Below are 56,968 nucleotides of genomic sequence, written 5' to 3' on the forward strand. Positions count from 1 at the left end.
GAAGTGCAGCACGCCATTTCCTCCGACGATGGCAATCAAATGCTCTTGGCCCTCAAGGCCGCACGCGATGCCATCAACCCTCGCCCGAATACACCGGGTTACTTCCTGTTTATCGGAACCGGCTCCCACAGGGCGCAAGTCAGCGAACTGACCGCCAAACGCAACCAGGCGTTTTCCGGCGCCACATCAGCCGCCTACCCGCTGCTCAAAGGTGACTACGTAGAGTTCCTGCTCAACCGACTTGCCATGACCGTGAAAAAAGAAAAGCTGCCGTCCGTGGAGACAGCCATCGAGGCGTTCAATACCTTGGGCAACCGACCCGAGGAGATGCTCAAGGCTCTACGCCAACTCTTGCAGCAGGACGGGGACCCCGACCTCTTTCTTCCCGTAATCGCCAGCACTCTACGTTCGGCTGCAGCGAACATCGAGCTGGAAAAAGTCGAGCAACTGGGCAGCCTGGCCCTGGCGATTTTCAACAAAATCGCATCTACAGAAGGCGATGCTCGAGGGATTTTTTCCATCGACGCAGCGGCAGAGTATTCAAAGTCAGTAGGGCGAGAGGTGCGGGTTGAAGAGATTCAACCGGTGGTAATCGCGCTAGTAGCGGAGAACATCATCATGCGGCGCGGGCATGGGATTTACGCGATTACGGATCAGTTTGTTCAGGAGATTTGGCTGGAGCAGCGGGTTTTGATTGAGGGGAGTTAGGGACTGGTTGATCATCGAGTGGCACTAGCCGCATAGGCGTCCGTCCGCAAACGTAGCACTCCTGCACATAGGCACCTCACTTTCGATTTGGAAAATAAATACGTCCCCTTTTTCCTTTCCTTTTTCCTTCCTTTCCTTCCTGATATAGCCTCTGTCGCCGTTCCGGTTCAAATGGATAGAAATGGGGACTGGCCCCCATTTGATGAGGGCCAGTGAGGCTCAGACAGAGGCGGCCACAGGTGCCAGGGTCGGGCCGTGGTCTACACGCTCGGGAGCCTTGTGCACCATGGTGTAGGCATAGTCGACGCCCATGCCGTAAGCACCGGAGTGCTCCTTCACCAGATTCATGACGGCGTCGTAGGTGTCGCGGTTGTTCCAGTCACGCTGCCACTCCAGCAGCACCTGCTGCCAGGTGACCGGCACCACGCCGGCCTGAATCATGCGCTGCATGGCGTAATCGTGAGCCTCCTTCGTTGTGCCACCGGAAGCATCGGCGACCATGTAGATCTCGTAGCCGGCATCGTGCATGGCGGAAAGTGCAAATGTGGTATTGCACACTTCAGTCCAAAGGCCAGAGACGATGATTTTATTACGGCCATTGGCTTTCAGCGCGTCACGGACTTTCTGGTCGTCCCACGAGTTCATCGAGGTGCGCTCCAGCAGAGGCGCGTCAGGAAACACAGCGAGTAATTCGGGATATGTGTGGCCGGAGAAGCTATTGGTTTCGACGGTGGTGATAGTGGTTAGCACGTTGAAAATTTTTGCGGCCTTCGCCAGAGCGACCGTGTTGTTCTTCAGCGTCTGGCGGTCGATGCTTTGCACGCCAAAGGCCATCTGGGGCTGCTGATCAATGAAAATCAGTTGGCTGTTTTGAGGGGTCAGGACTTCGGTTTTTGGATTGTTCATGGTGGTTCCCTTTAGTGAAATGATGGTCTTCTAATCTCTTTGCGGGCCGGGCCAATCTTTTGTCCGCTGAAAATCACGGAAGGTTGTTGGCGGTAGGTGCGGCGCCGATTTCGAGTTCAAGGTAACCGATCATTCACGATTTTAGGGGCGCATTAATGCGTCTCCATAGACGCATTAATGCGCCCTTATAAAATCATTTGCGGTGCTAGTCTCTGGCATCCCACAACTCGGACTGCCGCTGTGCGAGCAGTCTGTTCTACGCCAGGAGAATGCAATGTCAGCTTCGCAACCGTTCGGAAAGAAAACCGCTTACTGGGGAGTCGCATGGGAAGAAAGCTACGGCTACCCGCAGGCCAGACAAGTCGGAAACGACATCTATATATCCGGCCAATTCAACCATGATGAAGACGGCAACCTGGTAGCTCCTGCCCCACTCGATAGCGAAGGCAAGCCCAGTGATTTCTCTTCGATGGGAGAGCAAATGCGCGCTTCCTACGACAACATCTCCAAGTTGCTTACACTGTATGGCGCAACACTTGAAGACGTGGTCGAAGAGACGCTTTATGTGCTGGACATGGACGCGGCTTTTGCCGTGGTAGGCAATGTTCGCAAGGCTGCGTTTGGCACCGAGCGGCCCCAGTGCACGAGCAACATCATCGGCGTATCGAGGCTCGCACAGCGTTCGCAGTTGATCGAAATTGTCTGCAAGGCGGTCATTGGCTCCGGCACCCGCTAAGACGTGCTCCCGGTTTCGTCTACGAAACCGGGAGAGATCGCTGGCCTTCGACCAAGGGCTTGAGTTCGGCAACCGCCGCTGCGCAAAACGTCATGAACGCCTTGACTCGCCATGATTTTCGAATGTCCTGGTGAGTCAGCAGCCAAAGCCCATCCTGAAGTTCAGGCACAACCGGGCCGACACGCACCAATCCCGGCGTGATGTCACCCAGCATGCAGGGAAGGAACCCAAAACCAAGACCCGCTACAATCGCAGCGCTTGCAGCGGCAACGGAGTCGGTACGATACGAAATGCAATCGGGGTGAACTCTGCTATCAACGTAGCTCGTTGCTTTGAGGCCGCATAAAGCTGCCGAGTAAGATACCCACGCCTGGCCTTCTGCGAAAGGTGTCGAGGTCGGTGCGTTTTTATCACTGCCGTATGGCGCCCAGGCAATTGTCGCGAGTTTGCGCCCAACCAAACTTTCAGCTGGTTTATTGGTCGCCCTCACCGCAATATCCGACTCATCGCGGGCAAGACTCAATGTCTGATTGCCTACAAGTACTTCAATCGCTATCCCTTCATTCAGAGCTTTGAATTGCGCAATGATAGGTGTGAGGAAGTACAGCAGCAGCGAATCGCTGGTGGTGATGCGGAGTTTTCCGAGTGGCCCCTGACCCGCCCGTGACACACGCCGTGCAACACTAACGATATCCAGTTCGACTCGCTCGGCGAGCTCTCGCAGCTCTACGCCTTCCGCTGTGAGCATGTATCCCGAGCGGCGGTGATCGAAGAGTGCAACTCCAAGTGTTTTCTCAAGCTGGGCCACTCGGCGCGATACCGTGGATATGTTGATCCCCAGTTTTTTGGCAGCATCAGTGCGATTTGCGCATTCACTGAGCGCTTTGATAATGCGCAAGTCGTCCCATGAGAGCTGGGCCACAGCATCACTGAAATCCGATCTGCCCCCCTTTTGCACTGCCTGGCGTGATGAACCGATGTTAGGTGGCGTATTCACGCGAGATATTCCAAATAGCATGTTCGCTCATCATACGAAAAGGCTAACGGGGAACAAAGTAATTGGGGTACCCCCCAATTTGTGCCACTCCTTTAACGCCCGCGCATCGAATTCGAGGCTATAGGTCATCTAGCGAAACCTTAACCCGCTGGGGATTAGCCAGCCGCTCGCGAACCGTTGCGATCAAGGCTTCATCGTCCTCGGTCATCAGGACGGGCTTGAAGGGTAGCTGACCGCGCTCTGCTACGTACTGCAAGGCTTGGCGCATCAGCTCAGAAGGGGTGACGCCGAGCTTTTCCAGCTCGTGGTAAGCACGCGCTTTGAGGTCGTCGTCGATACGGACATTGATGGACGCCATGGGATGGCCCTCACTGTAATGACATTGGTCTTTACATTGAGGTAACAACTTCATTTGAGCCAGCCTGAAAATAGCTGGTTTTTTTACCCAATTCACAGGTTACGTGTGTCGCTCGCAACTCTACGTACCGAGCACAGCACATGCTCAGGTTTAATCGTCCCCGATTCGATTCCACTGAAAGCCATAACTAGCTGATTTGTTTATAGTTACTAGTTGGGGTACGCCGAATTTTCCAGCGAACTCCAGACCCGCAGAAAACCTAGCCTCGCCGAAAGCTACCGTTCGTCTGGTGCCGGCACCATACAAAACGAAGCCCTCGTAGAAATGCGGGGGCTTTGTTGTTTCTGGAGGTTGAACCTTCCCAGGAGCTAGATAAGACCGATATCGCCTTAATCAGCATCCACAGACCAAACCTTTCCTGCGCTCCTACCCGTTACAATTTCACGTCAGGACAATGTTGACGGTCTCTTACACCGACCTATAATGCCCCCCAACACACCCGCCAAGCCTAGGTTGACCCAGTCAGCAAGCTCAAATCGTGCGGGTTTTTTTTGCCTGGAGAAAACTACATGAGGCCCTTCGACAAGCCGGCTCTCAGCGTAGAACAGCAATTGGAACTGCTAAAGCAACGAGGTTTGCACATCGCCAACGATGATCGAGCCATGCGTTTTCTCGAAGTGGTCACGCTGTTTCGCCTGAGTCCCTACATGCGCCCCTTTCAGGAGCTAGACCCTGAACATCCTTTCAAGCCCGGCAGCACACTGAAGGCAATCGTCGATATTTACCGCTTCGATGGTACGTTGCGGCGCGTCACCATGGATGCCATCGAACGTGTCGAAGTCGCCATACGAGCGACTATCAGCAATCATATGTGCCCCAAGTACGGGCCTGACTGGATAGCTGACGCGTCCGTCTTCTCCTCGTCATACTCACACACCGATTTGTTGCGTCCATTGCGGGAGCAAATGAATAAGGAGCGCAGTAAACTCAAACGTGATGTCGACCGCATCAGAAAGGGCCGACAAGCCGATGGGCTCCAGCAACAGCGGATCGAAAACCGCATGCGTGACAACTATTTCCGATACTACGGTGCAACCTATGCCCACCCGGAGTTGCCGCCCGCTTGGGCGGTCCTGGAAGAACTCAGCCTTGGGACGGTATCTACCCTCTTCAATGCCATAGGCAAAAGCGCCGACAAGAAAGCTATCGCCACCAGATTCAGCCTGCCCTTCGAAGTACTGGCCTCCTGGCTACACACGCTGACCTTCATTCGCAACTGCTGTGCCCACCACTCACGGCTATGGAACCGAGAGCTCTCGATTCGACCATCCTTACCTAAAGAATGGGCCATTCCCACGGCCCCCGCCGACCAGCCTCAGCCCAAACAGCGGCTATACGTCGTATTGACGATGCTGGCCTACCTAACCGACCTGATCAGCCCTGACAGCCAGTGGAAGCTTCGCCTGGCCGAAATCATGGATCAGCAGGAACTGGATTATTTGAGGCTCATGGGATTTCCAAATGATTGGAAAGATCAACAGCAATGGCGCCTAGCGTAGAGAAACTAGAAGCAGACTGCGGTTAATTCCCTGCTTCATCATTCCAGCCAAAAATCGTGGTCTGTCCCCTCGAATCACTGATCGGGGTACGGCAAATTTTCCACCGACGTCTAAACCCGCAGGAAACCTGGCCTCGCCAAAAGCTACCGTTCGTCTGGTGCCGCACCATACAAAACAAAGCCCTCGCAGAAATGCGGGGGGCTTTGTCGCTGGGTTGATCGCAGGAGCAGATAAGCAGGCAGGGCAGGTACCCTTTCACCCTCCGTTCGGGTGAAGGGGTAAGCTGCTACTCTGAACCTCTCGCAACCCGACTCGATCATAAAGAATAGTGTTGAGCAGAAAGTTAAGAATCAAACTGAAAGTAGAATTGGAAGCATTGAAAGTGAGGAATACCGATATGGCAAACGAACGCGCGACCAGTGTTTGGGAAGCGTTGGTTGACACGCCAGAAGAAGCCGAGAACCTTAGAGTCCGCTCCCAAGTTATGCGAGCTATCGCCTTGGTCGTAAAGGCATGGGACGTCTCGCAAGCCGAAGCGGCTCGCCGGCTGCATGTTACGCAGCCACGGCTCAACGATCTGCTGAAGGGGAAGGTTGATAAGTTTTCCCTGGATGCGCTGGTGAATCTGTTAGCCGGTGCAGATTTGAAAATAGAAATCAGCGTTACCGCCAAAGCCGCCTGAACCGGGGGCGCTGTGTCTAGTCCTGAAACAGGTGCAAACCTATTTCAGGACTAGACAAATCACTGTAATGACATTGGTCTTTACAGTGAGCTAAACACCTCATTGGAGCAAGCCTGGAAAACGGCTTGGTTCCGTCAGAGGTCATTCTCAGAGCGCAAAGCAGATCCCATGTGAGCGACTCATGAGCCCAACCGATACGTGGACTGCACCAACCCCGAGGGAAAGCAGCGACTAGACACCAATTTCAATTCAACGTCCTGCTGAATGGCACCGAACAGCGACCTGCCCGCCCCGATCAGCACAGGAACAGTGGTAATCACCATGTCGGCGACTAATCCATCGCGCAGGAATGACTGCACGACCTGCCCTCCGTCGACATAGACACGATGCAAACCCTGGCTCGTCAGTTCCTCCATCACGTCCCTGGGTGAGAGGTTGGAGAAACGTACCTTGCCCTTCAGCGCCTCAGGCACCGGCGAATCCGCCAGCCGTTCCGACAACACCACCACGGGTCGTTCATAGAACCAAGTATCAAAGGTCAGTACCTTCTCGTAGCTTCCTCGCCCCATCACAATCACGTCTTTATCGGCGATGAAGTCTGAGTAGCCATGGTCCTCGGTTGGATCGTCGCGCTGCAAAAGCCAGTCGATGTCACCATCGGGCCTGGCGATGAAACCATCTAGGCTGGTGGCTATGAAAACATGGGCAGTGGCCATCAGGGTCTCCTTGAGAGGTATGTCGATGCATGACCGGAAGCACGAAATTATTGCTCACCCATAAAAATACCTAAACCGCCTCCGCCAGCATCGCGCCACGATTGCAGCCTTCTCACCCGCCCGCTACTCTCCATCTGTCGCTGCAAATTCAGCGACCGGGCGTAGGAAACCCGAAGTAAATCAAGGCGCATCAGCTGCGCCTCGCTTACTATTGCAGGCGCTTTTTCTGTGTCTGCGATATGCGTTATGGCGGCTGTGCGCGGGACACCTTCGGGTGTGCCGGGTGCCTTGATTCCCGGTTTTCCTACCCCGTGCATGGCCGCCACCCCATCCCGTAGGAAAGGACGGTTGCGGCTCTCACAGTCAAGGAGCCAGACAATGCCAAACCAGCAAGACCTCAAAACCCCAGGCCTAACCCCCTTCTGCTACCACTCCGACCGCCCTTTATTCCGCGTCAACAGCGGCATACCCATCGGCGAAGCCCTGTCCCACGCTTCCGATCTGCTCCACGTCGCCAAGGTCCTGGCCGAGGACGCGGCGATGATTCGCGGTACGGATCGGTATGCCTGGGCTTCGTGTTATTTGCAGGATATGAGCAAGGCCGTCATCGATGACGTGGTGAAGGTGCTTGAGGCGCCGGGGAGTAAGTCGGCTTAAGAGTTGCAAACCCAATGCTGCTCACGAGCGGGGCAGCCTTGGATTTTATCTGCCGGAGCAGATTAAAGAAGGGCTGCTTCACGCCCATCATCGGGGATAAATCCCTCGCCACAGGTTCACTCTGTCCCAGGCCCAAACAGTTGGCGCTGTATTCATCTAATCATTTCCCCCGCCGATAGCCTCAGATAAGAGCCTGGGCTCCCCCAAGGCTCTGCTGGCGCTCGACTACACTTCCCAGAATTCCCCCGCTCCAGGAGCAGTAAGCGATGAAGATCCGCACCAAAGTCATAGGCTCGGGGTTGGTCAGTCTTTCTTTTGCGCTATTGCTCGGCGGTATAGGGCTGTGGGGTTATCACTCCATGACCGAGGCCCTGGTGCAGAACGAGACCAGTATTTCGGCCATGCGCAAGCACATGGAGGCGGACATGATGCACGACGCCATTCGTGCCGATGTGTTGGCCGCATTGCTGGTGGCACCGGGGGACACTCAGGCGGCCAAGGAGGTGACGGAGGCATTCGATGAGCATACGCAGCGGATGCGCAAGGTTATCGCCGAAAACGCCGAGGCCAAGTTACCGGGGGATGTCGCCAAGGCGATTGGCGAGCTTAAACCACAGGTCGAAACCTATATCGACAAAGCCAAGCAAATAATCGGCAAGGCACTGAGCGGTGCCCAGGATGGCCAGGCGTTGCGGGCGGAGTTCGACGGGGCGTTTTCGGCGTTGGAGGAGCGCAACGAGGCAGTGAGTGAGCTGATCGAGAACCAGGCGCAATCCTCGCGTGAGCATCAGGACCACAGCATTCACACCTCGGAGCGCTGGCTGATCGCGACACTACTGGCCACTTGCGTGGCGCTGGCGCTGTTGTCGTGGAGCCTGCTCAAGGCTGTGCTGACGCCACTGAACAAGATCATCCTCAATGCCCAGGCGATGTCCCAAGGGGATTTGCAGCGCTCGATGGGGGCTCAGAGCAAGGATGAGTTGGGTCAGTTGCAAGGTGTGATCGAGCAGATGCAGACCAATCTGCGACAGATGATCGCCACGATCCGCGGCCAGAGCGATGAGTTGCACGGCACGTCCCGGCATCTGGGCGATACGGCGCGACAGATTGTGTCCAGCGCCGATCAGCAGGCCCAGAGCGCAACCAGCATGGCGGCGAGCATGGAGCAGATGATGGCGAATATCAGCCAGATCCATCAGCACGCCGACAGCGCCCGGACGATTTCCGCGCAGTCCGAGCATTTGGCGAGCAGCGGTGGCCAGGTGATTCTCGGGGTGGTGGAAGGCATGAACCGGATCGCCGAGGTGGTCAACCAGTCCTCCAGCAAGATCACGGCGCTGGACGCATCATCCGAGGACATTCATTCCATCATCCAAGTGATCAAGAGCATCGCCGAACAGACCAACTTGCTGGCGCTCAACGCCGCCATCGAAGCCGCCCGCGCCGGTGAGGCGGGGCGTGGTTTTGCGGTGGTGGCCGATGAGGTGCGCAACCTGGCGGCGCGCACCACCCAGTCCACCCAGGAAATCACCGCGATGATCGAGCGCATCCAGTCCAGCGCCCGGGACGCGGTGGCGAACATGCAGGCGTGTGTCAGCCGTGTGGACGAAGGCGTCAACCTGGCCCAGCAGGCCGGGGTGTCCATCAGCGAAATCCGCACCGGTGCCCGGCATGCGGCCGAAGTGGTGGAGGAAATTTCCCAGACCATTGCCGAGCAATCCAAGGCCAGTGATGAGATGGCCCAGCGGGTGGAGTCGATTGCCGAGCAGTCCCGTGAGAACACACGCTCGATTCACAACCTGACGCAAACGGCGGATCAATTGAACAATGCGGCGGGGTCGATGCAGGCTTCGGTGCAGCAGTTCAAGGTTTGATCGGATACCCGTGGCGAGGGAGCTTGCTCCCGCTGGGCTGCCTAGCAGCCCTTTTCAAACCTCGCTCACCTCGAACACAAACGAAATCTCCCGCTTCTGGGCGCTCCAGACGTACCGAATATGCTTGCCCTGCACCGGAATCGAAACTGCCGGAGGGCGAAACGCGGCCACGCATTCGTGGCCGGGCAGCCGGACGCTGTTGTACAGCAGCCCCCACGACAAGGTTTCACGCAGTTGTCGGGCGAACACTTGGGACGGACCATAGGCGGTAGGGTCGGGGTTGTGGAGGTGGGGGTAGTCGTGGCGGATATCGTGCAGAGGTTTGACCACCTTGTTGATGTAGGTGCGCATGGTCAGCTCCAGGTCTGGCTCGTTGGTCGCGCCAAGGAATCGCGCCTGGTGGTAGCAGGTCTCGGCAATGGCCGCTTCCTGGCTGCTGGCGGCGTAGTAGACGCCGAAGGTGCCGTCGCTGAAGCGGCTGCTTTTGCCGATGTGGGTAAACGCCGCCATCACCGGCGAGGAGCCGGGCCCGGAAATGCGGTCCTCTGGGCGGACCCGGGACAGCACGCCGGCTTGCTCCATCAGCCGATCGTTGGTCAACGCTTCCAGGGCGTAGGCCGTGGGCAGGTCCTCAGGGTCGAGTACGTCTTCAAACAGCGAAATCGGCGGGAAGCTGCTGTTGACGATCCGATAGGCCCGATTCCATTGCGGGTCCGCCAGTGGTGGCATCATCAACCGCGCACTCCGTCGAGGTATCGCCGCACATCGGCGATGTCTACCACGCGGCCGGTCAGCATGTAGGACAGTGCCGACTGGCCGTTGAACGGTGCCGCGGTGTTCGGGCTGCTGACCCATTGATAAGCACGGTCCCGGCTGTTGCTGAAGATAATGCTCAGTGCCTTGTGGATACCCATGAGGTAGGAAATGCGCTCGAGCGTATCGCGAGGCAGCTTCACGTTTTCCGGCAATTGTTTGTATTTGTAGAAGGTCGTGTTTCCCACCTTGCCCAGCAATGTGCGCTGCTGCTCGACGCTGCAGCCCCAGAGCGCCATGAGGTTGAAGAAAAACTTCAACGCGACTCGACCCGCATCCGGGGAATCCAATTGTTGCTGCGCATTGAGAGTGATGGAGGAAGTCGCCATGGTTTGGGCTCCTTTATCGCGGGGTGGTGCTTAGAGGATAGTACAGATGTGGATTATTTTTTAGTTTTTATTCGCAAACGGATTCTATCGATGTTCTATTCGAACAATTCGGCATGGCTTTGCAGGTCAACAAACGTAACCAGCTTCCCACTAACGGGTCTTGGCCAGCATCTGTTAGGCAAAATCCCCAAATTCCGCATAAGCTCCAACCATCGCCTGCCGGCGCTTTTCGGCACAAAATCGCGACAACCGTGGCAAGGTGCATGATGATAGCCGGCATGCACTGCCTGGCCCGGACCAGGCGCACAACAATAGCGAGCCCACTTAAGCAGAGGGCATTACCTCATGGATAGCAGAACCCTACGCAACCTCATGCGTATCGTGCAGACCGGCTCGTTGTCGGCAGCGGCCGAGCATTCGTGCCTCACGGTGCAGGCGTTGGCGGCGCAGTTGAACAAGGTCGAGGAACAGTTCGGTTTCCGGTTGTTCCGGCGCTCGAACAAGGGCCTGACGTTGACGAGCCAAGGCTCGGAACTGACCCCCTTCATGGATCAGGTGCTGATTGCCACCCGGCAGTTGGAGGAGAAAGTCGCGGCGCTCAAGACCCCGCGACAGCGCACCCTCAGAATGGCGCTCAATACCACCCTGCCGGCGGAGTTCAACCGGCGAATGATCGACCGGTTGATCGCTGTGTTCCCCCAGTATCAGCTGGAATTCAGCTACGCCGAGTCGATGGAGAACCTGAGCAAACTCAGGAATGAAGATTTTGACCTGGCGGTCCTGATCGGCCAGCAACAGGGCGGTTTTACCAGCATCACCATGCCGGATGTGCAGGTGCGGGTGGTCGGCGCCCATTGTGGCGATGCAGACGACTCCCTTGGCCTGCTCGGTGACAAGTTTCAGGTGCGTCCGGCAGAAGAATGCCCGTATTCCCACAGCTTCCTGCGCTTTCTCGACGCCGGCCTGGGTGAATACGGGTCGAGCCAGCGCATGGTGTATTCCTGCAGTGAAACGCTGACACTGTCATTGATCACTCAGCTCGATGGCTTGGGGCTGGTGTCCCGGGAAGCCGCGCTGCGCAACGGCCTGGCGATTTTCCCGGATTTCGAGGATTTCCTTGAAGTCCGCCTGGCGGTGAACAATCCGGAGTTGTCCGGCCAGGCACTGCACGATGTGGTGGACCTGACGCTACAGGAACGAACCGAGCGCGATGTACGCCGCCGTGCCCACCGCCACACTGAGAAACAGGTTGCGGCTGAAATACGCACATAACAGCGTCGGAATCGCGGCATAAAACTCGGGGCGGTCGAGTTGTATCTGCTGATCCTTGATCAACAAGGGAGTCAGACTGATGGCAGCGACGATCGCCACTGGCAGGTATTCCAGGGCGCGGGCAATAAAGGGCGGCCAGTGTTCGGTATTGATCTGCAACGGCAGGGCGCGCGGCAGGAAGGTCACGGCCATCATCAGGACCACGACCAGGATCAGGAACGTTTGGTCAGGCATACGCCTACTCCGCAGCCAACGAACGTGGCAATGAAGACATTGAATGGCGAGCTGCCCAGCAGGCTCAGCCCGCCCATGCAGACGACAGCCGCCAGGGCTGCGATCAGTTTGTTGCGGGTGTTGCACAACGAAACCAGCACATAGAGCATCATCGCTGTCAGGGCATAGTCGAGCTGGTATTTGATGAGGTGCGCCGCGTATTGCGCACATACGGCGCCCAGCAAGCCACCCAGTACCCAGGATGTGTGGCAGAACAGGTTGAAGCCGACCAGGTAGCGCACACTCACCGGCGCCCCGCTGCCGAGCTTGACGCTGTGGAACGCGAACGACTCGTCCGTCAGCCCCGCCGCGTAGCACCAGCGCTCGAAACGGCTGAGCCCCAGCGCACGCAGGGCCTTGGCCATGTAGACCGACATCAGCATGTGGCGGGCATTGATCAGGAACGTGGTGAGCACGATGGTGGTCAGCGACGCGCCGCTGGAAATCAACGCCAGCGCCGCGAATTGCGAAGCGCCCGCGTAGACGAACAGGCACATCGCCACCGGCAACCACAGGGGCAACCCGGCGTTGACCGCCATCAGACCGAACACAAACGAAACCGTGAAATAACCCGCTACCACCGGACTGGCTTCAGCAAAGGTACGCGAGGCTTGTGGTTCGACCGCCAGCGGCTGGCTGGAAGTCTTGTTCATAAATCCCTCTCGAAGGTGATTTCGCCCCGGGGCTCACAGAAGCCCTGGGCCGCCCAGAAGCGCTTGCCGGCCAGATTAGCATCGTCGACAAAAAGGAACATGCGCAGTACGCCGACCCGTTTCATGTCAGCCGACGCGGCTTCAACCAGGCGCTGGCCCAGGCCTTTGGCGCGATGCTGCATGCTGACCGCCAGGTGATTGATCGTGCCACGGGTACCGAGCATACCGCCGATCACGGCACCCACCACGTCACCGCTCGCATCGATAGCCAGGTACGCGGTGGTGGTTTCCTGCAACAACACACCGCGCAAGAATCGGGCGTCCTGCCATTCGCAGAACGACACTTCGTCGAAACCGCGAAAAAACCGCTCCAGTCGCTCGGCGTCCCGGACCATGGCCCGGCGCAACAGGACCTGCTGCGTCGGGTCGTCCATGGGTTCGAGCCGTTCAGCGAACAATGTCGAAAGCGGTCCCGGGCCGCGAGAAGGAGATGGCCAGGATCTGCCGGTACGCCATGTCATGGCTATGGGTGTTGCGCGCCGGGGTCACGTAATGGCGCATGTCGCGATCCAGGAAGAACGTCGTGTCGAGGATGTCCTCGTAGGTCGTCGCCGCCAGCTGTTCTTCCTGGGCGCTGTACAAACGGCTTTCCGCACCCGCCACATTCTGGCGACCCCAGAAGTGCACGCCGCTGAACGGATAGCCATCACAGTGAATCCCTTCGGGGGTGATTTCCAGTTGTTTGCCCGGCTTGATCTCGATGCGGATCTGATGGATCTGGCACTGCCAGATTTCATCGTGCAGCTCCTGCGGCAGGACGTTCTTGTAGACCTCGAAGTCCGTGTCGATCAGGCTGCGCATCACCGGCGAATTGATCACTTCGTTGGAGAAGTCCTGAAAGTGCCGCTCCAGTCCACCGACATAGCTGTTGTTGGCCTTGGACTGAATGTAGGCCCGGTGTTCGAGCTGCGTGAGCTCGCGGGTCGTAGGGTTGTATTCGAAGTCGCTGTAGCGGCGAAAACGCATGCCTGACTCGGCCTGGCCGTAGTAGCTGTCGGGCTCCATGTTTTCCCAGCTTTTGGTCAGCCGGACAAAATCGCCGAAATGACCGTAGAGGTTGAAGTCTCCACCGCGAACATTGACGTATTTGTCACGTCTTAGCGCTTCGCCCACTTCCCTGTTCAGAACGATCATTTTTCATAGGTCTCCGCTGCATTGAGCGGCCTAATCTAGTAGGTGCAGGATTTACGTCCATGAGAAAGTATTTGAGGCATTTCAAGCGGCGCTTGAAACGCTGGCAAAAATTGCATGAGTACGACTTTTGTTCGGGAAAACAGGCGGTTCCAGCGGTGTTTTTTGTGCTGAAAGCCAAAAAGACCCGAGTTTGAGGTCGCAACGCTATTTATTGCAGGCAGGCGTGATCAATTGTGGCGAGGGAGCTTGCTCCCGCTTGAGTGCGCAGCGCTCACACCAGAAGGGCTGCTGCGCAGCCCAGCGGGAGCAAGCTCCCTCGCCACGGTTTTATAGACTTACAACCTGATCAGGCATCAGAAGACGTTGATCGGGTAATCCACGAACACCCGCAGCTCATTGCCGCTGACGTTGTACTCGCTGGACTTCTGCGACACCCGCAGCACGGAACTGCGCAACCTGACGCTCAAGTCCTTGGCCGGACCGCTCTGGACCACGTACTTGAACTGGTTGAAGATCTCGCGCTCGGTGCCGCCTTCGCTGGTCGAGGTGGTGATGTTATCGCCACGCACATAAGCAACGTTATAAGTCAGGCCCGGTACGCCGAAGGTGGTGAAGTCCAGGCCATAGCCCAACTGCCAGCTGCGTTCGTCTTCAGCGTTGAAGTCGGACCAGTAGGAGTTGGCCAGGTAGATCGTATTGCCGCCATCACCCACCCGATTCTGCTCGCGCTGATAGCCACCGTAGGCATAACCCAGGTTGCTGTCGCCGGTGCTGCGCTGGTGGGCGAGCGTGAAGCTGTGCGGCCCCGTGGCGAAGGTGGCTGCCAGGCTCCAGATCTTGTTGTCATCGCCGGTGACGTTGTTTTCACGAACGTAGCTGTTGTCCAGCTTGGTGCGATAACCGTTGAAATCCAGAGTCAGGGACTGATCCTTGGCCAGCGGGAACACATAGTTGGCGTTCACGTATTGCTTCTTCAATACATCTTCGACATCCGAAGCGTAGAGCGAAGCCTTGAACTGCTCGGTGAACTGATAGCTGCCGCCCAAGACGTTGATCGACTTCAGGCCACCGCTGTCGCGGCCTTCAGCACTCTTGCGCGATTCGGCGGTGAAACGGCCGGCATTGAGTTCCAGGCCCTTGATCTCCTTGGAGGTGATCAACGTGCCGGTGTAGCTTTCCGGCAACAGGCGCGAGTTGTCATAGCTGAGCACCGGCAGGGCCGGCATCTGGTCGCCGTAGGCCAGCACGGTGTTGGAGACGCGGAACTTGACCGCTGCCCCGAACTTGGACAGGTCATCGGCCGCGTTGCCGCTGTCGCCTTGCTTGAAGAAGTCGATGCCACCCGCACCGCTGCGGCCTTTACCGCCGTCCAGACGCAGCGCGTACAGGCCGAACGCATCCACACCGACACCCACGGTGCCCTGGGTGAAACCGGACGAGAAGATACCTATGGCTGCCTGGCCCCACTCGGCCTTGTCTTGGTTGCCATCTTTGTAGTCGCGATTGATATAAGCGTTGCGCAACAGCACTTTCAAGCTGCTGTCTTCAACGAACCCCTTGGACTCAGCCTGGTCATTGGCCATGGCGTGTGTCGTGCTCAAGATCCCCAGTGCGATCAAACTAATGCGCTTGTTCAACATGTTTATTTTCCTTGTGCGGGTTGATACGCACTGTGGCGGGCAACCGAAATGGCGCTTTTTGCGCTCTTTTTCGGACTCTTGCTCCTGGAAATAATGAAAAGGCCCGCCCACGAGTGATCGTGTCGGGCCTTTTTATTATTTAAGAGTCATGGCTGTTAGCCACAGGCGTAGGACGAATCCTAGTCGCGCCCTCAACGGTGTGTCAATTTCGTGAAACGTCTGTAATCAGGCAAAAAATGTCTAAGAACTGGTCACCGCGAACAACCATCCAGACCGCAGGCCGCTGGTGGCGTGGAGGCCTGAACCGGCGTGGCTTGCGTCAGCCATTGGGCGAATGCCTCGGGCTTGCCGAGCCAGGGGCCGATGTCGATCAGCGTGAACTGGCCGTCCTGCTCCAGGGCCAAGGTCGGGAAACCCTGGCCGCCAACCTGAGCCAGCAAGGTACGACTGGCCTTGATATGCCCCTGCACGTCAACCGCGCGCAACGCCGCCAGGAACGCCTGGGCCGGCAGGCCCATGGATTGAGCGAACTCCAGCAGAACGGTTTCGTCAGCGATGCGCCGACCCTCGACGTAGTGCGCGGTTTGCAGGCGCCCGAGCAATTCCAGGCCGTGGCCGCCGAGCTGTTCGGCAGCGAGGATGGCGGCGGTCGGCGGCGCCGAATCGAACACGGCGCTGTGGTCACGCAGCAAACCTTCAAAGTAGGCCTCGCCAAACGGCTGCCCGGAATATTCGGCGATGCGCCGGTCGTGGGGCATCACGTAATCGCGCAATTGCGGCGAAACCTGCTGGCGATTGGCACCGGTCATCATGCCGCCGCCATGAGCAATCACCGGCAATACACTTCGGGCAGCCTGCACCAGCGGCTTGGCGCCGTAACACCAGCCGCACAGCGGGTCGTAGATATAATGAAGAGTGACCATGAGGACTCCGCTAACCATGGGGATTGAATGGCAGCAGGGTAGTCTTGAGAGCGCTGCGGAAAAACGCTGAAACGGTTTTCAGTGTGTTTCGTGAATCGGTCGAATATCCCAATGAATTTGAACACCACCCCTGTATGGGAACTGGCTAGCTCCCATAGGATTTGTGCGAATGTGAAAGCCTGCGGATACAAAAAAAGCGCTGCCATCCCGGCCAGCGCTTTTTATCAATCCGTCGAATTCTATCCTTGCATCACATCCCACAACGCTTCCAGCTCCGCCTCGCTGAACAGGCCAACGGGGTAACGCTCAACGATTACCTGGCGCGGATCAGGTTCTCTGATCTGACGCGTTCCGTTGGATTTCAACCACTGCGCCAAGGCTTGAAGCGACTCACCATTAACGGCCAAGGGATGGCATGTGCGCTCGCTTATCATATTCATTCCAGCGCCCTCTCCTGGTTGATGAGCGGCCAATTTATCCAAGGTTTATGACAAAACAACTCAGTTCTCTCCCCAGAACTGCCGAAGTACAGATACAAGAGCTATGCCAATGTATCCGCCACGCCAATAAACAGACACAAAAAAACCCGCGCGCCAATCGGGCCGCGGGCTTGCCGGCATGGATCCAAAACCGCCGACCTAGAGCCGGCGCGGTCGATATCACCCAGCTGTTACATCGCCACTCATTTTGCGCGCGGTGCAGGTTGCTGTTGAGTAAGGCAATGGATATTGCCGCCCCCCAGTAACAGTTCGCGCCCTGGCACCATGACCACTTCGTGCTGCGGGAACAGGTTCTGCAGGATGTCCCTGGCCGGTGCGTCCAGCGGATCGTCAAAACTTGGGGCGATGATGCCGCCGTTGACGATCAGGAAGTTCACATAGGAACCGGCTAGCCGCACGGTTGGGTTGCGCTCTTGGGACCCTTGCACCGCGTCGACACCGGCACACTCCTCCTCGGTGGCGTACAACGGCCCCGGAATCGGCATTTTGTGCACTGTGAACGGGCGTCCCTTGGCGTCAGTGCTGTTTTGCAGCACGTTCATCGCCGCGTGACAGCGGGTGTAGTTCGGGTCTTGCGGGTCGTCGGTCCAGGCAAGCAGGACTTCACCTGGCCGCACGTAGCAGCAGAAGTTATCCACATGGCCGTCGGTTTCGTCATTGAACAGACCGTCCGGCAGCCAGATGATCTTGTCCACAGCCAACTGCGCGCTGAGCACTGCCTCGATCTCTTCACGGCTCAAGTGTGGGTTGCGATTGCGGTTGAGCAGGCACTCTTCGGTGGTGATCAGGGTGCCTTCACCATCCACATGGATCGAGCCGCCCTCGAGCACAAAACCTTCGGTGCGATAACGCGGGCTGCGCTCGATCTCAAGAATCTTGCCGGCCACTTGCGCATCTCGGTTCCACGGTGCGTACAGGCCGCCGTCGAAACCGCCCCAGGCGTTGAAATCCCAATCGACACCGCGCACTTCGCCGTTGTCATTGATGACGAATGTCGGCCCTGTGTCGCGAACCCAGGCGTCGTCGCTGGACATTTCCACCAGGCGGATATTCGGCACATCGAGACGCGCCCGGGCATTTTCGTATTGGGCCGCAGACACCGCCACGGTCACCGGTTCAAAACGGGCGATGGCCTTGGCGACCGCTATGTGGGCGGCCTGGGCGGGCTTGCCGCCCAGGCGCCAGTTGTCCGGGCGCTCGGGCCAGATCATCCAGACCTGGGTCTGGGTCGCCCACTCGGCAGGCATGTGGAAACCATCCGCGCGGGGAGCGCTGTGCAACGTTGTCATGGGTCATCTCCTGGGCGATGGGCAGTGGCAACCTTATAAACGATAAATATCGACTAATAAAGCCAAAAAAACTAACATCCATCAAAAAATAGCGCCAAACATCGACAAAAATCGATTTTATAAATTAATGCAACCCCTGTGGAAGCGAGCGTGCTCGCTATAACGGTTGGTCAGCCAAATCAATATAGGCTTGGACACCGTCATCGCGAGCACGCTCGCTCCTACAGGGGAACAGCTTGGCGTTCCAGATTTAGTTACAACCCCTCGTCCAAGACTTTCACCAACATATCTACGAAGAAATCCACGCTCTGGCGCGTAGTGACCATCGGCGGTTTGATCTTGAGGATGTTCAGGTAATCGCCGGTCGGTTGCATGAAAATCCCCAACGTTCGCAGGCGGCTGCACAGCGCCGTGGTTTCTTCAGTGGCCGGCTCCAACGTGTCGCGGTCGCGGATCAGTTCCACGCCCAGGTAGAAACCGGAGCCATGCACCGCACCGACCAATGGATAGCGATCGATCAAGGCCTCCAGCCGTGCCTTGAAGTGCCCACCCACCACCCGGGCGTTTTCCCAGAGATTTTCTTCTTCCATGACATCCAGTACCGCCATGCCGATCTGGCAACTGACCGGGCTGCCTCCGGCCGACGAAAAGAAATATCCCTCGGCTTCCAGCGCCTCGGCGATCTCCCGGCGGGTAATGACCGCACCCAGTGGCTGGCCGTTGCCCATGCCCTTGGCCATGGTGATGATATCCGGCACCACGCCTTGCTCTTCGAAGCCCCAGAAAAACTCGCCCATGCGCCCATAACCGACCTGGACTTCGTCGGCGATGCAGACCCCACCGCGCTCGCGCACCATCGCGTAGACCTGCTTCAGGTAACCGGGCGGCAGCGCGATCCCACCGGCGTTGCCGTATACCGGTTCGCAAATGAAACCGGCGAGCTGGCGGTTGTTTTCGGCGATTTTCGCCAGGTTGTGTTCAACGCTGCGCACGTAGTCCGGCGCAGTGTCGGGACCACGGAATTCGCCGCGATAGATGTTCGGTGCGGTCACGGGATGCACCCAATCCGGGCGGCTGCTCAAGGCCTGGGGATTGTCGGCGATAGACGTCGAGACCGCATCGGCGGCCACCGACCAGCCGTGATAGGCCTCCAATACGCTGAGCATGTCCCGCCCGCCGCTGTAGGCCCAGGCCAGGCGGATCGCCAAGTCGTTGGCCTCGGTGCCGCTGTTGACCAGGAACACCCGGTCCATGTTGGACGGCGCCAACGCCAGCAGGCGTTCGGAAAATTCGGCGATCGCCGCATAGTGGAAACGCGAGTTGGTATTGAGCAGCGACCACTGCCGGGCAGCCACTGCCGCCATGCGTGGATGTCCATGGCCCAGCACCGCGACATTGTTGAGCATATCCAGGTACGAGCGGCCCTGCATGTCGATCAGGTGATTGCGCCAGCCGCGCTCGATGCGCGGCGGATCGACGTAATAGTGCTTCTGCGAACGGGCAAAGCTCGCATCGCGACGGGCCAGCAGCGCCTGGGGATCGATCTCCGGTTCGGCATCGCAAGCCAGTCCCAGCAGCACCGCCGGCGAAGGACATAGCGCCTGCCAGGCCGCTGCCCTGGAGGGCGTGCAGAACAGCGGTGGATTCACCTGGGCGCCACGGCACAACTGGACCCGCAACGGCCCCGTCACTTCACCCAGCACCTGCCCCTTGACCAGTGCCGCGCCGGAATGCAGCGGCGACGTCACGCCCCACAGCCGCACGCTCAACTGCGCACTGTCCAGCTGCAACAGGCCGTCGGCAGCCTTGTGCACGACCCCAGCGAACGGGGATTCGAGCGGCGTCCCCCGAGGAACGCTCAACTCCACGTGCAGTGGATAAGTATCGGGTTCGACGGCGCTGTCCGGCCGAGTGCGGGATAACCGGTATTGCCCATAGCGGCTGGCGGCCAGGCCATGAACGCCCGCGGCCTCGCTCAGCAGGCGCTGGTCGATCCCCGGCTGCTCCCAATTGCCGGCCTCGAAATGCGGGCTCAGTACACCCAGGTCAATCAGCGCGAACTCACGCCCCACCAGGGTCGGCAATAGCGGCGCAAAGCCTTCGCTGGCGATGGGCGGCAGGCTGTGGCCGACGGCGGTGAGAATCGCCGCTTCCATCAATTCGAAGGGCACCGAGTGGGCGACCCGGAAAATCTCCCACTCATGGGCCAGGTTGTCGCGGCTGTATTGGTTGTCCGGGTCGATGGAAACCTGCTGTTCACCGCTGAGCACCAGCACCGCGGCGCGCGCCACGATCAATGGCCACAGTGCCAACAGTTCTTCGCGTTGCAAGGGGTTGACCGCCTGGTAGGCCTTGATCGCCGGCAAGATGAAGAATGGATCGCCGTCGGCGTGGTGCAGCAGGGCCGCACACGTTACCGACAGGTCCGTGATGCGCCAGGTGCGGATCAGGTCGCCGAAATCGATGACGCCCTGCAATTGCCATTGGCGCTGGGCATCGCGCTGCCAGACCACGTTGTCATCGGTGATGTCCATGTGGATCGCCTGCACCGGCAGGCTGGCCTTGAGCGACTGCAAGCGCCGCTCGGCCTGTTGCGCGACCTCGGCGATCAGTTGTCGCCGCTGATCGTCGGCGATGACAGGCAACAGATGATCGACTAGGGCCGGAGCGTGGCGCGCGTCCCATTGCAGGGTGCGCTCCAGGCCTGGGTGGTCGAATGTCGCCAAGGCCAGGTCCATTTCCGCGCACAGGCGGCCCAGGCCGGTCACCAACTCAGGCGGCAGGTGTTTGAGCTGCGTGAGGGACTGGCCGTCGATGTACTCAAGCAGGCGCATATGGATCGCTTGACCGTCGACGTCCAAAGTCAGCAGGTCCTGGCCGTTGCTGGCGGTAATCACCCGCGGCACCTTCACCGCACTGTGCCCGGCCAACTGCTTGAGGGCCGCGTGTTGGGCCTGAAGTTCCTGGACAGCGTAGTCGCCGTGGCAAATTTTCAACACAAAGCGCCCACGTTCGCTGTCGACGCGGTAATTGAGGTCCTGATTGCTGCCAAGGGGTCGCAGGTCGCCGCTGAGTCCGTAATTCGAGCGCAGCAACACCAGCGCTTGCTCGGCGCTGATCTGTGGGCTTGGCAAACTGGCACGGTGAACCAACGTAGCGAGTGGCATACAACGACCCCTGAGGTGGTTTTGTTCGGATGCCTATCACGCCACTGAGCCGGAGGATAAGCAACCCCTCCTGTTCAAAAATATGCACAGCTCTCCTGAGAGGCTATATGGGGAGGGCGTGTCCATGGGATATTCGCTTGCACCGCCCCTCGCCATGCCTACAAGCTATGCTCCTAAAGCTCTGTCGTCTCACGGAAAAAGGCTTACCCGGATGCGCATTCTCGTCACTGGCGGTGCCGGTTTCATCGGCTCGGCTCTCATACGGCACTTGATTCTTGATACCGGACACCAGGTTCTGAACCTCGATAAGCTGACCTATGCTGGCAATCTCGAATCACTGAGCAGCATCGATCACGACAGCCGCTACGAATTCGTCCAGGCCGATATCGTCGACCAACCAACCGTCAGTGCGGTGCTGGCGCGATTCAAACCTGACGCCATCATGCATTTGGCGGCCGAGTCCCATGTAGACCGCTCCATCGATGGCCCGGCGGACTTCATCCAGACCAACATCGTGGGCACCTACAGCCTGCTGGAGGCCACTCGAGCCTACTGGCAGGCCCTGCCCGAGCCGCAGAAACGTGCGTTTCGCTTCCACCACATTTCCACCGACGAAGTGTATGGCGACCTGCACGGCGTGGATGACCTGTTCACCGAGACCACCGCCTATGCCCCAAGCTCACCGTACTCGGCGAGCAAGGCAGCGTCCGACCACCTGGTCCGTGCCTGGCAACGCACCTACGGCTTGCCCGTGCTGTTGACCAACTGCTCCAATAACTACGGGCCGTTTCACTTCCCCGAGAAGCTCATTCCACTGGTGATTCTCAACGCGCTGGCCGGCAAGCCGTTGCCGGTCTATGGCGACGGCCAGCAAGTGCGCGACTGGCTGTTTGTCGAAGATCATGCCCGTGCACTGCTCAAGGTCGTCACCGAAGGCATGGTCGGCGAGACTTACAACATTGGCGGTCACAACGAGCAGAAAAACATCGACGTGGTGCGCAGCATCTGCGCCTTGCTCGAAGAACTGGCGCCACGCAAGCCCGAAGGGATCGAGCACTATGCCGACCTGATCAGCTTCGTCCAGGATCGCCCCGGCCACGACCTGCGCTACGCCATCGACGCCAGCAAGATCGAACGGGAACTGGGCTGGACACCACGGGAAACCTTCGAGACCGGGCTGCGCAAGACCGTGCAGTGGTACCTCGAAAACCTGCTGTGGTGCCAACGTGTCCAGGACGGCAGCTATCAAGGCGAGCGCCTGGGTTCGCTCGACAACAAGGATGCAATGGCATGATGAAAGGCATTGTCCTGGCCGGCGGTTCCGGCACACGCTTGCACCCGATTACCCTCGGGGTTTCCAAGCAACTTTTACCGATTTATGACAAGCCGATGATTTATTACCCGATCTCGGTGCTGATGCTCGCCGGCATCAAGGACATCCTGGTGATTTCCACGCCGCAGGATCTGCCGCAGTACCGCAACCTGTTGGGCGATGGCCATCAGTTTGGCGTACGGTTCAGCTATGCCGAGCAGCCGTCGCCCGATGGCCTGGCCCAAGCGTTCCTGATTGGCGAACAGTTCATTGGCAGCGACTCGGTGTGCCTGATCCTGGGCGACAACATTTTCCACGGCCAGCATTTTGGTGAACAATTGCAGACCGCCGTCAACCGGCAGAGTGGCGCGACCGTGTTCGGCTACTGGGTCAAGGACCCTGAGCGTTTTGGCGTGATCGACTTCGATACAGAAGGACGGGCGATGTCCATCGAAGAAAAACCCACCGCACCCAAATCCAGCTACGCGGTCACCGGCCTGTATTTCTACGATAACGACGTGATCAAGATCGCCAAGGCCATCAAGCCGTCCAAGCGCGGCGAACTGGAAATCACCGACGTCAACAATACCTACCTGCAACGCGGCGACCTGCACGTCGAGCGCTTCGGTCGTGGTTTCGCCTGGCTGGACACCGGCACCCACGACAGCCTGCTGGAAGCCTCGCAATACGTGCAGACCATCGAACATCGCCAAGGCCTGAAAGTGGCGTGCCTGGAAGAAATTGCCTACCAGCAAGGTTGGGTCAGCCGCGAGCACGTTCTGGAGCGCGCCCAGTATTTTGGCAAGACCGGCTACGGCCAATACTTGTTCAAGATCGCCGGAGAAACACGATGAATGTCATCGCCACCCGTTTGCCAGAAGTCTTGATCATCGAACCGAAAGTCTTTGGCGACGACCGGGGTTTTTTCTACGAAAGCTTCAATGCCCGGGCGTTTGCCGAAGCGACTGGCTGCACCCTGCAGTTCGTCCAGGACAACCATTCACGCTCCACCCGGGGCGTGCTGCGGGGCCTGCACTATCAGATCGACCAAACCCAGGGCAAACTCGTGCGCGTCACGGCGGGGGAAGTGCTGGATGTCGCGGTAGACATCCGCCGCAGCTCGCCGACCTTCGGCCAATGGGCCAGCGTACGCCTGTCGGCGCAGAACCACCGGCAGATGTGGGTCCCGCCAGGTTTTGCCCACGGTTTCGTCGTACTGAGCGAATCAGCGGACTTCCTCTACAAGACCACTGATTACTATGCCCCCTCGGCCGAACGCTGCATTCGCTGGGACGATCCGCAGTTGGCCATCGATTGGGAGTTCGAAGGCACGCCGATCCTCTCGGCCAAGGACCTGAATGGCAAAGCCCTGCACGAGGCCGACCTGTTCCCATGAGTGCCCCCTTGCGTATCCTGATCATCGGCCAGAACGGCCAGGTTTCCCGGGCGCTCCAATCGCGCCTGAGCGGCCTGGGCGAGTTGACCGTACGCGGCAGCGACCAACTCGACCTGGCACAACCGGATTCCCTGCGTGCCCCCATCGAAGCCCTCAAGCCCGGCCTGATCATCAATGCCGCCGCCCACACGGCCGTCGATCAGGCCGAAAGTGAACCGGAGCGGGCGTTCACCATCAATGCCACGGCACCGGGCATCCTGGCCCAGGCAGCGGTTGCGCTGGGCGTCCCGCTGATTCATTACTCCACCGACTACGTCTTCGATGGTCTCAAATCCGCTCCCTACACCGAGGACGACACGCCCAACCCGCTGAGTGTCTACGGACGCAGCAAGCTGGCCGGCGAGAATGCCATCCGCCAGGCTGGCGGCCAGCACCTGATTCTGCGCACCAGTTGGGTGTACTCCACCGAGGGCCGCAACTTCCTGTTGACCATGCAGCGCCTGTTGCAGGAAAAACCGCAGCTGCGGGTGGTCGCCGACCAGGTCGGCGCACCGACCTGGGCCGGCACCATTGCCGACAGCACCGCGCAATTGATCGAGCGCTGGCAGGCCGGCCAACCCGGCGCCTGGGGCACCTATCACCTGACAGCCCGGGGCGAGACGTCCTGGTTCGGTTTCGCCCAGGCCATCGGCGAAAACCTGCTTGAGCGACACAAGCCGTGTGCGCAGCTTGAGCCGATTGAATCCAGCGCCTATCCGACTCCAGCCCCGCGGCCACTCAACTCGCGCCTGGATTGCACGCGCCTGCTCAAGGAGTGGGCAGTGAGCCAACCGGACTGGCGAGACGCGTTGCAGCAGTGCCTCGCCGGACAAGCCTAGTACTGCCTTACAAATAGTATTTGCAAGGCAACTAGGCATAATACGCCTGTCACCACAGGCGTCCGAGGCTCATGAATTCCACCCTTCCCCGCAGACCCCGTTGGCGCAGCCTGGCCTTGCTCGCGCTGTGCCTGGCGCCGTTGCTGTGGCCGTTGGAGCACTTGGCCGAACGTTACTACCGCAGCGAACTGGCCGGGCAAAACCGCCAGACCCTGGACCTCTACGTCGCCAACCTGTTGGGCACACTGCACCGTTATGAGGTGCTGCCACAGATTCTCGGCGACCTGCCGGCCTTGCGCGCCGCCTTGTCGGCACCCGACGATGGCGTGACCCAAGGCAATGCCAACCGGCTGCTGAAAAACATCAGCGCCCAGACCGGCGCCGAAGTCATGTACCTGATGGACCCTTCCGGCAAGACCCTGGCCGCGTCGAACTGGGACAAACACGACAGTTTCGTCGGACGCAATTTCGCCTTCCGGCCGTACTTCATCGAAGCCATGGCCGGACGCCTGGGTCGCTTCTTCGGCTTGGGCACCACGTCGGCCAAGCGCGGTTATTTCTTCGCCGCCGCCGTGCACGACCGCGAAAAAGTCATTGGCGTGCTGGTGGTCAAGGTCGACCTCGACCACACCGAAAGCCTGTGGGGCAAAACTCCCGAACAATTACTGGTGACCGACCACAACGGCGTGGTCATCCTCACGTCGCGACAAGAGTGGCGATTTCGCGCGACCCGACCCTTGAATGACGCCGAGCGCGAGGCCATCAGTGCGGTACAACCGTATCCGACCCGCGAGCCCAAACCGCTGAACCTGAACGCCAACGCCTGGCTGACCCAGACCCAGTCCATCGAGGAAACCGGCTGGAGCGTAAGCATCCTCGCCCCGCGCACGCTGATTGATCGTCCGGTGCGCACCGTGGTCGCCATCGGTGGCGCGGCCTTGCTGGTCTTGATGCTGTTGCTCGGGTTGATGATGCAACGCCGGCGCCATTACCTGGATCGAATCGCCTTCGAAGCCAAGGCCCGTCAAGAATTGGAAGGCCGGGTGGCCGAGCGCACCAGCGACCTGGAAGGACTGAACCGACGGTTGAAGCAGGAAGTGCTGGAGCGCGAACAGGCTCAGCAAGAGTTGGTCCGTGCCCAGGATGACCTGGTGCAAGCCGGCAAGCTGTCTGCCCTGGGCACCATGTCGGCGAGCATCAGCCACGAACTCAACCAACCGCTGGCAGCGATTCGCAGCTACGCGGAAAACGCCGAGATTTTGCTCGATCACCAACGCACCGAAGATGCCCGGGGCAACCTCAAGCTGATCAGCGAACTGACCGGGCGCATGGCCTCGATCATCGCCCACCTGCGCGCCTTCGCCCGCCGCGACCGACATGCGCCGGAAAGCGTCGCCCTGCAACCGGCGCTGGACGATGCCTTGGCGCTGCTCGCCAAACGTCGGCGCAGCATGGAAGTGGAACTGATCCGCGACTTGCCGGCCGCCACGCTGTGGGTCGAGGCCGGCGAAACCCGCTTGCGCCAGGTACTCGGCAACCTGCTGGCCAACGCCCTTGATGCGCTCACCGAGAAAGGCCCACCGCGCAAACTCTGGCTCAGTGCCCAGGCCACCGAAACCGGCGTCAACCTGTACATCCGCGATAACGGCCCGGGGTTTTGCATGGAAGCCCTGGGCCGCGCCGGTGAGCCCTTCTACACCACCAAGACGCGCACCCAAGGCCTTGGCCTGGGACTGGCGATCTGCGACACCCTGATGCGCGCCTTCGGCGGTGAACTGTCGTTCGCCAACCACAAGGAAGGCGGCGCCCTGATTACCCTGAAACTGCGCGCCGGAGCCCCCGGGGTGAGCCTGCAACCGTCCGAGGACCGAAGTGTATGACCATCGACAACCGGATTGAGGTGGTGCTGATCGACGACGATCCCCATTTGCGTCAGGCCCTGAGCCAGACCCTCGACCTGGCCGGCCTGAAAATTCTGCCCCTGGCCGAAGCCAAAGGCGTGGCCGGGCAACTGCCCCGTGACTGGCCGGGGGTGGTGGTCAGTGATATTCGCATGCCGGGCATGGACGGCCTCGAACTGCTGGGCGAACTCCACGCCCAGGACTCAGAGCTGCCGGTGCTGCTGATCACCGGCCATGGCGACGTGCCACTGGCGGTGCAGGCAATGCGCGCCGGAGCCTATGACTTCCTGGAAAAACCTTTCGCCAGCGATCATCTGCTCGACAGCGTGCGCCGGGCCCTGGCCTTGCGCCGCCTGGTGCTGGACAACCGCAGCCTGCGCCTGGCCCTGAGCGACCGGCATGAACTCAGCGCCCGCCTGGTCGGCCAATCGACTCCGATGCTGCGCCTGCGCGAGCAGATCGGGGCACTGGCCGCCACCCGCGCCGACGTGTTGATCCTCGGTGAAACCGGTGCCGGCAAGGAAGTGGTCGCTCGGGCGCTGCACGACCTTTCGAGCCGGCGTAACGGGCCGTTCGTGGCCATCAACGCCGGGGCCCTGGCCGAGTCGGTGGTGGAAAGCGAACTGTTCGGCCACGAACCCGGCGCTTTTACCGGCGCACAGAAGCGCCGCATCGGCAAGTTCGAATTCGCCAACGGCGGTACGCTGTTCCTGGATGAAATCGAAAGCATGAGCCTGGATGTCCAGGTCAAGCTGCTGCGCCTGCTGCAGGAGCGCGTGGTGGAGCGGCTGGGGGGCAATCACCAGATCCCGCTGGATATCCGCGTAATCGCCGCCACCAAGGAAGACCTGCGCCAGGCCGCCGACCAAGGGCGTTTTCGCGCCGACCTGTATTACCGCCTGAACGTCGCGCCGCTGCGCATACCGCCCTTGCGTGAACGGGGTGAAGATACGCTGATGCTGTTCCAGCATTTCGCCGACGAAGCCAGCGCTCGCCACGGGCTGCCGCCCCATGAATTGCAACCGGCACAACGGGCGCTGCTGCTGCGCCACAGTTGGCCGGGCAATGTGCGGGAATTGCAGAACGCCGCCGAACGTTTTGCCCTGGGCCTGGAACTGGCCCTGGACAACAGCACGCCCGACGGCAGCCCCGGCGCACCGGTGGAAGTGGTCAGCGGCGGCTTGAGCGAGCAGGTGGAAAACTTCGAGAAAACCCTGATCGCCGCCGAACTGGCCCGGCCTCACAGCTCGGTGCGCAGCCTGGCCGAAGCCTTGGGCATTCCACGCAAGACATTGCACGACAAGTTACGCAAACATGGGCTGCACTTCGGCGACAGCAGCCATGGTTCGGCCGATGAGTCCGATTGAGTTATCGTCATTTCCCGTTCAAGCAAAAGGCCCCGCAATGAACCGCGACAGTCGTTACCTGGAATCGATCCTGCACCACGACATCCCCTTGACCCGGGACATGGGCCTCAAGGTGCTCGATTGGCAGGCCCGGCAACTACGCCTGTCCTTGCCGCTTGCAGCCAACGTCAACCACAAGAGCACCATGTTCGGTGGCAGCCTGTATTGCGGCGCGGTGCTCGGCGGCTGGGGCTGGCTGCACCTGGCCCTGCGCGAGGAAGGCATCGAAGACGGGCATATCGTGATTCAGGAAGGGCAGATCAGTTATCCGCTGCCGGTGACCCGCGATGCGACCGTCGTCTGCGCAGCGCCCGAGGAAAAGGTCTGGAAACGCTTCCTGGCCACCTATCGGCGCTATGGCCGGGCGCGACTGGCCTTGCAGACGCAAGTGTTGAATACCGGAAGTGAGGAAGTGGCAGTGCAGTTCGAGGGGCAGTACGTGTTGCACCGCTAAAGCAACGCAGCCCCCCCTGTGGCGAGGGAGCTTGCTCCCGCTCGGTTGCGCAGCAACCGCAAAATCTTGGGGCCGCTTCGCAGCCCAGCGGGAGCAAGCTCCCTCGCCACAGGAAAGCAGGTACGGTTCAGGAACGGGCCAACTCCAATAGCTTGCCCCGCCATGCCGCTTTCGCCGGCAACGCCAGGAACGATGTATTCAACAGCGACTCCCGCGGTGGATAACAGAACGGTTCACCGCTCAAGTCCAACACCTCGCCCCCCGCACCTTCCAATACACCCTGGGCGGCAGCGGTGTCCCACTGGGAGGTCGGCGCCAGCCGTGGATAGCAATCCGCCGCGCCTTCGGCCACCAGGCAAAACTTCAACGAACTGCCAATACTGGTCAGTTGCAGCTCACCCAGGCTCCCGCTCAAACCATCCAGCAGGCGTTCCTGTTCCGGGCTGGTGTGCCGACGACTGGCGACCACGGTAAAAGCTTCACCCGGGGCCAGGACGTCACGAACCGCAATAGGCAAAGGCACGCCGCCCTTATCACCACGCCAGGCACCCAGCCCTGCACCGCCGACGTAAAAGCGTCCATTGGTGGGCATCGACACCACACCGAACACCACGCGGCCCTGCTCCACCAACGCGATGTTGACGGTGAACTCCTCGCTGCCGGAAATGAACTCCTTGGTGCCATCCAGCGGGTCTACCAGCCACCAGCGATGCCAGCCGGCGCGCACGTTTTGGGCAATATCGGCGTCTTCTTCGGAGAGGATCGGAATATCCGGGGCCAGCGCCATCAGCCCGGCCACGATCACATCATGAGCGGCCATGTCTGCAGCGGTCACCGGCGACTCGTCGGCCTTGTGGTTGACCTGCACGTTGGCGCGCCAGAACGGCAGGATCGCTTCACCGGCCTGGAGCGCCAGCTCGACTACAGGGGCCATCAACGGATGAGGGAAAGTCATGACAGGAACGCTCCACGCTGGGTCAGCAGGTCACGGGCCAGGTATAGCGCTGCCAAGGCCCGGCCCTCCGTGAACTGCGGGTTCTGTGCCAGGGCCGACAGCTCACGCAGGTTGACCTTGTCCACGCGCATCGGCTCGGGCTCGTCACCCTCCAGCCGTTCTTCATACAGATCGGTCGCCAGCACCACCTGGATCTTCTGGCTCATGTAGCCGGGGGACAGCGACAGTTCGGTCAGGTGTTCCAATTGACGCGCTCCGAAACCGGCCTCTTCCTTGAGTTCCCGTTCGGCCGCCGCCAGCACATCTTCACCTGGCTCGATCAAGCCCTTGGGCAGGGACAGTTCGTAGGCGTCGGTGCCCCCGCAATACTCTTCCACCAACACAGCGTGGTCGGCATCGAGCATCGCCACGATCATCACCGCGCCATAGCCCGCCCCCTTGCTCGCCAGACGTTCATAGGTGCGCTCCACACCGTTGGAAAACCGCAATTTCAGTTCTTCCACGCAAAACAGGCGGCTGGTAGCGACGATCTGGCGATCGAGTATGGTGGGTTTCTGGCGCATAAACGGCTCCCTGGGCGATAGCGGGCTACTATACCCGGCCTATTCTGATTGTTTGTGTCGGATATCCGATTACCGCTGGAGAAGTTTTATGGCTTTGCTGCCCTGGCATGAGATCGATACGGTTCTGCTGGACATGGACGGCACCCTGCTGGACCTGCATTACGACAACCATTTCTGGCTCGAACACCTGCCACAGCGCTACGCCGAACTGCATGGCGTGAGCCGGGCGATGGCCGAGATGGAGCTGCAGCCGCTGTTCGAGCGCAACGCCGGCCAGTTGCAATGGTATTGCCTGGATTTCTGGAGCGCCGAGCTGAAACTGCCGGTACGCGAACTGAAGTTGGAAACCGCGCACCTGATCGCCTTGCGCCCGGACGCCGATACCTTCCTGGCGGCGATCCAGCGGGCCGGCAAGCGCGTGGTGATGATCACCAACGCCCACCGCGATTCATTGTCCCTGAAGCTGGAGCGCATCGAGCTGGCCCCTTACTTCGACCGCCTGATCAGCTCCCACGACTACGGCTTTCCCAAGGAAAACCCGCAATTCTGGGACGCACTGCAAGCCGACTTGAATTTCGACCCCGCCCGCAGCCTGTTCATCGACGACACCCTGCCGGTGTTGCGCAGCGCCCGGGACTTCGGCGTGGCGCACTTGCTGGCCGTGAGCGAGCCGGATAGCCGCAAAGGGCCAAAGGACACGGGGGAGTTCGAAGCGTTGATAGACTACCGGACGCTGATCGAAGGGCTCTGAAAAAAACCTTTGTGGCGAGGGAGCTTGCTCCCGCTGGGCCGCGAAGCGGCCCCTTTTTTCCAGACAAGTGCTGCGCACTTGAGCGGGAGCAAGCTCCCTCGCCACAGGAAACCGGCTACTCGGGAATACGTAGCACCTGTCCCGGATAGATCTTGTCCGGGTGCGACAACATCGGCTTGTTGGCCTCGAAGATCTTGTTGTACTTGTTCGCGTCGCCGTACTCGGCCTTGGAGATGGCGCTGAGTGTGTCGCCCTTCTTCACGGTCACGAAACGCGCCGCCTGTGCTACCGGACCAGTCACCGTAATCCGGTCGTCGACACTGCCGACGCCTTCGATATTGCCCACCGCCAACAGGATCTTTTCCTTTTCTTCCTGGCTCGCTACTTCACCGGTGACGATGACTTTGTCGCCGTCGATGGTCGCCTGAACATTCGGATTACCCAGGCCGACCTTTTCAATATGCGCTTTCAATTGTTCGCCGGCATTGGCATTGCCGGGGGTCAGCAGGTCGATCAGCTTCTCTCCTGCTTCCTTCACAAAGCTAAAAATACTCATGGCACACGCTCCTTGATTTAAGTGTCCAGACGCAAAGACTAGACCAGGCGAGACGAACCCGGTTCCCAACCGACCAATGACCCCGCCACGCGCAAGCGCTAGAATCCGAACCTTCCTGCGCCCTGGAGCGAAGATGGACATCAAGCAGCTGAAATTTCTCATCGCGCTCGACGAAACCCGCCACTTCGGCCAAGCCGCCGCACGTTGCCACATCACCCAGCCGACCCTGTCGATGCGCCTGCGCAGTCTTGAAGAAGAACTTGACCTGCCGCTGGTCAATCGCGGCCAGCGCTTTGAAGGTTTCACCGCGCCGGGGGAACGGGTACTGGCCTGGGCGCGTACAGTGCTGGCGGCCTATGACGGGCTGCAGGCCGAAGCGGCGGCCTGTCGTGGCAACCTGGTGGGTACGTTGCGCCTGGGCGTGGTGCCGTTGTCGGACTTCGACCCGCTGGCGATGATGCAGCGCTTGCACGCCGAGCACCCCAACCTGCGATTCGAATTGTCGTCCCTGAGCTCCGAACGCATCCTCGAACAGCTGGCGAACAACCGTATCGACCTGGGTATTTCCTACCTGGAACGCCTGGACAACGAGCGCTTCGAAGCCCTGCCTTTCAGCCACACCCGCATGGGCCTGCTCTACGACCAGCGCTATTTCTTTTTCGGCGAACAACCTCTGAGTTGGGAAGCACTGATCGAGCTGCCCCTGGGCATGCTCACCAGCGGCATGCATTTTCGCCAATCCATCGACCACAACTTCCACAGCCGGGGCCTCACACCTCAACCGCTGTTGCAAACCGACGCAGTGCATCAATTGTTACAAGCTGTGCACGGTGGACTGTGTTGCGCGGTGATGCCCTTGGACAGCGGCCTGAATGTGCTGACCGAAGATTTGCGCATCCAGCCCATCGAAAGCGCGCAGACCTTAGTCCCACTGGGCCTGATCATGCGGCGCGGCGCCCCACGTTCGGCCTTGGCAGAGGCCTGTTTTGCCCTTTACCAGAAATCATCGACAACATCTTGATCGACGTCATCTATTGAGAGATCAGTAATAGCGATTAGACGTGGCAGATTGCCGCATTTAGTCTTAACACTATTCCTACTTTCAGTGATGCCTATGAACGACAAGCCTCCGGTCAGTCCAGCGCCAGCGATGGAAACATCCGCGCCGGCCGCCAGCCAGAGCTATCGCTACTGCAATCTGGACCACTCCCAATCGGACAGCACCGCGCTGGCCGAGGAAGTGGCGCTGGCGATTGCCTATAACGGCATCAGCCAGGCGGTCATGCTGGTCACCCCCACCGACCTTGAAGACTTCATCGTCGGCTTCAGCCTCGGCAGCGGCATCATTGAAGACACATCGGACATCTATGACCTGCAACTGAGCGGCACGGGTGCTGCGCACCATGCCGAGGTGACCATCGCCAACCGCGCCTTCTGGAACCTCAAGCAGCAACGCCGGCAATTGACGGGCACCAGTGGCTGCGGCTTGTGCGGCGTGGAGGCAGTGGAACAGGCATTGCCAAACCTCAAGGTGCTGCCCGGCGCACCGCTGCCACCCGCCCAATGGCTCGATGGCCTGCGTGACCGCATCAGCCAGTTCCAGCCCCTGGGTCAATACTGCGGCGCAGTCCACGCCGCGTTGTTCATGAACGCCCAAGGCGAATTGCTGCTGGGTCGCGAAGACATCGGCCGGCACAACGCCCTCGACAAACTGATCGGCGCGTTGGTCCGGCAGCAGATCCCGGTGGCCGGCGGCGTAGCGATCGTCACCAGCCGTTGCAGCCTCGAACTGATCCAGAAAGTCCTGCGGGCCGGTATCCAGACCCTGGTCAGCCTGTCGTCACCCACGGGCCTTGCGGTGCAGTGGGCCCGCCAACACAACCTCAACCTCATCCACCTGCCACAAAAAAGTGCGCCACGGGTCTACAGCCCTGCGATGGAGAAACAAGCGTGAGCAATCATCAACAAGCCGACCAGAAACCCGTACCGCGCTACAAGCCCTACAAGGGCCCGGCCGGTGGCTGGGGAGCGCTGATCAGCGTCGCTCAGGCCTGGTTGACCAGCGACAACGCGCTGAAAAACATCCGCATGATGCTCAAGACCAACCAGAATGGCGGTTTTGACTGCCCAGGCTGTGCCTGGGGTGATTCGCCGGAAAGCGGCATGGTCAAGTTCTGCGAGAACGGCGCCAAGGCCGTGAACTGGGAAGCGACCAAGCGCCGCGTCGATGGTGCATTTTTCGCCAAGCATAGCGTGAGCTCGCTGCTGGAGCAGAGCGACTACTGGCTCGAGTACCAGGGTCGCCTGACCGAGCCAATGCGCTACGACGCCGAAACCGACCGCTACAAACCCGTCAGTTGGGAAGCGGCGTTCGACCTGATCGGCAAGCACCTGCAAGGGTTGTCCAGCCCGAACCAGGCCGAGTTCTACACCTCGGGCCGAGCCAGCAACGAAGCGGCCTACTTGTATCAGCTGTTCGTGCGCGCCTACGGCACCAACAACTTCCCCGACTGCTCGAACATGTGCCACGAGGCCAGCGGCGTAGCGCTGTCCCAGAGCGTGGGCGTGGGCAAGGGCACAGTGACCTTCGACGATTTCGAACACGCCGATGCGATTTTCGTCTGGGGCCAGAACCCCGGGACCAACCATCCGCGGATGCTCGAACCACTGCGCGAGGCGGTGAAACGCGGCGCCCAAGTGGTCTGCATCAACCCGCTCAAGGAGCGTGGCCTGGAGCGCTTCCAGCATCCGCAGAACCCGATCGAAATGCTCACCAACGGCAATAAGCCGACCAACACCGCCTATTTCCGCCCGGCCCTGGGTGGCGACATGGCGATCTTGCGCGGCATGGCGAAGTTCCTGCTGCAGTGGGAGCGCGAAGCGCAGAACACTGGCGCTGCGGCGGTGTTCGACCACGCGTTCCTCAATGAGCACAGCACCAACGTGCTGGATTACCTGGCGGCGGTCGACGACACGCCGTGGGAACAGATTGTCGAGCAATCGGGCATGACCCTGGTCGACATCGAGCAAGCGGCGCGCATGTACGCCAAGAGCCAGAACGTGATCATGTGCTGGGCGATGGGTATCACCCAGCACCGTCATTCGGTGGCGACCATCCAGGAAATCGCCAACGTGATGATGCTGCGCGGCAACATCGGCCGGCCAGGCGCAGGCCTGTGCCCGGTACGTGGCCACAGCAACGTCCAGGGTGACCGGACCATGGGCATCAACGAGCGTCCGCCAGCGGCGTTCCTCGATTCGCTGGAGCGGCGCTTCCAATTCAAGGTACCGCGTGAAAATGGCCACAACGTGGTCGAGGCGATTCACGCCATGGCCGACGGCCAGGCGAAGGTGTTCATTGCCCTGGGCGGCAACTTCGCCCAAGCCACGCCGGACAGCCATCGAACGTTCCGGGCCTTGGCCAATTGCGACCTGACGGTGCAGATCAGCACCAAGCTCAACCGCAGCCATCTGGCTCACGGCAAGGAAGCGCTGATCCTGCCGTGCCTGGGCCGCACCGACATCGATCTGCAAACCGAAGGTGCGCAAGCGGTGACCGTGGAAGACTCCTTCAGCATGGTGCATGCGTCCATGGGCCAGCTGCAGCCGCTGTCGAACCAGATGCGCTCCGAACCGTGGATCATCGCCGGCATCGCCGCCGCCACACTGGGTAGCCGTCCGGTGGACTGGAACTGGCTGGTGGCCGACTACAGTCGCATCCGCGACCTGATCGCCGACACCGTACCAGGCTTCAAGGACTTCAACGAAAAGCTGAAGAACCCTGGTGGGTTCTACCTCGGCAATAGCGCCGGTTCGCGGCGCTGGAATACCCCGTCGGGCCGCGCCAACTTCAAGCCCAACCGGTTGCCGACCGATCTTGTGCATGAACGCACCCGGGCCACCGGCCAGTTGCCCGACCTGATCATGCAGTCCATGCGTTCCCACGATCAGTACAACACCACCATCTATGGCCTGGATGACCGCTATCGCGGTGTGAAGGGCCAGCGTGACGTGTTGTTTGCCAACGAAGCGGACATCATTCGACTGGGCTTCAAGCCGGGGCAGAAAGCCGACATCGTCTCGCTCTGGGATGACGGGCGCGAACGGCGGGTCAAGGGCTTTACCCTGCTGGCATTCGACATTCCTGCCGGGCAGGCTGCTGCTTATTACCCAGAAGTGAACCCGCTGGTGCCACTGGAAAGCACGGGCGACGGCAGCCACACCCCAACGTCGAAATTCGTCGCGATCCGCCTGGAAGCGGCGAGCGAGAATGGACTGATCCTGGCCAAGTCGGCCTGACACAGTATTGTGGCGAGGGAGCTTGCTCCCGCTTGGTTGCGCAGCAACCAGAAAAGGGAGTCGCAGCCCAGCAATACCCCCTCGCTACAGAGTACTTTCCAGCGCCCACAAAAAAGGCCGTTTTCCCTAGAAAACGGCCTGTCCGAAGTAGCTAAAGACCGGCCAATTCGCGTTAAGTTCCGACCGTAAAACAATAAGTTAGAGAATTGTGCACAAGTCGTGTTACTCGTCGGATTTCTATTGTAACCAAGCGAAGCCAGCCTCAGGATCGCGCCGTCATCCCTTTGAGGCTCCTCTATGAAGTTCTCCTCCATTCTCTTGTTGTCCCTTAGCCTGGCCAGTGGCATCGCTTCTGCCGGTGGTACTGCCGAAGCAGGTGTGGGCGGCGCATTGGGCGGGGTTTTGGGTTCGGTCGTCGGCCAGTCCCTGGGCGGCAACACCGGCTCCACTATCGGCGCGGCGCTGGGCGGCGCGGGCGGCAGTGCAGTCGGTGCAGACAAACACAGCCGCGGCGAAGCTGCGATCGGCGGCGCGCTGGGCGCAGCCGGCGGTAACGTGGTCGGTCGTAGCGTCGGCGGTACCACTGGCAGCCTGATCGGTGCGGCAGCGGGCGGCGGCGCTGGTGGTGCCCTGGGTAACTACATGGGCAAGGACGATGACGATGATCGTCACTATGACGGTCGCCGTGGTGATCGCCGCTACTACCGTGACGGCCACCCAGGTCGTGGCCATGCCTACGGGCATCGCAAAAAACATCATCGCCACTACCGCGACTAACGGCTGACTGATAACCGCCGTTGAAGATCGCAGCCTCCGGCAGCTCCCAGAGCTGACAGGAGGCTGCGATTTTTTGTTTCAGACCACCAACAGTTCCAAAGCCCCACGCAGCCGGTCCGGAATCGCCACCGGCCGATTCGACGCCCGGTCCACAAATACGTGAACAAAACGCCCCGCCGCACAGGCCTCCTCCTCGCCGACCTTGAACACCGCCAGCTCGTACTGCACCGAACTGCTGCCCAGCTTCCCGACCCGCAGGCCGATTTCAATCCGGTCTGGAAAGGCGATTGAGGCAAAGTAGTCACAGGCCGAACTCACCACGAACCCCACCACCTCTCCGTCATGGATATCCAGACCACCGACTTCGATCAGGTAGGTATTCACAGCGCTATCGAAAAAGCTGTAATAGGTGACGTTATTGACGTGACCGTACACATCGTTGTCGTGCCAGCGCGTGGTAATGGGTTGCAAGTGTCGGTATTCGTTGCGTTGGGGCATCAGGTGTCCTTTACGGTTGTTCAATGATCTTGACGTGGCCCGGTCTCAGGCCTGCGCGAAACCCTTGCCCTGCGCTGCCAGATCGCCAATCAGACGCGCGGGCTTCCACTGGTCGCCCTGCTTCGTTTCGAGCGCCAGCAGGCGTGCGTGGATATCCTCCAGCCCCTGCCCGTCGGCCCAGGCCATCGGCCCGCCCTTGTCCGCAGGGAAACCGTAGCCGTTGAGGTAGACCAGATCGATGTCGTGGGCCGACTCGGCAATGCCCTCCTCCAAAATTTTCGCGCCCTCGTTGACCAACGCCAGCAAGCACCGTTCGAGGATTTCCTCCGGGCCAATCTCGCGCCGCTGGAAACCTAGCGCTTCACTGACCCGTAGCACCAGCGCATCGACCTCGACATCATGCTCGGCCTGTCGACTGCCCGGCTCATAGTGATAATACCCATTGCCGCTTTTCTGGCCGAACCGTCCCAGTTCGCACAGCCGGTTGTCTACCTGGACCTCTGGCGCATCCTGGCCTGTTCCAGCCAATTCTCGTGCACGCCACTCCAGGTCGATCCCGACGACGTCGTACATGCGAAACGGTCCCATGGCGAAGCCGAAGCCTTGCAACGCCGCATCGACCTGATGAGGGAACGCCCCCTCGAGCAACATCTTGCGAGCCTCCAACACATAAGGATGAAGCATCCGGTTGCCGATGAACCCATGGCAATTGCCCGATACCACGCTGACCTTGCCCATGCGCTTGCCTAATACCAAGGCCGCGTCCAGCACCGCCTTGGAAGTTTGCGCACCACGAACGACTTCCAACAGCTTCATGATGTGCGCCGGGCTGAAGAAATGCAGGCCCAGCACCTGGGTTGGCCGGCGGGTGACCGCGGCGATCGCATCGATGTCCAGCGCCGAGGTGTTGCTCGCCAGGATTGCCTCGGGTTTGAGCAAACCGTCCAGTTCACGAAAAATCCTCTGCTTGAGCTCGAGATTCTCGTAGACCGCTTCGATCACCAGATCGACATTGCGGATCGTCGCGTAATCGTCTGAACGGGTCACCCGTGCGACCCGCGCGTCAGCCTCACCCTGATCGATACGCCCCTGACGCACGCCATGGGCATAGGTCTCGGCCACGGCGACCAGTGCCTGCTCGAGCATCTGCGGATTGTTGTCGACCCACTGCACCGCCACGCCGGCGTTGGCCAGGCACATCACGATGCCCCGGCCCATGGTGCCTGCACCGACCACCGCAGCACGCTGAATATCGAAAGGTGTCTGGCTCATGTCTGCTCTCTTGTTGGCGATCCAAAGACAGCCTCCACCTTAGTCAGCCGTCGAATGTTTTTGAAATTTATTCGTGTGATGCAAGACATTCAGCGGATGGATGCAGTTCACAGGTGCGCTTGAGCCCAATGGCGAACCTCTGCGTACGGATACTCCTCCAGTGCGGCATATCCACGGATCTTTCGCGCCTTCAACCGGGTGAACAACGGCACGCTGATCCCGCACAGAAACCGGGTCAAGCGCTCGGCGGAAGGTGGGTTGCCGGTGTGCTCCTCATGCCTGTGGATAAAGTCACCGCACAGCGTCTCGAAATTTTTATCCACAAGTGCCGGCAACGACGGCGGTTCCGGCAATTGAGCGACCTGTCCGTGGCACACCGAGCAATGACCGCACTGCTGCGGCGCGTTGTCATCGCCGAAATACTGCGCCAATCGATAACCGAGGCAACGGTCGGTGGCGAACAACTCGAGCATGGCATGGATCCGCGCGATTTCACCGCGTTCATGCCGGGTGAAATAAGCATGGAGTTCGGCGCCCAAGACCTGCGTATCCATATTCGTCTCCAGCACGTTGTACACCTCGGTCATCTGCTTGCTTTCCAGCTCGATCCAGCCCTTCTCCTGGAAGTAATCCAGTGCCTTGACCACGCGACTGCGTTCAGCGTGATACTGCTGGTACATCCCGTCGAAATTCACCGCGGCCCAGGTCCGGGCGCGACTGGAGGTCTGGATGATGGCCGAGACGAAATCCCTTCGCTCGCCTTCGAAGCGCTCCAGCAGTTCTTGTGGTTCAGTCAGGAGCTTGAAGCGGTACTCCGCGAAATAGGCATAACGCGGCGCGATCAGCCGACGCAGTTCCAGCTGGACCAGCAGCGTCTTGAGCGGCAACTGCCGGATGTTGCTCTGGTCCGCCAGGGGGCCCAGCAAAAACTCCCATTGCCCATCGGGCGCGGCGGCCTTCAGCTCATCGAGCACACAACGAATGCCCTCCAACTCGGGAGTATCGCCATAGACAAAGTTCTCCAGCACGTTGAGGCTGTCGCGATTGGCCAGTACCAGGCAATCGGACCGCTGCCCGTCCCGCCCGGCCCGGCCAATCTCCTGACTGTAGTTTTCGATGGATTTGGGCAAGTCGAAATGCACCACGTTGCGGATATCGCTCTTGTCGATGCCCATGCCGAACGCAATGGTCGCGACAATGCAATTGGACTGCCCGCCCATGAACCGCCGCTGGATGGCTTCGCGTTGTTCGTGGGGCAAACCGGCGTGATAGGCCTCAGCCCGGATACCGTGCAGGGTCAGGTGTTCGGCTATCTGCTCGGCCGTTCGCTGCAAGGTGACGTAAACGATGCTCGGCTGCCCGGCACGTTCGCCCAGCCATTGCACCAGCCGTGCGCGCTTGTCCGCACCGCGCACGGGTTCGACCAGCAAGTTGAGGTTGGGCCGGTAGAAACCGGTCGTCACCACATCCTCGGCGGCGATGGCGAACTTCGCCTGCATGTCGGCGATGACCTTGGGTGTCGCGGTGGCCGTCAACAGCAACACTTGGGGAATATGGAACTGGCGCTGATAATCGGGAAGCTTGAGGTAGTCCGGACGAAAGTTATGCCCCCACTCTGAAATACAGTGGGCCTCGTCCACCACCAGCAACGAGATCGGCACCTGCTGCAGAAAGTTGCGAAAACGCTCGTTCTTCAGCCGCTCCACGGAAATCATCAGGATCTTCAACTCGCCCGAACGGGCCCGCGCCATGGCGTCGTTGGCGTCGTCACGGCTCTGGGCCGAATCGATACTGGCCGACGCGATGCCGTGGCGTTGCAGGAACGCCAACTGATCCTGCATCAGCGCCAGCAATGGTGAAACCACCAGGGTCAGGTGCGGCAACAGCAGGGCTGGCAACTGATAACACAGGGACTTGCCGGAACCGGTGGGAAAAATGGCCGCCGCCGACCGACCGGCCAGGACTGCGCTGATGGCCGTTTCCTGACCGGGGCGAAACTGTGGATAACCGAAAACCTGTTCCAGGGTGCTGTGCATAAGCGGTCGCTCCTTTGACTGCTGCGAGACCCAAAGACTAGCGGGACAGCGCAGCGCGTCGAGAAAAGGTCGGGGTAAAAAACGATACCGGATGATACAGCCTCAACATCCGATTGCTTTGCCACGAGGTGATACAAATCCGGGCACTTTGATGCCTCGTTCCCCCTCCGTTTGCGGGTTAAGGTGCGCCGTCAACTCATGAGCAAGACCAGGAAGCCTGACGCTCAAGACTCTATTCAAGGATCGAACCATGCCACACCTGTTTCCCGTGCTACGCGCCCTGGCGATAGCATCCGCCTCACTGCTGGCCGGCTGCCTGACCATCGCTGAACCCTCCGGCGTGGAACCGGCCGTGTTCGAAACACCGGAGTATCACGCTCAGCGGGGCCTTGCCGTCATCAAGGCTTCGGCGTTATACGCCCGTGGCGGCACCGGACAGGATGTGGTGGTTGCACTGATCGATTCGGGGCTCGACACCCGCCTGAAGGAGTTCGAAGGCCGGCTGAGCGATCCCGGATTCGATTACGTCGAAAACCGTCCAGGCACGATTGACCGCATCGGCCACGGCACGCAAATGGCCGGCATACTCGCCGCCAACAAGGACGACCAGGGCATGCATGGCATCGCATTCAACGCTCGGTTGATCCCCTTTCGTTTCGGCGACGACAACGAGCCGTTTTTCTTTGACAGCGAAATCGCACAATCCTGGCAAAGCGGCTTCGACAAGGGCGCCCGCCTGTTCAACAACTCGTGGGCCAACGCCATCCCCGCCACCGAAATCAATGAGGCGCGCTACAACCAGGTCATGCCCGACTCTCTGGCCGTTGCTCGAAAACTGGTCGCGGACGGTGCTGTGTTCGTCTTCCCGACAGGTAACGAACTCAAGCGTGAGCCTTTGGCCGAACCGGGGCTGCCGGTGGCCTTGCCTGAACTGGAAAAAGGGTGGCTCGCGGTGGTTGCGCTGAAAAACGACGGCAGCGCGATCAATGGCAAATCCAACTATTGCGGCGTTGCAGCCGCCTGGTGCATCGCCGTACCTGGCGGCGACTCCGGGGCGCAGGCAGGCTTGCTCACGGTGGGCAAGGAGGGTCGTTACGTGCAAACCGCCGGCACGTCTCCAGCCGCAGCCTTGGTCAGTGGCGCACTGGCTGCGCTGCAAAGCCTTTACCCGCAACTCAACCCGCAACAGGTGCGCGAGCATCTGCTGGCGACAGCCAACCGCACGGGCATCTATGCCAACAGTGAGGCCTATGGCAGGGGGTTGATGGATCTGGAGGCGGCCTCACGACGAGTCCCCGCCCCCATAGCGGATTAAAGTACTGCACCATCGACGTGGAGCTCGCTTCCACCGCTTGTTATTTCATCAGCTCCTGTAACGGCGAGATGACTAGCCTGTCGGAAATGGCCTGCCGCATCCTAAGCCTTCCCTACAGCGAGTTTGTAGGATCGGCCAGACGGTGAATGGGAAATGAAGACGGGTCAGCTAGCTCTGGAGCAAACATTTCATCCAAGCGTCAGACGCTGGTAAACGTCCTACACAAGCTGTCCTTCCAGGTCCTATTGCGGTGCCTGGAAGGAGCCCTCTATAGTTTCGGCGCGATTGAAAATCGTACTGAAGAGGGCTCAAATGCATACGGATACTCCGCCCATCGATCGATACCAGCGACTCAACAGCACACCGATTCTGGCCATCGACACCGAGGCCAACCTCCACGACCTCTGCGACGCCGCCGCCCAACGAATCCGCGCGTCCAGCGACCTGCTCGAAACCCTTCACTGCCTATGCTTCAAACATGCCGATGTGAAAGACATTCCCAACATCGTTCATGCGCTTTATCTGCTGACTCAAGATGGCAGCGAGTTGCTGGAGGTTGTGCGGCAGCGGTTGCGTTAATTAGCCGTCCATAAAAAAACGCCCTCGAAGGGTAATGCTGTTCACTTAAGAAAATGATGGACCTGTGGCGAGGGAGCTTGCTCCCGCTCGGCTGCGAAGCAGTCGTAAACCGGCGGGGGCGGTGTGTCTGATGCTGCGCGTTTGGCAGGTTTAGGGGCCGCTTCGCAGCCCAGCGGGAGCAAGCTCCCTCGCCACGGGTTTGTCGATGGCCTTAAGTGAACAGCATTACCCCCATTGAAGGGCGTGGCAAACCATACCGAGCAACCAAAAGCCCCCTTACCAGACGGTTCCGAGACTGTTGTGAGACTTTTCTTCTTTTTCCAATGGGCAACGATTCGCCCTAGACTTTCACCCCGATAGACACCCCCCCTTCAGCCCGGACATTTCACCATGCGCCTTAGCCCAGACTTCCCCGACGACCCGGTCATGCGCCAACTCATGGAACTGCTCCACGAAGAAATCGGCTTGCCCGAGCACAAGACCATTCGCCTGGGCACGGCAATCAATTTCGATCTGGGCTGCGATGGCGCGGATGCCCGGCAGCTGATAGAAGCCTTGGAGGAGCGGTTCGCCATCGATCTCGTCGACTATGACGCTTACCGCTACTTCCAGCCGGAAGGCTTTGATGTGTTTCAAAAGCGCAGGGCCAAGGGCCGTGGCAATAAGATGCCGTTGACCATCGGCATGCTCTACAAGGCCATCAAGGCACAACGATGGGATACGCAGGAAGTGGAAAACGCCTAGCTGGTAAGACAAGCCGCCCACAAAAAAGCCGCCCTGAAGAGGGCGGCTTTTTCATCTGCTAACCGAGCCTTACAGCTGCGGACCAGCAGCCTTGATCGCGTCGCTCACGTCGAACTTCTTGAAGTTCTCGGTGAACAACCCGGCCAAGGCCTTGGCCGCTTCGTCGTAGGCAGCTTTGTCGGCCCAGGTGTTGCGTGGGTTCAACAGGCCAGTCTCGACGCCCGGAACAGCCAGCGGCACGTCCAGGTTGATGATGTCCAGGTGTTCGGTTTCAGCACCGATCAGCGCGCCGCTCTGGATCGCCGCGATCACCGCACGGGTGGTCGGGATGTTGAAGCGCTTGCCGACGCCATAGCCGCCGCCAGTCCAGCCCGTGTTGACCAGGTAGACCTTGGAGCCGAAGCCGCGGATACGCTTGATCAGCAGCTCAGCGTACTCACCGGCCGGACGCGGGAAGAACGGAGCGCCGAAGCAAGTGGAGAAGGTCGACTTGATGCCGCTGCCCGAACCCATTTCGGTCGAGCCCACCAGTGCGGTGTAGCCGGACAGGAAGTGGTAGGCGGCTTGTTCTTCGCTGAGGATCGACACTGGCGGCAGTACGCCGGTCAGGTCGCAGGTCAGGAAGATGACGGCGTTGGGCTCGCCACCGAGGTTTTTCGGTGCGCGTTTTTCGATCAGCTCACGCGGGTAGGCGGCGCGGCTGTTCTGGGTCAGGCTGTCGTCGGCGTAGTCGGCTTTCTTGGTGATTGGGTCCAGGACGACGTTTTCCAGCACGGCGCCGTGCTGGATGGCTTTCCAGATAACCGGCTCGTTCTTCTCGGACAGGTCGATGCACTTGGCGTAGCAACCGCCTTCGATGTTGAAGACCACGCCCACGCCCCAGCCGTGCTCGTCGTCGCCGATCAGGTAACGGCTTTCATCGGCAGACAGGGTGGTCTTGCCAGTGCCCGACAGACCGAAGAACAGGGTCACGTCGCCCTCTTCGCCCATGTTGGCAGCGCAGTGCATCGGCAGCACATCGACCGCTGGCAGCAGGAAGTTCTGCACGGAGAACAGGGCTTTTTTCATCTCACCGGCGTAACGCATGCCGGCGATCAGCACTTTCTTGGCCGCGAAATTGATGATCACGGTACCGTCGGAGTTGGTGCCGTCGCGCTCAGGCTCGCAGACGAAGTTCGGCGCGTTGAGGATCTGCCACTCATCCTTGCCGCCGGCGTTGTACTGCTCGGGGTTGATGAACAGGCAGCGACCGAACAGATTGTGCCAGGCCGTCTCGGTGGTCATCTTGACCGGCAGGTAGTGCGCAGGATCGGAACCTACATGCACATGGGAGACAAAACGCTCGCGCTCGCCCAGGTAGGCTTCAACGCGGTTCCACAAGGCATCGAACTTGTCGGCCGGGAACTTGCGGTTGATCGGGCCCCAGGCGATGGCGTCCTGGGTGGTTGGCTCTTCCACGATGAAACGGTCGACTGGCGAGCGACCGGTACGATGACCGGTACGAACAACCAGCGCGCCAGTATCGGCAAGCTCGCCTTCACCGCGATTCAGGGCTTCTTTGACCAGATCATCGACACTCAGATCGGTGTACACGGCGTTATTGGCTTGCGTCATGAGATTCCCCGTCGGCCCATGGCCGAGTGCTCCAAACGTTTTGTAGTAGGAAGTCGCGCACTACTACCCGAAAAAAGTGGGCCGGATTATGCCAGAAAACCCCAAAAAGAGTAGGGCCCTCCCGTCAGTACGGCGTAAATCCGGCGTTTGCCAGGAGATTTACCTGCGCTGAACCGTTTTAGTGACGAGTATCTGACGGTGTGTCGACACCCGCACCGGCGAACAATTGCGCAATGTCCGCCGCGTCGAACAGGTAGCGCTCGTTGCAAAACTGGCAATCGATCTCGATGGCACCGCCATGCTCGATCACCAGTTGCTGCGCATCTTCCAGACCCAGACTGACCAGCGCATTGGCAGAACGTTCACGAGAGCAGCTGCATTGGAAGCGCAACGGTTGTCCGTCGAACAAGCGTACCTGCTCCTCGTGATAGAGGCGATGCAGCACGGTTTCGTTGTCCAGGCTCAACAGCTCATCGGCGCTCAGGGTGCTGGCCAGAGCGGTGACGTGCTGCCAACTGGCGTCGCGCTCTTCCGGGTCACGCAGGCGATCGGCAGGCAGTTGTTGCAACAGCAAACCGCGGGCACGCCGCCCGTCGGCGTAGAGCCAGAAGCGGGTATTGGTCTGCTGGGACATGACGAAGTAGTTGGTGAAGCATTCAGCCAGGGTCACGCCATCGAGATCGACGATGCCCTGGTAGCGCTTGCCATGGGTAGGGTCCACCGTCAGGGCCAGCACGCCGTTGGGCATCATGTCGGCCAGGGTCGCGTCGGGCGCGATCTGCTCGGCGTGATAACGGGCCAAGCCGCGGATCTCGCGCTCGCTGGAGCACTCGATCATCAGCAGCGGGACCGGACCTTCGGAACGCGCCTGGAGAATCAGCAAGCCATCGAACTTCAAGGTGCCCACCAGCAACGCCGCAGCCGCCATCAGCTCGCCGAGCAGTTGTGCGACCGGCTCCGGATAGGGGTGCTTGGCGAGGACTTCGGCGTAGCTACGCTCCAACGCCACCAGCTCGCCACGGGCGTCGCTGTCATCGAAGATGAAACGTTGGGTGTAGTCGGTATCCGGTAAATCAGTCATAGGGTCTGGTATCTGAGATGATGACAAATGATGGCGGGCATTTTATGGGCATTGCCGGTGGGTTCCAAGCAAGGCTTGGGTTTGCCTGACGGGAAGAGACCGATGACTCAATCCGAATTGTCATTGTGGCGAGGGAGCTTGCTCCCGCTCGGTTGCGCAGCGACCGTCAGATTTCGGGGCCGCTACGCAGCCCAGCGGGAGCAAGCTCCCTCGCCACGGGCCTTGCGCCAGCCTTTTTATTCGTTATTGCTGCCATGAAATTTGAACAGGTCCCGGCGCTGCTTCTTGCTCGGCTTGCCATCGGTGCTGACCCCCAGGGCGCCGGCCTTGCGTTGCGCGGCGGCGGCTTCGCGCTTGGCGATGCTGGCTTCGGTCTCACGATACAGCGCCTGCGCTTCAGGTGCGCCGCGACGCACGATCGACAAAGCTTCGACCACCACGGTCTTTTCATCGAAGCCGGTGCGAATGACAAATTCATCGCCAACGCGTGGCTCCTTGCCCGGCTTGCAACGTTCTCCGCGGTGATGAACCTTGCCGCTCTCGATGGCGGTCTTGGCCAGGGCCCGCGTCTTGTAGAATCGCGCCGCCCACAACCATTTATCGAGACGGACCTTGTCGTCCTCTTCCTTTTTTTGTGCCACTGCCATTCCTCTTTTCTGCCAATTGCCGGAACTGTACTACCGTTTTTGTCGAGCGCACGAATCCGGGCCGACGGATAGAATGTCCGCCAAATCGCCTCCACATGCATGGCTTGGCTAGAAATCGGTTACAAGCACAAACAAGCGCGTAGATAACTGTCGCCATTTTGTGATTATTCTGCGTGAATACCGCGATTCGCGGAGTCCACGATCCGATGTACTGATCGCAGGTTTTTTTTATTGAAGACTTTTGACCATTTGACCGTTGTCGGTCTGCGCGAGTGGGTGGCGCTCCCGGATCTGGGAGTCGTGGGCCTGCGGGCAAAAATCGACACCGGCGCCAGCACCTCCAGCCTGCATGCCACAGACATCGAGCCATTTGAGCGCGATGGCGAAAAGTGGGTGCGCTTCACTGCCCACCTCGGTACGGTCGTGCAATTGCGCCATCGCCGCTGCGAAGCCCCCCTGGTGGCCCGCAAGACAATAAAAAGCTCCAACGGCCACGCTCAGGTCCGCTACGTGATCAGCACCACGTTGGCACTGGGTGATCGGATCTGGCGGGTCGAGTTCACCCTTGCCTGCCGCAAGTCCATGCGATACCGCCTGTTACTGGGTTCCAAAGCCTTGATCGACGGCCAACTGGTGGTCAATCCGGGTATCAAATACGTTCAAGACAAGCCGGCATTCCCGGTGTCCACTACCTCTGCCACAGGTGTTGCATGAAGATCGCTGTGCTGTCGCGTAATCCGCGTCTGTATTCCACTCGTCGTCTGGTTGAAGCCGGGACCGAACGAGGCCATGAAATGGTGGTGATCGACACCCTGCGCGCCTACATGAACATCGCCAGCCACAAGCCTCAGATCCACTACCGTGGCAAGCCGCTGGAAGGGTTCGACGCGGTGATCCCGCGCATCGGCGCATCGGTGACGTTCTATGGCTGCGCCGTGTTGCGCCAGTTCGAAATGATGGGGGTGTTTCCCCTCAACGAGTCGGTGGCCATCGCCCGCTCCCGGGACAAGCTGCGCTCGCTGCAACTGCTGTCACGACGCGGGATCGGCCTGCCGGTCACCGGTTTTGCCCACTCCCCCGACGACATTCCCGACCTGATCGCGATGGTCAACGGCGCACCACTGGTGATCAAGGTGCTGGAAGGCACCCAGGGCATCGGCGTGGTCTTGTGTGAAACCGCGACCGCGGCGGAGTCGGTGATCGAGGCATTCATGGGCCTGAAGCAGAACATCATGGTCCAGGAATACATCAAGGAAGCCGGTGGCGCCGACATTCGCTGCTTCGTCGTCGGCGACAAAGTGATTGCCTCGATGAAACGCCAGGCCAAGCCCGGAGAGTTCCGCTCCAACCTCCATCGCGGCGGCAGTGCCAGCCTGATCAAGATTACCCCGGAAGAACGCATGACCGCCCTGCGGGCCGCGAAAGTCATGGGTTTGGCCGTGGCCGGCGTGGATATCCTGCGCTCCAATCACGGGCCGCTGGTGATGGAGGTCAACTCCTCGCCAGGCCTGGAAGGAATCGAGACCACTACAAGCAAGAACGTGGCAGGGATCATCATCGAACACCTGGAAAAGAATGGCGGGCCGAACATGACCCGGACCAAAGGAAAGGGCTAGAAGAGCAGCTTCAAGCTTTAAGCCAAGCCGGTTCAACTTGCAGCTTGAAGCTCGCGACTTGCAGCTGCCCCTATACCGCATCCCTTGGCAGCATCAGCCCCAACGGCAACCGCACCCGAGCCTCCAGCCCACCACCGGCGCGATTGCGCAACTCGACGTTGCCGCCGTGCATCGAGGCGATGCGCTTGACGATGGCCAGGCCCAGCCCCGTGCCCTTCCCGCCCCGGGCGCGATCGCCGCGAGTGAACGGGTTGAAAATGGCTTCCAGCTCAGAGGGATCGATGCCGGCACCTCGGTCCATGACGCTCAGCACCACGTAAGGCGCGCTGGTGTCACCGGAGACATAGGCCGCGACCTCGACGCCGGTGCCAGCGTGGTTCAGCGCATTGCCAATCAGGTTGTTCAACAAGCGCTTCATCGACACCCGGCGCAGGGGGAAGGGCTGGATCGGCTCCAGGCGCAGGTGCACTTTTTCGTCATTCTGGTTATAGGGCGCAGCCACCTCCCGCACCAATTCACTGAGGTCCACCTCTTCCACAGACTCGTCACGACCGTCGCGAATGAACGCCAGGAACTGGTCGAGAATCGCGTCCATGTCCTCGATGTCGCGGACCATCTCGTCGGTCAAGTCGGTGTGCTCGCCCATCAACTCCAGCGACAACCGCAGCCGGGTCAGCGGCGTACGCAAGTCATGGGAGACACCCGCGAGCATCAACTCACGCTCGCGCCCGGCCTGTTCCACATCCTCGGCCATCTGGTTGAAGGCGCGGTAGACCTCGGTCATCTCGCTGGGCGTATCGCTGATGGGCAGCCGCACGCTGCGCCCCTGGCCCAGTTGGCGGGCGGCGTAGACCAGGCGTTTCAACGGTTGGTTGAGCTGGCTGACGAAGATCCACGCCGATGCCGTCGACAGCAGGCCGATGGCCAGGAACCAGCCGAGCACGTTCCAGATTTTCTGGCCGCGCAACGGATGCGGGTACAACGGCACTTTCAGCCAGCCATCCCCCAGGCTTGGAGCCCGGACCCAAAGCGCCGGCGGCGAGTGCATGCGCAATCGCACCTCGGTATCGGCGCCCAGTTCGGCCTGCATCTGGCGTTGATAGATCTCGCTGTAGGGCCAATGCTGCTCGCCCTCCGGCACGCCGGCACCGACGACACGGATCAGCGTCGCCGCCTCGGCAATTTTCGCCCGGTTGGTTTCGTCCGCCGCCCAATAGGCCCGCAGGGTCAAGGCAACGCCGTGGCTGTACTGCCGGTCCACGAGCACGTCTTCGTTCATCAGCAGGTACACCAACGTCAGTGCCTTGGAGAAGAGCACGACGATCAGCACCAGCCAGAGGGTGCGGGAGAAGAAACTCTGGGGGAACCAAACGGGGGTTTTCATGAATAACCGCTACACACTTGCAGGAGCGAGCGATGCTCGCACAATGACAGACCGCGAGTCGCCTGGAAGAAGACATTTCAACCGGCCAGGCCACCCGCTCCTACAAATCGCCGATCACTTGCTGGCGGCGCCATCCGGTACGAACACGTAACCCACGCCCCAGACGGTCTGGATGTACCGCGGCTTGGAAGGATCGGGTTCGATCATCCGGCGCAGACGGGAAATCTGCACGTCAATGGAGCGCTCCAGCGCATCCCATTCACGACCACGGGCCAGGTTCATCAGTTTGTCGCGGGTCAGCGGCTGGCGGGCGTTCATCACCAGGGCCTTGAGCACGGCGAACTCGCCGGTGGTGAGCATGTGGATCTCATCGCCGCGCTTGAGCTCACGGGTGGCCAGGGACAGTTCGTAGTCGCCGAAGGTCACGCTTTCGTCTTCGCTGCCCGGCGCGCCAGGCACCGGCGCCGACTGGCGACGCAGCACCGCCTTGACGCGGGCCATCAGCTCGTCGGGGTTGAACGGCTTGGCCAGGTAATCGTCGGCGCCCAGTTCAAGGCCCTTGATACGGCTAAGCTCGTCGCCCTTGGCGGTGAGCATGATGATCGGGATCTGGTTGTTGGCGCCGCGCAAGCGGCGGCAGGCGGTCAGGCCGTCTTCACCGGGCAGCATCAGGTCGAGTACGACCAGGTTGAACACTTCACGGGCCAGCAACCGATCCATTTGCTCGGTATTCGGTACGGTGCGGGCGCGGTAGCCCTTGCTGACGAAAAAGCGTTCCAGCAAGCTGCTCAGCCCCGGATCGTCGTCAACAATAAGAATTTTTTCGCCTTCAGCAGTTTGTGCAGTGCTGCTCATAGGAAGCTCCTTTGATCTCGGCGCGCATTATGGCCTAGCTGCCGTTATACGCACCGTGTGCATTGTTAGCAGATTTTTCCTCTATCACCACAAATCCGGGTATCAAGCCTACAGACCATGTCCCCCCCTCAGGACAGAACGCTGGTTATAATGCGCGGCCTTTTGTGCCAGGGAATGTCGGATCGTGAGCCGGCGTGCCATTTTTTCAGCCTTGGCAAGGCAACTTTTTGAATTTCGCGGGTCAACAGGCAGCCTTTTGACCCAGGCAGCGGCGCATGCCAGGCCGCTCAACCAGTCTCGCCGAGCCCTGCTTCTGCGGTGGCGAGCCTGATTTCACAATTTGTCAGGTGGTTTTATGGACAGCATCAACAGCCGCATCGCCGAGGAACTCGGTGTACGCCCACAACAGGTCGAAGCGGCCGTCGCGCTACTCGATGAAGGCTCCACGGTGCCTTTCATCGCCCGTTACCGGAAAGAAGTGACCGGCAGCCTCGATGACACTCAATTGCGGCATCTGGAAGAACGCCTGCGCTACCTGCGAGAACTCGACGAACGGCGCATCAGTATCCTGGCCAGCATCCAGGAGCAGGGCAAGCTGACCCCGCAACTCGAGCGCGACATCAAGCTGGCCGACACCAAGACTCGTCTCGAAGACTTGTACCTGCCCTACAAGCAAAAGCGCCGCACCAAGGGCCAGATCGCCCTGGAAGCCGGCCTCGGCGAGCTGGCCGACGGCCTGTTCAACGACCCGACCCTGGCCCCGGAAACCGAAGCCGCGCGCTTCGTCGACGCCGAAAAAGGCGTGGCGGACGTGAAGGCGGCGCTGGAAGGCGCCAAGTACATCCTCATGGAGCGCTTCGCCGAAGACGCCAACCTGCTGGAAAAACTGCGCAACTACCTCAAGCAGGAAGCCACCCTCAGCGCCCGGGTGATCGCTGGCAAGGAAGAGGAAGGCGCGAAGTTCCGCGACTACTTCGAACACGACGAACCACTCAAGAGCATGCCGTCCCACCGCGCCCTGGCGATTTTCCGGGGTCGCAACGAAGGCATCCTCAGCTCCGCACTGAAGGTCGGCGATGAACTGCCAGGCACCATGCATCCGTGCGAAGGCATGATCGGCCAGCAATTCGGCATCCAGAACCAGAACCGCGCCGCCGACAAATGGCTGGCCGAAGTGGTGCGCTGGACTTGGAAGGTCAAGCTCTACACCCACCTGGAAACCGACCTGCTGGGCGAGTTGCGCGATAACGCCGAGACCGAGGCGATCAACGTGTTCGCCCACAACCTGCATGACCTGCTGCTGGCCGCACCGGCCGGCCCCCGCGCCACCCTGGGCCTGGACCCGGGCCTGCGCACCGGCTGCAAGGTCGCGGTGGTGGACTCCACCGGCAAGCTGCTGGACCACGCCACGGTCTACCCGCACGTGCCGCACAACAAATGGGACCAGACCCTCGCCGTGCTCGCCGCCCTGTGTGCCAAGCATTCGGTGGACCTGATCGCCATCGGCAACGGCACCGCCAGCCGCGAGACCGACAAGCTGGCCGCCGAGCTGATCAAGAAATACCCGGCCATGAAAATGACCAAGGTGATGGTTTCCGAAGCCGGCGCTTCGGTTTATTCGGCGTCGGAACTGGCCTCCAAGGAGTTCCCGGACCTGGACGTGTCGATCCGTGGCGCGGTGTCCATCGCCCGTCGCCTGCAAGACCCATTGGCGGAGTTGGTAAAGATCGACCCCAAATCCATCGGTGTCGGCCAGTACCAGCACGACGTTTCTCAACTGAAACTGGCGCGCGGCCTGGATGCGGTGGTGGAAGATTGCGTGAACGCCGTGGGCGTGGACGTGAACACCGCTTCGGTGGCGCTGCTGGCGCGGATCTCCGGCCTGAACGCCACGCTGGCGCAGAACATCGTCACCCACCGTGACGAACACGGCGCGTTCAAGACCCGCGCCGCGTTGAAGAAAGTGCCGCGCCTGGGTGAAAAGACCTTCGAACAGGCCGCCGGCTTCCTGCGGGTGATGAACGGCGATAACCCGCTGGACTCCTCCGCTGTCCACCCTGAAGCCTACCCGCTGGTACAACGCATCGCCGCCCAGACCGACCGCGACATCCGTTCGCTGATCGGCGACGCCGCGTTCCTCAAGCGCCTGGACCCGAAGAAATTCACCGACGAAACCTTCGGCCTGCCCACTGTCACCGACATCCTCCAGGAACTGGAAAAACCGGGCCGCGACCCGCGCCCCGAGTTCAAGACCGCCGAGTTCCAGGACGGCGTCGAAGACCTCAAGGACCTGCAACCGGGCATGATCCTCGAAGGCGTGGTAACCAACGTCACCAACTTCGGCGCCTTCGTCGACATCGGCGTGCACCAGGACGGCCTGGTACACATCTCGGCGCTGTCGGAGAAGTTCATCAAGGACCCGCGCGAGGCCGTGAAGGCCGGTGATGTGGTGAAAGTGAAGGTCATGGAAGTCGACATCCCGCGCAAACGCGTTGGCCTGTCGATGCGCATGAGCGACACGCCGGGCGAGAAAGTCGACGGTGCCCGTGGCGCTCGCCCTGGCTCGACCCCGCGCCAGTCGCAGAACACCGCGCCGCGCAAGGAAACCACGGCTGCGGCCCCGGCGAATAACGCCATGGCCTCGTTGTTCGCCAACGCCAAGCAGTTGAAGAAACGCTGATGGACGTGCCAGCCGGGTTGGTGGAGAGCGCTTTTTTCAAGCTGCTCGGCTGCCGTCTGCACAGCCTTGGGGACGGGGTGGCGCAAGTCGCCCTGAGCCTTGAGCCGCCGCTGCGCAATCGCGGCGGCAAGCTGCACGGCGGCGCGCTGTTCAGCCTGGTGGACATCGCCATGGGGCTGGCCTGTTCCAGTGTCCACGGCTTTGACCAGCAGAGCGCGACCATCGAATGCAAGATCAACTACATCCGCGCCGTGTCCGACGGCGACGTGTTGTGCACCGCCCGGGTCATCCACCCCGGCCGGCGCACGCTGGTGGTCGAAGCCGAGGTGATGCAAGGCGACAAACTGGTCGCAAAAGCGCAAGGCACGTTCGCTGTCCTATAGCTCCCGGTCATCGATTTGAGTTAATTTCGACGCCACGAAATGCGGTGTCGGGCTTTCCTGTGGGAGCGGGCTTGCTCGCGATAGCGCAGGGTCAGTCAAGATCAACGTTGCTGATCCACCGCCATCGCGAGCAAGCTCGCTCCCACAGTGGGGTTGCGGTGGCTAGCTTTTGGCACGAAAACCAGGCGAAAACGCCAGTTTCAACTTCACCCTTGTAGACCGTCTTGCCCACCCCCATATTGGGGCGACTGACGCGTGAAGGAATTCAACTTGAGCGACCTTTTAAACCGCCGCCTGGCCCTGCTCGGCGAGCGCGCCAACCTCTCCCTGCTCGAACAGTGCCTGCACGGCATCGAGCGCGAATGCCTGCGCGTCACTGGCGATGGGCATTTGGCGCAGACCCCGCATCCCAAGGCCCTGGGCTCGGCGTTGACCAACGAACAGATCACTACCGACTATTCCGAGTCGCTGCTGGAGTTCATCACGCCAGCCCTGACCAAACCCGCCGATACCCTGCGCAGCCTCGACAAGATCCATCGGTTTGCCTACAGCAAGCTCGGCGACGAGTACCTGTGGAGCCCTTCGATGCCGTGCCCACTGCCGGCGGAAGAGAATATCCCGATCGCGTATTACGGCACCTCGAACATCGGTCGTCTCAAGTACGTCTATCGCAAGGGCCTGGCCCTGCGCTACGGCAAGACCATGCAATGCATTGCCGGGATCCACTACAACTTTTCTCTGCCTGAAAAGCTCTGGCCCCTGCTCCGGCAGGCCGAAGGCGTCGAGGCCAGCGACCGTGATTTCCAGTCGTCGGCCTACATCGCGCTGATCCGCAATTTCCGCCGCTACAGCTGGTTGCTGATGTACCTGTTCGGTGCCTCGCCGGCCCTGGACGCCGGTTTCCTGCGGGGTCGCCCGCACCAGTTGGAGCAACTGGACCCGGACACCCTGTACCTGCCCTACGCCACCAGCCTGCGCATGAGCGACCTGGGTTACCAGAGCAACGCCCAGGCCGGCCTCACGCCTTGCTACAACGACCTGGCCAGCTACACCGACAGCCTGCGCAAAGCGGTGGCGACGCCTTATGCGCCGTACGTCGAAGTCGGCACTCACCAGAACGGCGAGTGGGTGCAGCTCAATACCAACATCCTGCAGATCGAAAACGAGTACTACTCCAACATCCGCCCCAAACGCGTGACCTACACCGGCGAGCGGCCGATCCAGGCCTTGATGGCCCGGGGTATCCAGTACGTCGAAGTGCGTTGCCTGGACATCAACCCGTTCCTGCCGATGGGCATCGACCTCACCGAGTCGCGATTCCTCGATGCGTTCCTGCTGTATTGCGGCCTCAATGACAGCCCGCAGTTGGAAAACAACGAATGCGGCAACGCCACGAGCAACTTCCTGACCGTGGTCAAGGAAGGCCGCAAGCCTGGCCTGCAATTGCAGCGCCAGGGTCAAGCGGTGGACATGCAGGCCTGGGCCGTCGAATTGCTGGAAAAAATCGCACCGTTGGCCTCGCTGCTCGACCAGAGCCAAGGTGGCGATGCCCACCGCCAGGCGCTGGACGCACAACTGGCGAAAGTCCGCGACCCGTCCCTGACGCCCTCCGCCCAGGTGCTGGCCGCCATGGCCGAACATCAGGAAAGCTTTGCCCAGTTCTCCCTGCGCCAAAGCAAAGCCCACGCCGAGTTCTTCCGCGCCGAGCCGTTGCCCGCCCAGGAGCAGGCGGCCTTCGAAGACGCCGCGCGCGAGTCGCTGGTCCAGCAAGCTGAGCTGGAACAGAACGAGGTCGGCGATTTCGATGTGTTCGTGGGTTCGTATCAGGCGAGCATTTTGGCGATCAGTAACTGATCATCCTTCTTTGACGGGGATGCTCTTGTGGCGAGGGAGCTTGCTCCCGCTCGGCTGCGCAGCAGTCGTAAAAATGGGGCCTGCTGCGCAGTCCAGCGGGAGCAAGCTCCCTCGCCACGGGGGGCTTAGCCATCTTCAATAGATTTTTTCGAAAATAAGCTCATTCGAAAAAGTTATTTATTTTCCAATTCTTAGATCATTTAGTCTCCTTCAACGCCGAACATCCGGCGGCCTGTTGAGGAGCTTTCCCATGTCTTTGCGTTTCCCCCTTCGCCTTCTCGCGGCCGCCTCCCTGGCCGTCACCAGCTTTTTTGTCCAGGCAGCCGACCTGACCGTCGCCTACCAAACCACCGTCGACCCGGCCAAGGTCGCCCAGGCCGATGGCGCCTATGAAAAAGCCACCCAAGCCAAGATCGACTGGCGCAAGTTCGATAACGGCGCCGATGTCATCACCGCCATCGCCTCGGGCGACGTGCAGATCGGCTACCTCGGTTCCAGCCCATTGACGGCGGCCATCACCCGCAAGGTTCCGGTGGAAACCTTCCTCATCGCCACCCAGATCGGCGCCGCCGAAGCCTTGGTGGTTCGTGACGGTTCGGGCATCAACTCCCCACAAGACCTGATCGGCAAGAAAATCGCCGTGCCATTCGTGTCCACCGGGCACTACAGCCTGCTCGCCGCGTTGAAGCACTGGAACATCGACCCGTCGAAAGTCACCGTACTCAACCTGGCGCCACCGGCCATCATCGCCGCCTGGAAGCGCGGTGACATCGACGCCACCTACGTCTGGGACCCGGCCCTGGGCGTAGCCAAGGAAAATGGCAAGGTCCTGATCACCTCGGCGGAACTGGCCAAGTTCGGCGCCCCGACCTTCGACGCCTGGATTGTGCGCAAGGACTTCGCCCAGAAGCACCCTGAAATTGTCACAGCCTTCGCCAAAGTGACCCTGGATGCCTACGCCCAATACCGCAAGGACCCACAAGCCTGGCTGGCCGATGCATCCAATGTCGACAAACTGGTGAAGCTCTCCGGCGCCAAGGCCAGCGATATCCCGCTGTTGCTGCAAGGCAACGTCTTTCCCCTGGCGGCCGATCAGGTCGTGAGCCTCGGCGCACCGACCACCCAAGCCATCACCGACACCGCAGCGTTCCTCAAGGAGCAAGGCAAGGTCGACGCCGTGCTGCCGGACTACGCGCCTTACGTCAGCGCCAAATACATTGCTCGTTGAGCGAAAAAAGGGAGACACGCAATGGCCTTGCTCCAGCTGGAGCGCATCAGCGCACAGTACCCCGGCGCGGCGGAACCTGTGCTGGCGGATATTTCACTGACCCTGGGGCCCCAGCAATTGCTGGTTGCCCTCGGCCCGTCCGGCAGTGGCAAGACATCGCTGTTGAACCTGATTGCCGGGTTCGTCGAGCCCAGCGCCGGGCAGATCACTCTCGACGGCAGGCCGGTCAAGGGCCCGGGCGCCGAACGCGGCGTGGTGTTCCAGGACGATGCGCTGCTGCCGTGGCAGGACGTGCTGGCAAACGTTGGGTTCGGCCTGGAACTGGCCGGCATCCCCAAGGAAAAACGCGAGGCTCGCGCCCGGGAAATGCTTGCTTTGGTGGACCTGGCCGGTTTCGAGCACCGCCGTGTCTGGCAGCTCTCCGGCGGCCAGAAGCAACGCGTCGGCCTGGCCCGGGCATTGGCGGCCGACCCTCGCGTGCTGCTGATGGACGAACCGTTCGGCGCGCTGGACGCCTTCACCCGCGAGCAGATGCAGGAACTGTTGCTGCAAGTCTGGCAGCGCACCGCCAAACCGGTATTCCTGATTACCCATGACATTGAAGAAGCGGTCTTCCTCGCCACCGACTTGATTTTGCTGGCGCCCAATCCGGGGCAGATCGTCGAGCGTCTAAGCCTGGATTTCGGCC

Annotated in this window: 55 protein-coding genes (2 of these 55 cut by a window edge); 29 read left to right on the forward strand and 26 right to left on the reverse strand. The window is 60.3% G+C overall.

Features of this window, described 5'->3' with window-relative positions:
- A protein-coding gene (locus BM300_RS12700) for an AAA family ATPase (protein ID WP_092463030.1) crosses the window boundary here: on the forward strand, positions 1–708 show its 3' portion. Its footprint begins 450 nt before the window's first position; the window shows 708 of its 1,158 coding nt (coding positions 451–1,158); the start codon falls outside the window, past its left edge; its stop codon occupies positions 706–708.
- Positions 709–927: 219 nt separating this feature from the next.
- On the opposite strand, the gene BM300_RS12705 is transcribed toward BM300_RS12700, so the two are convergent.
- Complete coding sequence (locus BM300_RS12705) at positions 928–1,614, reverse strand: hydrolase (protein WP_092463032.1); 687 nt, start codon at positions 1,612–1,614, stop codon at positions 928–930.
- A 274-nt stretch (positions 1,615–1,888) separates the two neighbouring features.
- On the opposite strand from BM300_RS12705, the gene BM300_RS12710 reads away from it, so the two are divergent.
- Positions 1,889–2,350 carry a RidA family protein gene (locus BM300_RS12710; RefSeq protein ID WP_092146505.1) on the forward strand — a complete coding sequence of 154 codons (462 nt, stop codon included), beginning with the start codon at positions 1,889–1,891 and terminating at the stop codon, positions 2,348–2,350.
- A gap of 19 nt (positions 2,351–2,369) precedes the next feature.
- On the opposite strand, the gene BM300_RS12715 is transcribed toward BM300_RS12710, so the two are convergent.
- Complete coding sequence (locus BM300_RS12715; RefSeq protein WP_371856956.1) at positions 2,370–3,329, reverse strand: LysR family transcriptional regulator; 960 nt, start codon at positions 3,327–3,329, stop codon at positions 2,370–2,372.
- A gap of 136 nt (positions 3,330–3,465) precedes the next feature.
- Positions 3,466–3,705, reverse strand: coding sequence for a type II toxin-antitoxin system RelB/DinJ family antitoxin (locus tag BM300_RS12720; protein ID WP_010567868.1), 240 nt, complete (start codon positions 3,703–3,705; stop codon positions 3,466–3,468).
- A gap of 569 nt (positions 3,706–4,274) precedes the next feature.
- Between BM300_RS12720 and BM300_RS12725 the strand changes: the two genes are divergently transcribed.
- Positions 4,275–5,264 carry an Abi family protein gene (locus BM300_RS12725; protein WP_092146509.1) on the forward strand — a complete coding sequence of 330 codons (990 nt, stop codon included), beginning with the start codon at positions 4,275–4,277 and terminating at the stop codon, positions 5,262–5,264.
- Between the two features lie 397 nt (positions 5,265–5,661).
- A complete protein-coding gene (locus tag BM300_RS12730; RefSeq protein ID WP_092146511.1) occupies positions 5,662–5,946 on the forward strand; it encodes a helix-turn-helix domain-containing protein in 285 nt (94 codons plus the stop codon).
- 179 nt (positions 5,947–6,125) lie between these two features.
- Here the strand turns inward: BM300_RS12730 and BM300_RS12735 are convergent, their stop codons facing one another.
- Positions 6,126–6,662, reverse strand: coding sequence for a dihydrofolate reductase family protein (locus tag BM300_RS12735; RefSeq protein WP_092463033.1), 537 nt, complete (start codon positions 6,660–6,662; stop codon positions 6,126–6,128).
- 378 nt (positions 6,663–7,040) lie between these two features.
- On the opposite strand from BM300_RS12735, the gene BM300_RS12740 reads away from it, so the two are divergent.
- Complete coding sequence (locus tag BM300_RS12740; protein ID WP_092463035.1) at positions 7,041–7,319, forward strand: DUF3077 domain-containing protein; 279 nt, start codon at positions 7,041–7,043, stop codon at positions 7,317–7,319.
- Positions 7,320–7,585: 266 nt separating this feature from the next.
- On the forward strand, positions 7,586–9,193 hold the full coding sequence (locus tag BM300_RS12745) for a methyl-accepting chemotaxis protein (protein ID WP_092146517.1): 1,608 nt from the start codon (positions 7,586–7,588) through the stop codon (positions 9,191–9,193).
- A gap of 54 nt (positions 9,194–9,247) precedes the next feature.
- On the opposite strand, the gene BM300_RS12750 is transcribed toward BM300_RS12745, so the two are convergent.
- Positions 9,248–9,925, reverse strand: coding sequence for an RES family NAD+ phosphorylase (locus tag BM300_RS12750; protein ID WP_063323388.1), 678 nt, complete (start codon positions 9,923–9,925; stop codon positions 9,248–9,250).
- Complete coding sequence (locus BM300_RS12755) at positions 9,925–10,335, reverse strand: MbcA/ParS/Xre antitoxin family protein (RefSeq protein ID WP_003196771.1); 411 nt, start codon at positions 10,333–10,335, stop codon at positions 9,925–9,927. The genes BM300_RS12750 and BM300_RS12755 overlap by 1 nt, the downstream gene beginning before the upstream one ends.
- Before the next feature lie 345 nt (positions 10,336–10,680).
- Between BM300_RS12755 and BM300_RS12760 the strand changes: the two genes are divergently transcribed.
- The gene (locus tag BM300_RS12760; RefSeq protein ID WP_092463036.1) at positions 10,681–11,607 is read left to right on the forward strand and encodes a LysR family transcriptional regulator; all 927 of its coding nucleotides are present in this window, start codon (positions 10,681–10,683) and stop codon (positions 11,605–11,607) included.
- On the opposite strand, the gene BM300_RS12765 is transcribed toward BM300_RS12760, so the two are convergent.
- From BM300_RS12765 to BM300_RS12805, 9 genes are all read right to left on the reverse strand, one after another.
- A complete protein-coding gene (locus BM300_RS12765) occupies positions 11,524–11,841 on the reverse strand; it encodes an AzlD domain-containing protein (RefSeq protein WP_063323390.1) in 318 nt (105 codons plus the stop codon). The genes BM300_RS12760 and BM300_RS12765 overlap by 84 nt on opposite strands.
- Positions 11,820–12,533 (reverse strand): AzlC family ABC transporter permease, encoded by a 714-nt coding sequence (locus tag BM300_RS12770; protein WP_003196767.1) that lies wholly within the window; start codon positions 12,531–12,533, stop codon positions 11,820–11,822. Before BM300_RS12770 ends, BM300_RS12765 begins: the two co-directional genes overlap by 22 nt.
- Positions 12,530–12,967, reverse strand: a complete 438-nt coding sequence (locus BM300_RS12775) for a GNAT family N-acetyltransferase (RefSeq protein WP_170845933.1) — start codon at positions 12,965–12,967, stop codon at positions 12,530–12,532. The genes BM300_RS12770 and BM300_RS12775 overlap by 4 nt, the downstream gene beginning before the upstream one ends.
- Before the next feature lie 13 nt (positions 12,968–12,980).
- A complete protein-coding gene (locus BM300_RS12780) occupies positions 12,981–13,727 on the reverse strand; it encodes a 2OG-Fe dioxygenase family protein (protein WP_003196764.1) in 747 nt (248 codons plus the stop codon).
- 353 nt (positions 13,728–14,080) lie between these two features.
- Positions 14,081–15,367 (reverse strand): OprD family porin, encoded by a 1,287-nt coding sequence (locus tag BM300_RS12785; RefSeq protein ID WP_092463038.1) that lies wholly within the window; start codon positions 15,365–15,367, stop codon positions 14,081–14,083.
- A 251-nt stretch (positions 15,368–15,618) separates the two neighbouring features.
- Positions 15,619–16,290 carry a DsbA family protein gene (locus tag BM300_RS12790; RefSeq protein ID WP_092463039.1) on the reverse strand — a complete coding sequence of 224 codons (672 nt, stop codon included), beginning with the start codon at positions 16,288–16,290 and terminating at the stop codon, positions 15,619–15,621.
- Between the two features lie 239 nt (positions 16,291–16,529).
- Positions 16,530–16,730 (reverse strand): hypothetical protein, encoded by a 201-nt coding sequence (locus BM300_RS12795; protein WP_053177657.1) that lies wholly within the window; start codon positions 16,728–16,730, stop codon positions 16,530–16,532.
- 242 nt (positions 16,731–16,972) lie between these two features.
- Entirely contained in the window at positions 16,973–18,079 is a 1,107-nt protein-coding gene (gene aguA / locus BM300_RS12800; RefSeq protein ID WP_092463041.1) for an agmatine deiminase, read from the reverse strand.
- 254 nt (positions 18,080–18,333) lie between these two features.
- Positions 18,334–21,246 carry an aminotransferase gene (locus BM300_RS12805; RefSeq protein WP_092463042.1) on the reverse strand — a complete coding sequence of 971 codons (2,913 nt, stop codon included), beginning with the start codon at positions 21,244–21,246 and terminating at the stop codon, positions 18,334–18,336.
- 211 nt (positions 21,247–21,457) lie between these two features.
- Here BM300_RS12805 and rfbB point away from each other — a divergent pair, with 211 nt between their 5' ends.
- The 7 genes from rfbB (at position 21,458) to BM300_RS12840 (ending at position 28,593) form a co-directional block, all read left to right on the forward strand.
- Positions 21,458–22,540, forward strand: coding sequence for a dTDP-glucose 4,6-dehydratase (rfbB, locus tag BM300_RS12810; RefSeq protein ID WP_092222259.1), 1,083 nt, complete (start codon positions 21,458–21,460; stop codon positions 22,538–22,540).
- Complete coding sequence (rfbA, locus tag BM300_RS12815) at positions 22,537–23,412, forward strand: glucose-1-phosphate thymidylyltransferase RfbA (protein ID WP_092146528.1); 876 nt, start codon at positions 22,537–22,539, stop codon at positions 23,410–23,412. Before rfbB ends, rfbA begins: the two co-directional genes overlap by 4 nt.
- Positions 23,409–23,954: a dTDP-4-dehydrorhamnose 3,5-epimerase gene (rfbC, locus tag BM300_RS12820; RefSeq protein WP_092463044.1), complete on the forward strand. Its 546-nt coding sequence runs from the start codon at positions 23,409–23,411 to the stop codon at positions 23,952–23,954. Before rfbA ends, rfbC begins: the two co-directional genes overlap by 4 nt.
- Positions 23,951–24,832 carry a dTDP-4-dehydrorhamnose reductase gene (rfbD, locus tag BM300_RS12825; protein ID WP_092463046.1) on the forward strand — a complete coding sequence of 294 codons (882 nt, stop codon included), beginning with the start codon at positions 23,951–23,953 and terminating at the stop codon, positions 24,830–24,832. The genes rfbC and rfbD overlap by 4 nt, the downstream gene beginning before the upstream one ends.
- Positions 24,833–24,903: 71 nt before the next feature.
- On the forward strand, positions 24,904–26,712 hold the full coding sequence (locus BM300_RS12830) for a sensor histidine kinase (RefSeq protein WP_092152562.1): 1,809 nt from the start codon (positions 24,904–24,906) through the stop codon (positions 26,710–26,712).
- On the forward strand, positions 26,709–28,100 hold the full coding sequence (locus BM300_RS12835) for a sigma-54-dependent transcriptional regulator (protein WP_092463048.1): 1,392 nt from the start codon (positions 26,709–26,711) through the stop codon (positions 28,098–28,100). The genes BM300_RS12830 and BM300_RS12835 overlap by 4 nt, the downstream gene beginning before the upstream one ends.
- 37 nt (positions 28,101–28,137) lie before the next feature.
- Positions 28,138–28,593, forward strand: coding sequence for a YiiD C-terminal domain-containing protein (locus BM300_RS12840; protein ID WP_092146537.1), 456 nt, complete (start codon positions 28,138–28,140; stop codon positions 28,591–28,593).
- A gap of 127 nt (positions 28,594–28,720) precedes the next feature.
- Here the strand turns inward: BM300_RS12840 and cysQ are convergent, their stop codons facing one another.
- Entirely contained in the window at positions 28,721–29,548 is an 828-nt protein-coding gene (gene cysQ, locus BM300_RS12845) for a 3'(2'),5'-bisphosphate nucleotidase CysQ (RefSeq protein WP_092146539.1), read from the reverse strand.
- Positions 29,545–30,111 (reverse strand): ADP compounds hydrolase NudE, encoded by a 567-nt coding sequence (gene nudE / locus BM300_RS12850; RefSeq protein ID WP_003196729.1) that lies wholly within the window; start codon positions 30,109–30,111, stop codon positions 29,545–29,547. Before nudE ends, cysQ begins: the two co-directional genes overlap by 4 nt.
- 88 nt (positions 30,112–30,199) lie before the next feature.
- On the opposite strand from nudE, the gene yrfG reads away from it, so the two are divergent.
- The gene (gene yrfG, locus BM300_RS12855; protein ID WP_092222251.1) at positions 30,200–30,862 is read left to right on the forward strand and encodes a GMP/IMP nucleotidase; all 663 of its coding nucleotides are present in this window, start codon (positions 30,200–30,202) and stop codon (positions 30,860–30,862) included.
- A 115-nt stretch (positions 30,863–30,977) separates the two neighbouring features.
- Here the strand turns inward: yrfG and lysM are convergent, their stop codons facing one another.
- On the reverse strand, positions 30,978–31,418 hold the full coding sequence (gene lysM, locus BM300_RS12860) for a peptidoglycan-binding protein LysM (RefSeq protein WP_092463049.1): 441 nt from the start codon (positions 31,416–31,418) through the stop codon (positions 30,978–30,980).
- 133 nt (positions 31,419–31,551) lie between these two features.
- On the opposite strand from lysM, the gene BM300_RS12865 reads away from it, so the two are divergent.
- The 4 genes from BM300_RS12865 (at position 31,552) to BM300_RS12880 (ending at position 36,494) form a co-directional block, all read left to right on the forward strand.
- Positions 31,552–32,439: a LysR family transcriptional regulator gene (locus BM300_RS12865; RefSeq protein WP_063323406.1), complete on the forward strand. Its 888-nt coding sequence runs from the start codon at positions 31,552–31,554 to the stop codon at positions 32,437–32,439.
- Between the two features lie 93 nt (positions 32,440–32,532).
- On the forward strand, positions 32,533–33,372 hold the full coding sequence (gene fdhD, locus BM300_RS12870) for a formate dehydrogenase accessory sulfurtransferase FdhD (protein WP_092146545.1): 840 nt from the start codon (positions 32,533–32,535) through the stop codon (positions 33,370–33,372).
- Entirely contained in the window at positions 33,369–35,717 is a 2,349-nt protein-coding gene (locus tag BM300_RS12875) for an FdhF/YdeP family oxidoreductase (protein ID WP_092146546.1), read from the forward strand. Before fdhD ends, BM300_RS12875 begins: the two co-directional genes overlap by 4 nt.
- A 297-nt stretch (positions 35,718–36,014) precedes the next feature.
- Entirely contained in the window at positions 36,015–36,494 is a 480-nt protein-coding gene (locus BM300_RS12880; RefSeq protein WP_092463051.1) for a glycine zipper domain-containing protein, read from the forward strand.
- 78 nt (positions 36,495–36,572) lie between these two features.
- Here BM300_RS12880 and BM300_RS12885 read toward each other — a convergent pair whose 3' ends face one another.
- The 3 genes from BM300_RS12885 to BM300_RS12895 form a co-directional block, all read right to left on the reverse strand.
- Complete coding sequence (locus BM300_RS12885; RefSeq protein WP_092146548.1) at positions 36,573–36,992, reverse strand: acyl-CoA thioesterase; 420 nt, start codon at positions 36,990–36,992, stop codon at positions 36,573–36,575.
- A gap of 45 nt (positions 36,993–37,037) precedes the next feature.
- Complete coding sequence (locus BM300_RS12890; protein WP_092463054.1) at positions 37,038–38,264, reverse strand: 3-hydroxyacyl-CoA dehydrogenase; 1,227 nt, start codon at positions 38,262–38,264, stop codon at positions 37,038–37,040.
- A gap of 107 nt (positions 38,265–38,371) precedes the next feature.
- Positions 38,372–40,300: a RecQ family ATP-dependent DNA helicase gene (locus BM300_RS12895; RefSeq protein WP_092463057.1), complete on the reverse strand. Its 1,929-nt coding sequence runs from the start codon at positions 40,298–40,300 to the stop codon at positions 38,372–38,374.
- Positions 40,301–40,550: 250 nt separating this feature from the next.
- Here BM300_RS12895 and BM300_RS12900 point away from each other — a divergent pair, with 250 nt between their 5' ends.
- The 3 genes from BM300_RS12900 (at position 40,551) to BM300_RS12910 (ending at position 42,938) form a co-directional block, all read left to right on the forward strand.
- The gene (locus tag BM300_RS12900; protein ID WP_092463059.1) at positions 40,551–41,615 is read left to right on the forward strand and encodes a S8 family peptidase; all 1,065 of its coding nucleotides are present in this window, start codon (positions 40,551–40,553) and stop codon (positions 41,613–41,615) included.
- 312 nt (positions 41,616–41,927) lie between these two features.
- Positions 41,928–42,194: a hypothetical protein gene (locus tag BM300_RS12905; protein WP_092222242.1), complete on the forward strand. Its 267-nt coding sequence runs from the start codon at positions 41,928–41,930 to the stop codon at positions 42,192–42,194.
- A gap of 390 nt (positions 42,195–42,584) precedes the next feature.
- Positions 42,585–42,938, forward strand: coding sequence for a DUF1493 family protein (locus tag BM300_RS12910; protein WP_092146557.1), 354 nt, complete (start codon positions 42,585–42,587; stop codon positions 42,936–42,938).
- Between the two features lie 69 nt (positions 42,939–43,007).
- Here BM300_RS12910 and BM300_RS12915 read toward each other — a convergent pair whose 3' ends face one another.
- The 3 genes from BM300_RS12915 to BM300_RS12930 form a co-directional block, all read right to left on the reverse strand.
- Complete coding sequence (locus BM300_RS12915) at positions 43,008–44,552, reverse strand: phosphoenolpyruvate carboxykinase (protein WP_092463061.1); 1,545 nt, start codon at positions 44,550–44,552, stop codon at positions 43,008–43,010.
- A 178-nt stretch (positions 44,553–44,730) separates the two neighbouring features.
- Entirely contained in the window at positions 44,731–45,633 is a 903-nt protein-coding gene (gene hslO, locus BM300_RS12925; RefSeq protein ID WP_063323416.1) for an Hsp33 family molecular chaperone HslO, read from the reverse strand.
- Positions 45,634–45,869: 236 nt separating this feature from the next.
- On the reverse strand, positions 45,870–46,274 hold the full coding sequence (locus BM300_RS12930) for an RNA-binding S4 domain-containing protein (protein WP_072342873.1): 405 nt from the start codon (positions 46,272–46,274) through the stop codon (positions 45,870–45,872).
- A 255-nt stretch (positions 46,275–46,529) separates the two neighbouring features.
- On the opposite strand from BM300_RS12930, the gene BM300_RS12935 reads away from it, so the two are divergent.
- On the forward strand, positions 46,530–46,994 hold the full coding sequence (locus BM300_RS12935) for a retropepsin-like aspartic endopeptidase RimB (RefSeq protein ID WP_170845936.1): 465 nt from the start codon (positions 46,530–46,532) through the stop codon (positions 46,992–46,994).
- Positions 46,991–47,896, forward strand: coding sequence for a 30S ribosomal protein S6--L-glutamate ligase (gene rimK, locus BM300_RS12940; protein ID WP_003196697.1), 906 nt, complete (start codon positions 46,991–46,993; stop codon positions 47,894–47,896). The genes BM300_RS12935 and rimK overlap by 4 nt, the downstream gene beginning before the upstream one ends.
- Before the next feature lie 70 nt (positions 47,897–47,966).
- Here the strand turns inward: rimK and BM300_RS12945 are convergent, their stop codons facing one another.
- The gene (locus BM300_RS12945) at positions 47,967–49,280 is read right to left on the reverse strand and encodes an ATP-binding protein (protein WP_063323417.1); all 1,314 of its coding nucleotides are present in this window, start codon (positions 49,278–49,280) and stop codon (positions 47,967–47,969) included.
- A 114-nt stretch (positions 49,281–49,394) separates the two neighbouring features.
- Positions 49,395–50,135 carry an osmolarity response regulator transcription factor OmpR gene (ompR, locus tag BM300_RS12950; protein WP_025211284.1) on the reverse strand — a complete coding sequence of 247 codons (741 nt, stop codon included), beginning with the start codon at positions 50,133–50,135 and terminating at the stop codon, positions 49,395–49,397.
- A 355-nt stretch (positions 50,136–50,490) separates the two neighbouring features.
- On the opposite strand from ompR, the gene BM300_RS12955 reads away from it, so the two are divergent.
- The 5 genes from BM300_RS12955 to tauB all read left to right on the forward strand — a co-directional run.
- Entirely contained in the window at positions 50,491–52,815 is a 2,325-nt protein-coding gene (locus BM300_RS12955) for a Tex family protein (RefSeq protein WP_092463063.1), read from the forward strand.
- Positions 52,815–53,198 carry a PaaI family thioesterase gene (locus BM300_RS12960; RefSeq protein WP_014336033.1) on the forward strand — a complete coding sequence of 128 codons (384 nt, stop codon included), beginning with the start codon at positions 52,815–52,817 and terminating at the stop codon, positions 53,196–53,198. The genes BM300_RS12955 and BM300_RS12960 overlap by 1 nt, the downstream gene beginning before the upstream one ends.
- A gap of 270 nt (positions 53,199–53,468) precedes the next feature.
- Positions 53,469–55,052, forward strand: a complete 1,584-nt coding sequence (gene gshA, locus BM300_RS12965; RefSeq protein WP_092463065.1) for a glutamate--cysteine ligase — start codon at positions 53,469–53,471, stop codon at positions 55,050–55,052.
- A 250-nt stretch (positions 55,053–55,302) separates the two neighbouring features.
- Positions 55,303–56,280, forward strand: a complete 978-nt coding sequence (tauA, locus tag BM300_RS12970) for a taurine ABC transporter substrate-binding protein (RefSeq protein WP_063323420.1) — start codon at positions 55,303–55,305, stop codon at positions 56,278–56,280.
- A gap of 21 nt (positions 56,281–56,301) precedes the next feature.
- Positions 56,302–56,968, forward strand: the 5' portion of a protein-coding gene (gene tauB / locus BM300_RS12975) for a taurine ABC transporter ATP-binding subunit (RefSeq protein ID WP_072342693.1). It continues 128 nt past the right edge of the window; only the first 667 of its 795 coding nucleotides appear in the window; it begins with the start codon at positions 56,302–56,304; its stop codon lies off the right edge, out of view.

Origin of the sequence: Pseudomonas sp. NFACC46-3, from assembly GCF_900114515.1 — a bacterium.
GTDB lineage: Bacteria > Pseudomonadota > Gammaproteobacteria > Pseudomonadales > Pseudomonadaceae > Aquipseudomonas > Aquipseudomonas fluorescens_Q.

Coding starts and splice junctions, on each gene's coding strand:
- BM300_RS12725 (WP_092146509.1), top strand. CDS start 4,275: ATGAGGCCCTTCGACAAGCCGGCTCTCAGCGTAGAACAGCAATTGGAA.
- lysM (WP_092463049.1), bottom strand. CDS start 31,418: ATGAGTATTTTTAGCTTTGTGAAGGAAGCAGGAGAGAAGCTGATCGAC.
- nudE (WP_003196729.1), bottom strand. CDS start 30,111: ATGCGCCAGAAACCCACCATACTCGATCGCCAGATCGTCGCTACCAGC.
- BM300_RS12910 (WP_092146557.1), top strand. CDS start 42,585: ATGCGCCTTAGCCCAGACTTCCCCGACGACCCGGTCATGCGCCAACTC.
- rimK (WP_003196697.1), top strand. CDS start 46,991: ATGAAGATCGCTGTGCTGTCGCGTAATCCGCGTCTGTATTCCACTCGT.
- BM300_RS12905 (WP_092222242.1), top strand. CDS start 41,928: ATGCATACGGATACTCCGCCCATCGATCGATACCAGCGACTCAACAGC.
- BM300_RS12955 (WP_092463063.1), top strand. CDS start 50,491: ATGGACAGCATCAACAGCCGCATCGCCGAGGAACTCGGTGTACGCCCA.
- BM300_RS12710 (WP_092146505.1), top strand. CDS start 1,889: ATGTCAGCTTCGCAACCGTTCGGAAAGAAAACCGCTTACTGGGGAGTC.
- BM300_RS12895 (WP_092463057.1), bottom strand. CDS start 40,300: ATGCACAGCACCCTGGAACAGGTTTTCGGTTATCCACAGTTTCGCCCC.
- BM300_RS12885 (WP_092146548.1), bottom strand. CDS start 36,992: ATGCCCCAACGCAACGAATACCGACACTTGCAACCCATTACCACGCGC.
- BM300_RS12790 (WP_092463039.1), bottom strand. CDS start 16,290: ATGGTCACTCTTCATTATATCTACGACCCGCTGTGCGGCTGGTGTTAC.
- BM300_RS12760 (WP_092463036.1), top strand. CDS start 10,681: ATGGATAGCAGAACCCTACGCAACCTCATGCGTATCGTGCAGACCGGC.
- cysQ (WP_092146539.1), bottom strand. CDS start 29,548: ATGACTTTCCCTCATCCGTTGATGGCCCCTGTAGTCGAGCTGGCGCTC.
- BM300_RS12720 (WP_010567868.1), bottom strand. CDS start 3,705: ATGGCGTCCATCAATGTCCGTATCGACGACGACCTCAAAGCGCGTGCT.
- BM300_RS12945 (WP_063323417.1), bottom strand. CDS start 49,280: ATGAAAACCCCCGTTTGGTTCCCCCAGAGTTTCTTCTCCCGCACCCTC.
- BM300_RS12795 (WP_053177657.1), bottom strand. CDS start 16,730: ATGAATATGATAAGCGAGCGCACATGCCATCCCTTGGCCGTTAATGGT.
- fdhD (WP_092146545.1), top strand. CDS start 32,533: ATGAACGACAAGCCTCCGGTCAGTCCAGCGCCAGCGATGGAAACATCC.
- BM300_RS12750 (WP_063323388.1), bottom strand. CDS start 9,925: ATGATGCCACCACTGGCGGACCCGCAATGGAATCGGGCCTATCGGATC.
- BM300_RS12770 (WP_003196767.1), bottom strand. CDS start 12,533: ATGAACAAGACTTCCAGCCAGCCGCTGGCGGTCGAACCACAAGCCTCG.
- BM300_RS12745 (WP_092146517.1), top strand. CDS start 7,586: ATGAAGATCCGCACCAAAGTCATAGGCTCGGGGTTGGTCAGTCTTTCT.
- ompR (WP_025211284.1), bottom strand. CDS start 50,135: ATGAGCAGCACTGCACAAACTGCTGAAGGCGAAAAAATTCTTATTGTT.
- BM300_RS12805 (WP_092463042.1), bottom strand. CDS start 21,246: ATGCCACTCGCTACGTTGGTTCACCGTGCCAGTTTGCCAAGCCCACAG.
- BM300_RS12865 (WP_063323406.1), top strand. CDS start 31,552: ATGGACATCAAGCAGCTGAAATTTCTCATCGCGCTCGACGAAACCCGC.
- BM300_RS12830 (WP_092152562.1), top strand. CDS start 24,904: ATGAATTCCACCCTTCCCCGCAGACCCCGTTGGCGCAGCCTGGCCTTG.
- rfbB (WP_092222259.1), top strand. CDS start 21,458: ATGCGCATTCTCGTCACTGGCGGTGCCGGTTTCATCGGCTCGGCTCTC.
- rfbC (WP_092463044.1), top strand. CDS start 23,409: ATGAATGTCATCGCCACCCGTTTGCCAGAAGTCTTGATCATCGAACCG.
- BM300_RS12890 (WP_092463054.1), bottom strand. CDS start 38,264: ATGAGCCAGACACCTTTCGATATTCAGCGTGCTGCGGTGGTCGGTGCA.
- BM300_RS12755 (WP_003196771.1), bottom strand. CDS start 10,335: ATGGCGACTTCCTCCATCACTCTCAATGCGCAGCAACAATTGGATTCC.
- rfbA (WP_092146528.1), top strand. CDS start 22,537: ATGATGAAAGGCATTGTCCTGGCCGGCGGTTCCGGCACACGCTTGCAC.
- BM300_RS12705 (WP_092463032.1), bottom strand. CDS start 1,614: ATGAACAATCCAAAAACCGAAGTCCTGACCCCTCAAAACAGCCAACTG.
- BM300_RS12730 (WP_092146511.1), top strand. CDS start 5,662: ATGGCAAACGAACGCGCGACCAGTGTTTGGGAAGCGTTGGTTGACACG.
- yrfG (WP_092222251.1), top strand. CDS start 30,200: ATGGCTTTGCTGCCCTGGCATGAGATCGATACGGTTCTGCTGGACATG.
- BM300_RS12880 (WP_092463051.1), top strand. CDS start 36,015: ATGAAGTTCTCCTCCATTCTCTTGTTGTCCCTTAGCCTGGCCAGTGGC.
- tauA (WP_063323420.1), top strand. CDS start 55,303: ATGTCTTTGCGTTTCCCCCTTCGCCTTCTCGCGGCCGCCTCCCTGGCC.
- aguA (WP_092463041.1), bottom strand. CDS start 18,079: ATGACAACGTTGCACAGCGCTCCCCGCGCGGATGGTTTCCACATGCCT.
- BM300_RS12835 (WP_092463048.1), top strand. CDS start 26,709: ATGACCATCGACAACCGGATTGAGGTGGTGCTGATCGACGACGATCCC.
- BM300_RS12915 (WP_092463061.1), bottom strand. CDS start 44,552: ATGACGCAAGCCAATAACGCCGTGTACACCGATCTGAGTGTCGATGAT.
- BM300_RS12780 (WP_003196764.1), bottom strand. CDS start 13,727: ATGATCGTTCTGAACAGGGAAGTGGGCGAAGCGCTAAGACGTGACAAA.
- BM300_RS12740 (WP_092463035.1), top strand. CDS start 7,041: ATGCCAAACCAGCAAGACCTCAAAACCCCAGGCCTAACCCCCTTCTGC.
- BM300_RS12785 (WP_092463038.1), bottom strand. CDS start 15,367: ATGTTGAACAAGCGCATTAGTTTGATCGCACTGGGGATCTTGAGCACG.
- BM300_RS12775 (WP_170845933.1), bottom strand. CDS start 12,967: ATGGACGACCCGACGCAGCAGGTCCTGTTGCGCCGGGCCATGGTCCGG.
- BM300_RS12840 (WP_092146537.1), top strand. CDS start 28,138: ATGAACCGCGACAGTCGTTACCTGGAATCGATCCTGCACCACGACATC.
- BM300_RS12735 (WP_092463033.1), bottom strand. CDS start 6,662: ATGGCCACTGCCCATGTTTTCATAGCCACCAGCCTAGATGGTTTCATC.
- BM300_RS12900 (WP_092463059.1), top strand. CDS start 40,551: ATGCCACACCTGTTTCCCGTGCTACGCGCCCTGGCGATAGCATCCGCC.
- hslO (WP_063323416.1), bottom strand. CDS start 45,633: ATGACTGATTTACCGGATACCGACTACACCCAACGTTTCATCTTCGAT.
- BM300_RS12960 (WP_014336033.1), top strand. CDS start 52,815: ATGGACGTGCCAGCCGGGTTGGTGGAGAGCGCTTTTTTCAAGCTGCTC.
- BM300_RS12765 (WP_063323390.1), bottom strand. CDS start 11,841: ATGCCTGACCAAACGTTCCTGATCCTGGTCGTGGTCCTGATGATGGCC.
- rfbD (WP_092463046.1), top strand. CDS start 23,951: ATGAGTGCCCCCTTGCGTATCCTGATCATCGGCCAGAACGGCCAGGTT.